This is a genomic window from Pseudoalteromonas sp. SR45-4 (assembly GCF_014163535.1).
Taxonomy (GTDB): Bacteria; Pseudomonadota; Gammaproteobacteria; order Enterobacterales; family Alteromonadaceae; genus Pseudoalteromonas; species Pseudoalteromonas nigrifaciens.
Genome location: NZ_JACJDO010000011.1, coordinates 1 through 57,671, shown reverse-complemented (window position 1 = coordinate 57,671; position 57,671 = coordinate 1). Strand labels below are relative to the sequence as shown.

Genomic DNA, 57,671 nt, shown 5'->3' with positions numbered 1-57,671 from the left:
ATAAAATACAATAAACCCAGTTAAGCTAATTAAAATATCGTTTACCGTTAGCGTAGAAGTTGCTAAAAAGGTTGGTAATATTTCAGAAATAGCCCAAGGCTGGCGACCATATTCAGCCACAATCCAACCAAATTCAATGGCTATCCACGGCAGTGGAATACTTAAAACAGTAGCCCATAACAGCCAACGTTTTTGCTCAATAACTCGCTGCGCGTTATAGTAAAAAGCAAGAATAAACACACCCAGCATTAATACGCCACAGCCAACCATAATACGAAAAGACCAAAACATTGGGCCCACTTTAGGAAAAGAGTCTTTAACTGCTTTTTGAATTTGCTCTTCTGTGGCATCTACTACATCAGATGTATAACGCTTCAGTAATAGGCCGTAGCCTAAATCGTCTTTTAGGGTGTTAAATTTAGCGACGTTTTCAGGCGTGTCATCACCAGCGCGCAGTTTTACTAGGTATTCGTACGCAATCATACCGTTACGAATTCGCACTTCGTGTTGTTTTTCTAGATCGTTAATACCGGTCACTTGCTCATCGAGCGAGCGAGTTGCAATAAGCCCTAATGCATACGGGATTTTTACAGCGCCGTGAGTTACCTGCTTTTCTGAATCTGGGAAACCTATAAGTGTAAACGCTGCTGGAGCTTCTTCGGTATGCCATTCTGCTTCAATGGTGGCCAGTTTTACTTTTTGCACTTCGCCTACTTCATAACCCGATTCATCGCCGAGCAAAATAACACAAAAAATAGAGGCTAAACCAAAGCCAGAGGCGACTGAAAACGAGCGTTTAGCAAAGGCTAAGTCGCGTCCTTTTAAAATATAATAACCACTAATACCGAGCACAAACATAGATGCAGCAACATAACCTGCAGATACGGTATGAATAAATTTAACCTGTGCTACAGGGTTAAATACCAGCTCTGCAAAGCTGGTCATTTCCATGCGCATGGTTTGGTAATTAAACTCGGCACCTACTGGGTTTTGCATCCAGCCGTTGGCAATTAAAATCCATAACGCCGACATGTTAGTACCAATTGCCATTAAAAAGGTAGCACCTAAGTGCTGGCGTTTAGAGAGCCGGTCCCAACCTAAAAAGAACATACCCACAAAAGTTGATTCTAAAAAGAATGCCATTAACCCTTCAATAGCAAGGGGAGCCCCAAAAACATCACCTACGTAATGGGAGTAATAAGACCAGTTGGTACCAAACTCAAACTCCATGGTAAGACCCGTAGCCACACCAATTGCAAAGTTAATACCAAACAATTTTCCCCAAAACTTAGTCATATCGCGATAAATTTCACGGCCGGTCATAACGTAAACCGATTCCATAATAACTAAGATCCAAGTCATACCTATGGTTAAAGGTACAAATAAGAAGTGAAAGAGGGCGGTAACAGCGAACTGCAATCGCGATAGATCCACAAAGGTTTCATCTATCATGTTTAGCTCCTAATATGTGATGTAGTTACAGCACAAAGCAATAATTTGACGGGTGCGTTGATTTTATAAGGTTTCAGTAATTACTGAAAGTTACATTAGTATTTACTTTTGACCATTTGAAGTCAACATTTATATTAGCAAAACGCAATATAAGCGGTTAGTGCTTAATCAGTATCAAAAGCATACAGTACCTGGGCTATTTTTAGCAAATTTAAGCACTTAGTTTTAAGCATTTAATCCAATACGAAAACGCGGTAAACTAGTTTCAATTAACGCCCAGAGCCTGTTAACCCATAAAGGCAAGCAGGCCCTAGTTTACGTGTGAAAAAATCAAATGAATAAAGATCAAAAACAACTACGAATTGGTATTGTGGCAGGTGAACTGTCGGGCGATATTTTAGGTGAAGGCTTAATTAAAGCACTTAAAAAGCATTTTCCCGATGCGATTTTTGAAGGTATAGCGGGCCCTAAAATGCAGGCGCAAGGCTGTAACACGCTTTACGACATGGATGAGTTGTCGGTAATGGGGTTGGTTGAAGTATTAGGGCGCCTACCGCGCTTGCTTAAAATACGTAAACAACTGGTGCAACATTTTATTGATAACCCACCTGATGTATTTATTGGCATAGATGCGCCCGATTTTAACTTGCGCGTAGAAAAACCCCTTAAAGACGCCGGAATTAAAACAGTACAATACGTAAGCCCCTCGGTTTGGGCATGGCGAGAAAAACGCATTCATACCATAAGTGCTGCTACTAACTTAGTGCTTGCATTATTACCGTTTGAAAAAGAATTTTACGACAAGCACCAAGTACCTTGTACATTTGTAGGGCACACATTAGCAGACGATATAGCGCTTGAGCACGACGACAGCAAAGCCCGCAAAGAGCTAGGTTTAAGCCCTGATGATAAAGTACTTGCCCTGCTACCTGGTAGTCGCGGCTCAGAAGTAGGCTTATTAAGCGAAACCTATATTAAAACAGCCGTGCAGTTACAAGCGCAAAACCCAGCACTTAAAATTGTGGTGCCATTGGTTAACGCCAAACGCAAAGCGCAGTTTACTGAAATTTTAAATGCTACTGCGCCAACGCTTAAAATTAGTTTGCTGGATGGGCAATCAAAACAAGCTATGCAAGCAGCCGATGCTATTTTATTAGCGTCGGGTACTGCCACGCTTGAGGGCATGCTGTATAAAAAGCCCATGGTAGTGGGTTATAAAATTAAACCACTGAGCTATTGGATTTTTAAAACCTTATTTACCTTTAATATAAAGTATTTTTCATTGCCGAATTTATTGGCCGATGAAGAACTCGTACCCGAGTTTTTGCAAAGTGAGTGCAATGTAGCTAATTTAACGCAAGCACTTACGCCTATGCTAAATACCGATAACCAAGCATTAAAAGCACGCTTTTTAGCGATCCACAAAAAAATTAGGTTAAATGCCAGCGAACAAGCAGCCAATGCTGTAGCGGAGTTAATAAATGCAAATTGAACGACCCAATGTAGCCCTTATTGCCGGTGTTGACGAAGTAGGGCGTGGCCCCCTTGTTGGCGACGTAGTTACTGCTGCCGTTATTTTAGATCCCTCAAAGCCTATTGCAGGTTTAGCAGATTCAAAAAAATTAACGGATAAAAAACGCCAAGCGCTTGCCATTGAAATTCAAGAAAAAGCATTGTGCTACGCGTATGGTCGTTGCAGCCCAACAGAGATTGATGAACTAAATATTCTGCACGCCACTATGCTTGCCATGACTCGCGCAGTAGAGGGGCTAAGCACGCAACCTGAATTTGTATTTATAGATGGCAACCGCCTACCTAAGTTAACCATGCCAGCGCAAGCAATAGTAAAAGGCGACAGCTTAGTAGCCGAAATTTCAGCCGCTTCTATTTTAGCTAAAGTAGCGCGCGACAACGAAATGGTAGAGCTAGATAAACGCCACCCAGAATATGGTTTTGCAGGGCATAAAGGCTATCCAACCAAAGCGCATTTTGCAGCACTTGAGCAATATGGCGCAATAAAGGAGCATCGTAAAAGCTTTAAACCAGTGCAACGTGTATTAGCGCAAGCCAAGGGTGAGGCGTAAACATGGCAGCTCCAGATTTTGTTCACTTAAGAGTTCACTCTGATTTTTCGATGGTTGATGGCCTTGCCAAAACCAAGCCAATTGTAGCCAAAGCACAAGAACTACAAATGCCGGCAATTGCTATTACCGACCAAATGAACTTATGTGGCTTAGTGCGTTTTTACGAAACAGCCCACAGCACAGGTATAAAACCTATAGTGGGTGCTGACTTTTGGCTACGCAGCCCTGAGTTTGAAAACGAGCCAAGCCGCATTACTATTTTAGCAAAAGACAATCAAGGTTATAAAAACCTCACTTTATTAATATCTAAAGCATATCAGCGCGGGCATGTATTTCATCGCCCGGTGATTGATCGTGATTGGCTAATAGAACTTAAAGCCGGGTTAATAATACTCTCTGGTGCAAAAGACGGTGATTTAGGTAAAGCGTTATTAAAAAATAATCCGAGTGTTATTGAATCGGTTGTTAGTTTTTATAAACAGCATTTTAGTGATAACTACTACCTTGAGCTGGTGCGAACTAATCGACCGCTTGAAGAAGATTACTTGCACATGGCGGTAGAGCTTGCTGCTAAAGAGCAATTACCCGTTGTGGCCACTAACGAAGTGGTGTTTTTAAAACCAGAAAACTTTGAAGCACACGAAATTCGCGTGGCTATTTTTGATGGTTATACACTGGATGATAAACGCCGCCCTAAACGATTTTCAGAAGAGCAATACTTAAAAACGCCAGAGCAAATGGCTGAGTTATTTAGCGACATTCCAGAGGCATTACAAAACACCGTAGAAATAGCCAAACGCTGTAATGTAACGGTGCAGCTTGGCACTTACTTTTTGCCAGATTATCCGACCGGCTCACTTAAAATTGAAGACTTTTTAGTTAAGGTGTCACAAGACGGTCTTGAAGAGCGATTGCAGTTTTTATTTCCTGATGAGCAAGAGCGTAAAGAAAAACGCGTTGAATACGATGAGCGTCTAGATATAGAGCTTGGTGTAATTAACGAAATGGGATTCCCAGGTTATTTCTTAATCGTAATGGAATTTATTCAGTGGAGCAAAGATAACAATATTCCAGTTGGCCCTGGGCGTGGGTCAGGTGCAGGATCACTGGTAGCCTACGCGCTTAAAATTACCGACCTTGATCCATTGGAATTTGACTTGCTGTTTGAGCGGTTTTTGAACCCAGAACGTATTTCAATGCCCGACTTCGACGTCGATTTTTGTATGGATAGGCGCGATGAGGTGATTGATCATGTATCGGCCTTGTATGGGCGTAACGCGGTATCGCAAATTATTACCTTTGGAACCATGGCGGCAAAAGCGGTAATACGCGATGTTGGCCGAGTGCTAGGTCACCCGTACGGTTTTGTTGATCGTATTTCAAAAATGATCCCAGGCGATCCTGGGATGACACTTGCCAAGGCATTTGATATAGAGCCACGCTTGCAAGAAGCCTACGATGGCGACAATGAAGTAAAAGATTTAATCGACATGTGTCGCATTCTTGAAGGGTGTACACGTAACGCCGGTAAGCATGCGGGTGGGGTAGTAATATCGCCCACCACAATTACCGACTTTGCTGCTCTTTATTGCGATGACGAAGGTAAGTTTCCGGTTACTCAGTTTGATAAAAACGATGTAGAAACTGCCGGTTTAGTTAAGTTTGACTTTTTAGGCTTACGAACGCTGACTATATTGCAGTGGGCGCTCGACATGACCAACGAGCGCTTAGCGCGCACCGGTAAAGAACCAGTAGATATTAATACTATTCCGTTGGATGATAAAAAGAGTATTGACTTACTACTGCGCGCCGAAACGACTGCGGTGTTTCAGCTAGAATCAAGGGGCATGAAAGACTTAGTAAGGCGCTTAAAGCCCGACAGCTTTGAAGATATGATTGCTTTAGTAGCCTTGTTTCGACCCGGTCCGCTGCAATCGGGCATGGTAGATAACTTTATCGACCGAAAATTAGGTCGCGAAGAAATCTCATACCCCGATGCGCAGTATCAGCACGAAAGCTTAAAACCTATTTTAGAGCCAACCTACGGCATTATTTTGTATCAAGAACAAGTAATGCAAATAGCCCAAGTATTAGCAGGCTATACACTAGGCGGCGCCGATATGCTGCGCCGTGCTATGGGTAAGAAAAAGCCCGAAGAAATGGCAAAACAGCGTTCAACATTTGAAGATGGTGCGCGAAATAACGGCATTGACGGCGAACTAGCAATTAAGATCTTCGATCTGGTAGAAAAGTTCGCAGGTTATGGTTTTAATAAATCGCACTCCGCTGCGTATGCATTAGTGTCGTATCAAACACTGTGGATGAAAACCCATCATCCAGCAGAGTTTATGGCTGCGGTAATGTCGGCCGATATGGATAATACCGACAAAATAGTTATTTTGGTGGATGAATGTGAAAACATGAAACTCACCTTGCTCCCGCCTGATGTTAATGCAGGCGAGTTCAAATTTACAGTAAACCTGCAAGGCGAAATTGTTTACGGTATTGGCGCTATTAAAGGAGTAGGTGAAGCACCTGTAGATGCAATTTTAGAAGCACGCGCTAAGGGCGGACCATTTAAAGATTTATTTGATTTTTGTGCCCGTGTTGATTTAAAACGCTTAAATAAACGTGTAACCGAAAAACTTATTTATTCAGGGGCACTTGATCAGCTAGGCCCTGAAAAAACTCAATCAGGGCGCGCCACGTTATTGGCAAGCTTAAAAAGTGCCATGCGCGCCGCCGATCAGCACAATAAAGCAGAGTTATTAGGGCAAAGTGATTTATTTGGCTTATTAGCCACTGAACCCGATGAAGTAGAGCAAGCCTTTATTAAAGCCACAGGACTCACCGATAACGAATGGCTCGATGGCGAAAAAGAAACCCTTGGTCTTTATTTAACCGGTCATCCAATAAATCAATATCGCCGCGAGCTAAAATATTATACCAGTGGTAAATTGGTCGATTTACAGCCTACTAATCGCGATGTAGTATCTACAGCTGCAGGGCTTGTAATTTCGGCCAGAGTGCTTATTAATAAAAAAGGAAATAGGTGGGCATTAATAACTTTAGATGACAAGAGCGCCCGCATTGATGTACGCTTATATTCAGATGAGTTTGAAAAATACCAAGATATGCTCCAAGTTAATAATATTTTGGTGATATCTGGACAGGTCAGCTTTGATAACTTCTCTGGTGGTATTACAATGACCGCCAGAGAAATAAACACCATTGCTCAAGCGCGTGAAAAACGTATTAAAGCGATTAAAATGACGCTGAACATGGTGCAAGTCGAGGCAGGTTTCTTCGATAAATTACAAAAAGTACTCGAACCATATAAAATGGGAACGTGTCCGATCAAGGTTTATTACCAACGCCCAGATGCATTGGCGCAATTAACCCTAGGGATCGAATGGTGTGTTACGCCAAGTGACGACTTAATTCATAAGTTATCGCTAATGGCAGCGCAAGATGTAGAACTAGAATTTAACTAATTAGGTAGTTTAGAGCATGAGCCTCAATTATCTTGATTTTGAGCTTCCGATTGCAGAATTAGAAGTGAAAATTGAAGAATTACAAAATGTAAGCCGCGCTGGCGAATTAGACCTTGAATTAGAAGAGGAAGTCAGCAAGCTAAAAGAGAAAAGCGACCGATTAAAAGAGAAAATATTCTCTGAACTTGGCGCTTGGCAAGTATCACAGCTGGCACGTCATCCGTTGCGTCCTTATACTCGAGATTATATCGAGCGTATTTTTACGGAGTTTGACGAGTTTGCAGGTGATCGTACTTTTGCTAATGATCCGGCAATTTTAGGTGGTATAGCGCGTTTAGATGGCGAACCAGTAATGGTTATTGGCCAACAAAAAGGCCGTGGTACCGCTGAAAAAATTAAACGTAACTTTGGTATGCCAAAGCCTGAAGGATACCGTAAAGCATTGCGCTTAATGGAAATGGCTGAGCGTTTTAAAATGCCAATTATGACCTTTATCGACACCCCTGGAGCTTATCCTGGTGTGGGTGCTGAAGAGCGTGGCCAGTCAGAAGCTATCGCCCGTAACCTTAAAGTAATGGCCTCTTTAAAAGTGCCAACTATTTGTACGGTTATTGGTGAAGGTGGATCGGGTGGTGCGTTAGCAATTGGTGTTGGCGATCGTGTTAACATGTTGCAATACAGTACTTACTCAGTAATTTCACCTGAAGGGTGTGCATCTATTTTATGGAAAAGCGCCGATAAAGCTCCACTTGCTGCTGAAGCTATGGGTGTAACTGCTAAGCGAGTTAAAGAGTTAGACCTAATTAACAACTTAGTAGATGAGCCATTAGGTGGAGCGCACCGTAATTATGATGCTATGGCACGTAATTTAAAAGTGCGATTAAAGCGTGACTTAGCCGACCTACAAGCACTTTCGCTTGAAGAGATGCTTGATCAGCGCTACAAACGCTTAATGTCGTTTGGTTATTGCTCTTAAATTCTTTTAATAATTAGCAATAAATATTTAAAAAAGCCGCTTATGCGGCTTTTTTGTTTTAAAATGGCTAAAATCAAGTACCTAAAACTTAGTATTTTAAAATTATTGGCTAAATTATCTGGAGCTCAGGTTAAATTAATGCACACATCGCTTATTTATCAACAAGTAAAACAATCATTGGGTCAATATATTGAGCAAGGTCATAGGGTGTTTACTGTGGCACTTTCTGGTGGCGTTGATTCTGTGGTGTTACTGCATTTAATGCATGCTTTACGAGTGCAGGATCCTGCACTGCAAGTTTCTGCTATTTATATACACCATGGTTTGAGCCAGTATGCCGACGACTGGCAGGTTTTTTGTCAAACCCTGTGCAATGAGCTAAATGTGCCATTTCAAACGGCTAAAGTAAATATAGAGCAGCAGTCACGCACGAGCCTAGAGGCGCAAGCGCGCGATGCTCGTTACCAAGCTTTAGATGAGCTAAGTCCACATGGCAGCATTATTTTACTTGGGCAACATTTAAACGACCAAATAGAAACCTTTTTACTGCGCTTAAAACGTGGCTCGGGTTTAAAAGGTTTAGGTGCAATGCAGCGCGAGCGCACTTTAACCAGCGGCCGATTATGTTTCAGGCCGCTGTTAGCGGTAAAACGCAGTGATATAGAAGCCTTTGCGGCGCAATATGCACTTAACCATGTTACCGATGATTCTAATACTGATGAGCGCTTTGAGCGTAACTTTATGCGCCAGCAAGTTGTGCCAATATTAGCAGCGCGCTTTAATGGTTTTGAACAATGTACCGCTCGCAGTATTAGTTTACTGCAGCAGCAACACGCTTTACTCAACGAATATACTCACATTGATTTAACGCAATGCGTTAATTCTCAGCAGGCGTTAAATATAAGTGCTATTGCCAAATTTACTCCTATTAGAACAGCCAATGTAGTACGTGCATGGCTAGAGCTATTTACTCATGTATTACCATCGCAAAAGCAGCTGGAGCAAATAATTAATCAGGCTATTGCAGCTAAAAGCGATGCACAAATGCTTATTGAGCTTAGTGATGGACAAATACGCCGCCATCAAGGGCATTTATATTTTGTTGTACCAAGTACGCAAATATTAAACAACACACTAATTACTCGCAGTGAGCTAAAGCTTGCCGATGGTCGCTTACTAAAAAAACACAGTGGCGTAGGAGTCAGAGCGCCAACTGCAGATGAGCAAGTAAGCGTGCGTTTTAATTGTAATAGTGCGCGCATCAAACCTTTAAAAAAACCAGGAAGTAATACACTCAAGCATTGGTTTAAAGATGCAAAAGTGGCTCCTTGGCTGCGTGCTAATGTGCCGTTAATTTTTTATAATGATGACCTAGTACAAGTGGTAGGCTATTTTATAAGTGCTAACCATAGTGATGAAAACGGTATTTATTGGGAGTGTAAATAATGAGTAAGGAGCCGCATGTAGGCTTATCGTTAGTAAATAAAGCACCACAAGGTATGCTAATTACAGCGGTTATTGCTGTGCTTGCTAATTATTTTTTAACGCTTGATGTAGTGACATTAGGCTGCGCTATAGCGGGTGGAATAGTGTGCGCTAGTATTTTACTGGCTTATTGGTTAGGTAAAGGTGGGCTGTTTTTTATTTTAGGAGTGAGTGTACCGCTGTTGTTAGTGTTATTTACGCCACTTGCTAGTATTGCTGCATTACTTAATTTACTCAGTGGTTTCTTTTTTGGTTTTTGCATTGCGTTGGTTATGTATAAATTTTTATCGGCAAAGTTGCTCCCTAAGTAGGTAGACTTATTAAAACTACTTAGGCAGCAATAAAAAGCCTAGCGGGGGAAGCTAGGCTTTTTATTTACAACAATATTAACCGCTGTACTTAATATGCTTTGGCGCAATTTCGTCCCGCTGCTTTGGCTTTATATAAACCCTTATCGGCTCGCGAAAAAACATCGTTTTCGGTGTCTTGGCTACTCGCTAAAGTAAAGCCAATACTGGTAGTAACTGAGTACTGCGCCATTATTTTTGAGTTTTTAACGCGTTGCATAATGCGCTCAGCTATTACTTTATTAGTAGTAAACTCAGGATCTTCAATGAGTATTGCAAATTCATCGCCACCAAATCTAAATACAGAGTCAGTGCCTCGAATAGAGCCATTAAGTACTAAGGCAAATTCTTTAAGTACATCGTCACCCACTTTATGACCAAAATTATCGTTTACTTGCTTAAAACTGTCTAAATCAAGCAACATTAAACTAAATGGGCGCTGGTAACGGCGGCAGTTTTCAAGCTTTTGCAGTAAGGTGTCATTAAATTGACTTCTATTGCTTAGTCCAGTTAATGCATCTTTTGTGGCAAGTTTTAATACCCGGTTATACATTATCGCATTACGTAAAGGGTAGAGCAGCGCACTATGAAAATATTGTAGTTTTTTTTCTATGGCCACACTCAGTGGGTATTTACTAAAGTATATTAATTGCCCTAAATTACTGTTCTCTACATTTAAATCAAAGGTATAAGAAAGCGTATCAATATCGCAATCAGGCGTTTGCACTGTACCTAGCGCAGACTTGAACTGTATACCTGAAAAATTTAGCAGTTGTTTTGCAAATTTTGCGTAAATAGCTAATATATCTTCGAGTATTAAACTGGTTTGTAATTTTGCAGCTAGCTCTTGCGTTGCTGCCGGTTCATTTTTACGATAATGCTCAGCCGAATACGGCAAAAACTCTCCGCGTCCAGCAATACGTTGTGTCAATATATGCACATTTTCCATTCAATTATTCCCCCGAGTATATGATCTTATAATACTAAGCGAATTTTATGCCACATTTAAAAACTGGCCGATAAATTGATGATTGCTATAGTTAAGCATGGCTGTTTTTATAAGTAACGAGGTAATATTTGCAAAATATTAATACTCAAATTTTTACTTTATTAGTCGCTGCTGTCTTATTTGTATGGATTTTTAAGCGCGTAGGGCTACCTCCTATATTGGCTTATTTAGCAACAGGGGTTTTAGCAGGTAGTCACAGTGTTGGCTGGATGACGCAAACTCACGAAATGGATTTAGTAGCTGAACTAGGTATAGTATTTTTATTATTTAGTTTGGGGCTCGAGTTTTCTATTTCGCGCCTAATGGCAATGCGCAATATAGTATTTGGCTTAGGATCATTGCAGGTTGTAGTAACCAGTACAGTGCTTATTGTGATTTTATATTGCTTAAACTTTAGTTTGCTCACCAGTTTTACAATTGGCGTTATTATGATGCTGTCCTCAACTGCTGTGGTTGTTAAGCTATTAAAAGAAAACGGAGAGTTAAATCAACGCCGTGGGCAGCTCGCCATTGGAGTGCTTTTATTGCAAGACATTGCGGTTGTGCCTTTACTGATTATTTTACCTTTATTAGCCGCTACCGGATCGCAAAGTATTAGCTGGGCGTTAGCAGTAGCACTCACTAAGGGGGCGTTTGTTTGTTTACTACTTTGGGCTATAGGTAAATGGATTTTGCCTAAAGTATTTAATGAAATTGCGTTAGTACGTACCGACGAGCTATTTATGCTTACCACTTTGCTGGTAGCTTTATTTGCTGCCTTACTCACCTACTCATTTGGTTTATCTATGGCACTGGGCGCTTTTTTAGCAGGCATGATGCTAGGAGAAAGCCATTACCGGCACCAGCTTGAAGCAGACATTAGGCCATTTAGAGATATTTTAATGGGGTTGTTTTTTGTCACTGTCGGCATGCAGCTCAATGTAATGTATGTGCTTAATAATAGCTTACTTATTATTGGCGCATTAGTTGGGTTATTAGTATTAAAAATAGCGGTAATGGCAATAAGTGCTCAGCTAATGGGCGAGCGAAAACAAGACGCGCTAGCATGTGCATTTATGCTATGGCAAATGGGGGAGTTTGGTTTTGTACTTATAGCGCTAGGCGCTCAGCATCAGTTACTAACTAATCAGCAAGTATCGTTTTTAATTGCTTTAGGGGTGCTTTCTATGGCGCTTACGCCCTTTTTAATTGATAAAACACCTTTTATTTTAAAGCGTATTGGCGTGCTAGATCGTGCAAGCCAAGCGTGGGAAAGTGAACCTAAAAGCAGCACACTGTATAGTGATCATGTCATTATTTGTGGCTTTTCACGGGTGGGGCAAACGGTTGCACGTTTTTTAAAACCAGAAGCCATTGATTATATAGCAATAGAAAGTAATCCAATTTTAGTTCAAGAAGGTAAAGCGGCTGGTGAGCCTATATTATTTGGCCATGTTAAACAAAAAGATATTTTAAAATGTGCGGGAGTAGAGCGAGCACGTTTAGTCATTATTACCTTTACTGAGTTTGAGCAAACGCAAATAGTAATAGATGCAATCAAGCAAGTTGCCCTAGAGGTAAAAATACTAATAAGAACCAAAGACGACAGTCAGCTGGAGCGTTTAAAAGAACTGGGGGTTACCGAAGTTGTGCCAGAAACCCTTGAAGCTAGCTTAATGTTGGTTTCGCATGTTTTGTCTATGTCGGGGGTACCAATGAGCCGTATTATTCGCCGTGTTAGCACCGAAAGGCATAACCGTTATCAATTATTGCAACGCTTTTTTACCGGTGAGTACCTTGATGTAGACGAAGACGCGCATGAACGCCTTGAATACTTGCATGTAATAGCGCTACCCGATAAAGCTTTTGCGGTTAATAAAAGTATTGCGGCGCTTAATTTAGCAAAACGAAAAGTGTCTATAAAAGCACTGCGCCGACAAAATAATGAAATAGAGAACCCATCAGCTCACACTATATTACTAGCCAACGATATTTTAATACTGCAAGGTAAACCAAGGCGCGTAGAGCGAGTAGAGCATTATTTATTTGATGGTATTGAGTAAGTTACTTAGATGATGCAGGGCGAGCATGCATCAGCGCCCTAATCTAGCTCTAAAAACTTACGTATTTCAGGCAGCTTTTTCATGCCATCCTCATAACCAATTTGTATTAAATGTTGAGTATAACGTTTTTCAAATAATAAATAGCTGGTTAAACTCGATTGCGAATGTTTTTTAACCCCTATGATCCTAAGCAACACTTTAATTGCCCATGGCATATCGTCGTAGTACTGCGCGGCAATAGCATTAAAGTTTTGTGATGGGTTGATCACGCAGGTTTCTATGCGCTTAAGTTCTTGGTGTTTATCGCGAGCTGGCAGCAAGCCTAAGGTGCGGTTAATTCGCTCTAGCCGTTCTAAGTCAGATTGCATAGTGTCGGTAAACACGCTGTCGAGTAAATGCCCTGCAACCGAAGACAGCCCAGGGTAATGAGCAGAGTAACCCACAGGGTGTAACTCTTTAGGCTGCTCAACACCAATAATGAATATTTTTTCAGCGCCTAAATGTATTGATGGGCTTAGAGGCGATAACTGATGTATAGAGCCATCACCAAAGTAATGGTTATAAATATTTACACTAGGAAACACCATAGGAATGGCGCTCGAAGCCATTAAATGCTCAACATTAATACGCGTAGCGCGGCCCTCACGTTTAGCGCGTTGCCATGGTAGGCGTGTATTAGATTGATAAAACGCCACCGAATCACCAGTAGTATAACTAGAGGCGGTAATCGAAAGCGCTTCTAAGTAATTGTGATGTAAATTGCGTTCAATGCGATGTAAATCTAATATTTCGTTTAATAATTTACGCAGTGGCCGATTGTTTAATAAACTCGCAGGCGGATGATTTATATGTTCTGACTGAAAACTGGTTAAAATATTACGAGTAATATGACCAAATACACTTAAAAAATCACTTTTATACACCATAGAAGTAGAAAAGTTCTTCCATACAGACTCGAGCTTTCTAACTGCTAAGTGCGCGCAGGAGGCATAGCAAGCTAGCGCCGCAGAGTTTATAGCCCCAGCAGATGTACCATTTATTACTCTAAATGGCAGAGGCGCTGTTCTAGGCATGCTATGAGCTAATGCTTTAAGTACGCCTACTTGATAAGCAGCGCGTGCGCCACCCCCTGTTAATAGAAGGGCAACTTTGGGTTTGTTAGGATCAACTTGCTTGATTTTCATATAAGGGACTAAACTGTTCTACGTCTTTACTTTATTTATTTACTTTAAGTCTTTAAGCTAGAAGAATCAAAGGATACCTTAGCTGCTTTTAATATTATTTACTGTAAGCTATGAATTAAACTCATTTAGAATACTCTAAGTGATATTGCATTTTAATTTTAATGGAGTTCGTATGTCAGATAAACCATCAGCGTCAGATGTTCAAAAACGTCCACCTAATAACAATCTACTTTTTGCCATTATTATTTTAGTGGTACTCGTATGCGCCGCTGCATTTGTATTGCTTAAGCCAAGCAACGAGGCAGAAGTGCTTACTGAGGTTGAGCCAGCACCAGTAGAGCAGCCTATGATGGAGTTAAAGCCAGAGAATGATCCTGTTTTAGATGTTCCATCAGTATTGCCAGATAAACCACAAGATTATGAAATGCCAGCGCAGCGTGATGCCGAGCCAGCAGCCGTGCAATTACCACCACTTGATGAAAGTGATGCAGTCGTTGTGGCAAAAATGGATGAATACTTAAGTGATTCGGTAATGGAGCTAATGATTACCGATGATGTTATTCGCCGTGGTGTCGTGTTTGTTGATAATTTAGCAAAGGGCAAAGTTGCTACAAAACATACACCAGTAATAAAGCCAGAAGAAAAATTTAGTGTCACAGAAGGTGATATTTTAACTATCGATCCTAATAGTTATGAACGTTACACCCCGTATGTAAAAATATTTACTAGTATGAGCGCCGCCCAAGCCGTGCGTTTATTTGAAGAATATAAACCGCTTATTAATAATGCCTATACAGAAATTGGTTACGGCGATAATGAGTTTACGCAAACGCTTGAAGATGCAATCGACTTATTACTCGATACACCAGAGCCAGAAGGTAACTTACCATTACTGCGCGATTCAGTAACCTACCAATATGCATTTGCAGAGTGGGAGCAATTACCCGCTGCACAAAAACAGCTTTTACGTATGGGCCCAGAGAACATGAAAAAAGTAAAAGCGGCACTGCGTAATATTAAAGCGCAGTTAGAGAGCAAATAGTAAACATAAAACAGTTTAAAAGGCCGCGATTGTATATGAAGTATGCAATCGCACTTTCTTTTTCGATTATCCCTTGAATAACGTAGCAAAAGTAGAGATAATCCCTCCCGCGCCAACCAAGGCCCTCAATGGTAGTCTTATTGGTCCTCTCGCAACACTAGCAGGCGAACCTGGTCAGGCCCGGAAGGGAGCAGCCACAGTTTGTGACGTGTGTGCCGAGATGTGGCTGGTAAGACTGCCACCCAAATTCCTCATTTGGGTGTATAAACTAATTACTTATAATTAAGCCAATTTTTAAACTACATTTTATTCAATTTATTTCTCTCTCATTATTCTACTTTTTTCCAATTTTAATCCCATACTTTAAATACTCACTTAAAACTTACGCTATATCAGCATATTAAATTTATATAAATGTTCGTACATTAAAGTAAATTACTACCATCAAGGCACTTTATTCTGTGTTTGCGTAACTTAATTTAGTAAATGCGACCTAAGTCTAGATTGCGAAGTGCGCTGTAATACTTAAAATAACGCCAAATTAAAAAGGGGCTCAGTAGTATGCAGTTAGAACGTATCCGCAATAGCAATCTGCACCAAAAAGTAATGTCAGCAGAACAAGCTAGCCAATTTATTAAAGATGGAATGACAGTAGGCATGAGTGGCTTTACTCGTGCCGGTGAAGCTAAAGCCGTGCCAAGAGCACTGGTTGAGCGTGTTAAAAATAACCCAATGAAAATAAACCTAATGACCGGTGCGTCGTTAGGTAATGATTTAGATAAACTACTTACAGAAGCGGGTGTGCTAGCCCGCCGTATGCCTTTTCAAGTAGATAGCACATTACGTAAAGCGATTAATAACGGCGAAGTAATGTTTATTGATCAGCATTTATCAGAAACCGTTGAGCAGTTGCGTAATCATCAATTAACTATGCCTGATGTGGCGGTTATTGAAGCGGTAGCCATTACTGAAGAAGGCCATATTGTGCCTACTACTTCGGTAGGAAACTCTGCAAGCTTTGCTATTTTTGCTAAAGAAGTGATTATTGAAATAAATATGTTGCACAGCCCTGAACTTGAAGGCTTGCATGACATATATATTCCTTCGTATCGCCCTGTGCGCCAACCAATTCCTTTAACTAAAGTAGATGATCGTATTGGTAGCACGGCTATTCCAATTGATCCTGCTAAAATTGTTGGCATTGTTTTTACTAATCAGAGCGATTCGTTTTCAACAGTTACCGACCCTGACGTAGATACAGCGGCTATTGCCAGCCACTTAGTGAGCTTTTTTAAAGAAGAAGTAGCACAAAAGCGTATGGCAGAAAACCTAGGGCCATTACAAGCAGGTATTGGTAATATTGCTAACGCGGTAATGATGGGATTGTTAGATTCTGATTTTGAAGATTTAACAATGTACTCAGAAGTATTACAAGATTCGACCTTTGATTTAATTGATGCCGGTAAACTTAAATTTGCTTCAGGCAGTTCAATTGTTTTATCAGAGCGTTGTAATGCAAAAGTATTTAATAACCTATCAGAATATAAAGATAAGTTAGTGTTACGTCCTCAAGAAGTGTCGAATCACCCTGAAATAGTACGCCGTTTAGGGATCATTGCCATTAATACTGCGCTTGAGTTTGATATGTACGGTAACGTAAACTCAACCCATGTTTGTGGTACTCGCATGATGAATGGTATTGGCGGCTCGGGTGACTTTGCACGTAATGCGCATTTAGCGATATTTGTTACTAAGTCGATTGCTAAAGATGGCGCTATTTCGAGTGTAGTACCTATGGTAAGCCACGTTGACCATAACGAACATGACGTTGATATATTAGTAACCGAGCAAGGCTTAGCCGATTTACGCGGCTTAGCGCCACGTGAACGTGCTGTACAAGTTATTAAGCACTGTGTGCACCCAGATTACCGTGACGCCATGCTAGATTACTATGAGCGCGCTTGTAAGCGAGGCGGACACACACCTCATTTATTAGAAGAAGCGTTTAGCTGGCATATTCGCCTTGAAGAGCAAGGCAGTATGAAAAAAGCTTAATAAATATAATCCCAAATTGCACCAATCCATACAGTTAATCTGTTTTGGGTTTAATTAAACGCTCCTTTTAGGGGCGTTTTTTTAGCGCTACTCTACACAATTAATTAGCCACTTAGTCTTGAGTATTAAAAGGCCTAAATTCGGATAATAAGTGCTGGCTAATTACCTTTAAGTAATCCATTAACACCTGGTATTAATGGGTTACTTAAACAGCCTCTAAAATCAAACTTAAGTAAGCTTTTTAGTTAGCCACATACCGCCTAGCACGGCCGCAAAAAACAGCAAAAATTCCATTTTAAGAGACACTAATTGAACCAAGCCCGGGCCTGGGCATATGCCACTTAAACCCCAGCCTAAACCAAAGAGTATTGAGCCAGTAATTAAGCGCGCATCAACTTTTTTTAAATCACTTAAATTAAATGATCCTGAAAGGAGTGGCTTCTCTTTTTTTGCAACCCATAACCACGTAAGCATCATTATTAGCATGGCAACAGCCATCACTATAATTAAGCTTCCATCCCATTGGTTTCCAAAGGTAAGAAAGTTAATTACTTTAGCGGGGTTTGTCATACCGCTAATAATAAGCCCTAAGCCAAATATAAAGCCTATAACAACCATCATAATTGCTTTCATTATTTATCCTACCAGGTTTGCTGTAATAAAGGCGACGAGCATAAATGTACACGTTGCAACCCAAGAGCGGGTAGAAAAACGCGACATGCCGCACACGCCATGGCCACTTGTACATCCATTAGCTAAAGTTGTACCTACGCCAACTAAAAGCCCCGCAACAATAATAAGCCAAGGCGACAACTGTAATTCGGCTTCTAATAAAGAAGGGGCAAATACTCTTACAGCTACACCTGCTAACAACAACCCTAAAATAAAGTATAACTGCCAACGAGAGCCCGAATTTGCTTTAGCAAATACAGACTTAACAATGCCCGATATGCCTGCAATTTTTCCGTATAAAACCAGTAATAACGTACACGCTATACCTATTAATGCACCTCCTATTGCAGCCGACACTGGGGTGAATTCTGTTACCATTTTTTAAATTTCCCAAACAATAGAAACACCTAAACCGGTTTGTTTCATTTCGATTGATACTTGCTGATTTGGCGCTAAGTAGTTAGCACCCGTTACTTTTTTTGCAGGCGAATAAAAAGCCATAGCGTTTAATTGTACCTTGTTGGTAAAAGAATGGCTAAAGCCCGTTGTAAAATGCCACTCTTGAACGCCCGGCGCTAAAATATTTAATATAACTTGGGACGAAGGAATAGGTTGCTCGGTGTAAGACACCCCAAAACGAATTTTTTGTTGCGGTGTACGCTGCCACTGATAACCAAGCTTATAAATAGTCATATCGTTCCAGCCAAATCCAGCGCCGGCGTTAGCTCCTAAAGGCGCTGACATTAAGTTATTGATTGGATTTGCAATACTTTTTACTTCGCTGTAATTGATTTTTTGCCAATCAAATACCACCTGATTACTAGGTGTAAGCTGATAAGCTGCACCAAGTTGAAACGAACTTGGCAGATCAAATCCGCCTTGCTCTGCAAACAAACCTTTATAGCTATCAAACTCTTCCATCGACACTGCTGAGCGGTAACTTGCGCCTAAACTAAGCGATGAGTTAATTGCATGGCTTATACCTAATTGAACACCAAACCCTGTACTTGTATCTGTGCCATTATTAGTAAGCGCTTCTGGTGATTGCGAAAAAGGAGCAAAGTTTTCAAGCCCTTGTGCTTCAAACTGTTGCACCACGTAAATGGGGGATACACCAAGGCGTGTTTGTTCATTCAACTTATAGCTTAAGGTTGGGCTAATAAAGAGTTGCTTTAAATCAACGCCTGCCGTACCAGCGTAAAAGGTGCCTTCAGGAGCGGACTCTGCGCCGTACTCGGTATTCATACCGCCGTTGCCATACACTAATAAACCAATATTTACTTTTTCATTTAATTGATGACCAATAGCAAATTCTGGAATTGCAAACACGGTGTTGTCGCTTTTTTGTGTTTTTGCTGCAAGATAAAATGCGCCAGGGTAAAAAGTATCTACTTTTGATGTAGTGTATTTTCGCTCAGGAGAAAAAAGCTCTAAGCCCAGAGATAGCTGTGTTCCGTTTGGTAAAAAGGTTGCTGGATTATTAGCGCCAGACATTAGCTCTTCTGACAGCGCTACACCTGCGCCAGCCATACCTTTGTGGGTCATGCCATAGCCGTGAGTAAAATAACCATTCGTAGCAAATGTACTAAATGAGCCCAACGCGCACGTTAAAGCTAAGCCTGATATTAACTGTTTTTTCATTTTGGTAGACACATAAAGTTGGAATTGGCGGACAATAGCTAACTTTTGATATTCTAAAAAGGAATTTAAATAGATTACTTATAATAAAAGGTAATAGAACAATGGCTATAAAAGTTAAAATAAATGAGTATAGATTGCTATTTAACCTTTAGGTTATTTAAATCGCCATTATTAAATGGCGCTATTGTGTGCAAAGGCAAAGCGGCGACTAATATCACCGCTTTTAAAAATCACATAGATTCGAGCGTTTTACCGCGCGTTTCTTTAATATATTTAACAACAAAAAATAGGCTTATAAGTGCCGATAACGCATAAAATCCGTAAGCACCGGCAAGGCCTATATTGGCAAGCATAATAGGGAAGGTCATAGTAATTGCAAAGTTAGCAATCTACTGCGCACTGGCGGCCACAGCAAGGGCTGCAGCATCATAATTAGCGTAAGAAATAATATTATTAGCACTATTAATGGTGCTAAATCTTATCCTAATTAACGCCTGATAACTCAAAGCATTACTGATTACAACTTTAAGATTGAATAATAAGCATAAATGCTAGATACTGTTTTTATATACAGCTATGGCAATGTTATGAAAAAAGAATTACCAGCAAAATACTATTTAGCGCATTTTAGAGAGCTTATTGAGTTTGTAACAAGTAAATGTATGCATTTACTTGAGCCCAAGCACAGCGAATTTATTAATAAAATTAATCAGCTTGATGAGCAAAGCCAGTGTATGTTGGCGCGCGTGTATTCGCGCAAACCCTATTTAGTACAAGCGCAGTCCCTCACTTATGAAGAAATAACCTCGCCGCATCAGGCTATTTATACGCTAAAAAAAGCAGGTGTTTTATTTGAGCCGAACGAGCAGCATTATTCACAGCTTTTGGCGCACTTAACCAAACCTGCTTTACTAGAGTTACTAAGTAATTACGACGAACAAATAAGCTATAAAAAGAGCGCCGCTAAAGGCGCGCTGGTGGATATTGCCCGTGAGTTTTTTAAAAGCTGCCCGCACGAGCTTGCACCGCTTTATAGCCAGTATGTAATTAATAACCGCAGCGATTATTATGAGTATTTTGAGTTTTTATTTGCAGGTAAACTAAGCAGTGGTGATGTGAATCATCAAAACCGTTTTGTAATGCGAGACTTAGGTTTAACCGCTACGCGTGAAGGGCATAGCGAGAGCTTATCGCGCTTTGAAACGAAGGCCGAGGCGCAATCAAACTATTTATTAAACCGTTACCGATTAGCATTTAAAAATATAACCGATGAGAGCGATTACGTTGCTTTAGCGCCGCAGGTTCTAGTGCAAGCTGCACATGGTGCAATAGCCATTGCATTAAAAAATAAATTATTAGTTAGGCTTTATAGGCAGCTAAAAACAGTTGATAGCGAACTTGCTTTTAGCTTACTTGAAGGGTGCGTGGATGATAGCGAAGCACACGAAATTCAAATAAGAGAGCAATACAGGCTTGGTAATAAACAGTGGGTAAAAGCACGCTTAGAAGCCATTATTGAAAATCCGCTAACGGATGATTTACTGTACTTTGCTGACGACTTTTTAATGCGTAAATTTAATAAGCAAACGCGTTCGCGTTTAAGCACTATGCTTGCTGACACTCAGTGCGTACTCGAAATTGACGAATTATACCGAGGTGAAGTAGAGCAAGGCGTAAACGATTATTACACTGGCCAAGGTATGCAGGTATTTAATACCGAAAACACATTGTGGCAAAGTTTGTTTGGTTTAGTATTTTGGCACGAATTATTTATTGATACCCCTTATCCGCCATGCAATGAGTTTGATATTTATCCGCAAGTATTAAGGCTTGGTAATTTTTATGCAGCGCAACCAGCGCAAATAAATGAGCGCTTAGCACAGTGCCAAACACCTCAGGCATTACTTAAATTAGTATGTAAAAATGCAGCGCAATACTTTGATCAACCTAACGGTTTATTTAAATGGCATAACGAGTTATTACAACCACTAGAAGCGCTGATTTTAAATAGCCCAATTGAGGCGTTAATTACTCACTTAACTAATATGAGTAAACATTATTTACAGCTAAAAGACGGCTACCCCGACTTAATGGTTATCCATAACGGCAAAGTACATTTTGAAGAAGTAAAAGCCCCAGGCGACAAGCTAAGGCGAAATCAATTAACGACTATAGATAACTTAAAGAGCAGTGGTTTTGAGGTACATATAGCCGTTGTTAAATGGTTTATAGATCCCAACCGCATTTACAGCGTAGTTGATTTAGAAACGACAGGCGCATTAAAAGGCGGTAACAAAATAACCGAAATTGGCTTAGTTAAAGTACAGCATGGCAAAGTAATCGATACCTGGACTACTTTAGTTAACCCACAGCGACATATACCTGGGTTTATCACGTCGTTAACCGGTATTAGCGATAGCATGGTAAGTAATGCGCCAGTATTTGCAGATATAGTAAAACCTTTAATGGCTAAATTAGCGGGAAGCATTTTTGTTGCGCACAATGTTAACTTTGACTACGGGTTTATTAAAAAAGAATGCGAAATGGCAAAGGTGCCTTTTAAAATGCCCAAGTTGTGCACTGTGGTGGAATCGCGTAAAGCCTTTGCGGGCTTAAAGTCGTACTCGTTGGGTAATTTGTCAAAGCACTTTAATTTAAACTTAACCAGCCATCACCGAGCGCTTGCCGATGCAACCGCCACAGCGCAGTTGTTACTGTTAATTCAAAAATCACAAAGCTAGCTTATTACTCTGCTTTTTTTCGAAGTCGATTTTTACTATTTCGAGTGCTTTAAGTACTTCATCAGGAGCAACGTCGTGTTGCTCTAGTAGCATAATTAAATCGACTGCGAGTTTTATATGGGTTGGTGCTTGTTGTAGATTATTGCTCATGCTGGGGTTTCTTTTTTGCAATTTGGCTAATTGCTACATCAATGGCTGTTTGCACCCGCTGTTGCATATGCATACGCTCTGTTTGTGATAAATAATAGGCCATATCTACGTCGGAGCGAATATAGCGCGCAGGCAGTTGATTTAAAACAGTACAGCAAAAATCGGCCATTACATCATCAGTATACTGTTCATTAAGTTTGCGATTAATTATTTCTTCTAAAACAAATTTTTCATAAAAGTTATGTATATCTTCGTGTAATTGCATATTCCACTCGCTCGTTTTTAATCCATTTAATTGAGTTTATACCAAGGAACAGTATAAATCGAGGGGGATAGCTTTACAGCTATTTATTACGGTTAATTAGTTAACGGCTTGATTGGCATTGTGAAACATACTTAAAGTGTTTAGCGAAGTTGTTGTTTTTCTACACGTTGTATTTTTTCTTCGGTGGCCGAAATCGCTTTTCTACAGCGCCCTAAGCGTGCATGCGTTGTTAATATTTCCATATTTAGCTTTTGTGCTTTAGCCGGGGTTGCTTTATCCATTTGCATTTTGCGCTCTTCAATCATTAACAATAATCGGCGTTCAAACTCGTGATTTTGTTTAAGTTCGTCATAAAGCTCATGAGAAGATTGTATTACTTGTTGCACGGCTTGTTTATAAACGGCTTGTTTGGGGCGTGGTTTATAGTGACTTTTATTTTCTTTTATCCAAATAGGGGTTGATTTAATAACATTAAAAACAGCTTGTACTTGTGTTGCTATACGCTCAAGTGCATAAGTGTATGCATGGCGATGCTCACTTGGTGGTAAAGACGATACTTCGTCTTCTATTTCGGTTACATAGTCGGCTAGGTTCATACTTTTAGTACTAAAAACAGCACGGTCAAATAAGCTTGGTTGCGCTTGCATATAACGGTTTTTAGAAAACAGTTTGGCTTTATCAAATTGCTCGGCTTGCTGCTTTAAGGTTGCAACTTGTTGGCGTAGTTTATCAAAAGCGGGTGAGTGCATATTAAAAGTAAGCCTCGTAAATAAGTTTTAGTGCTAATAATATAACCATAGTATTAAATACTGGGCGAATAAACTTGCTGCCAAAGCGTATTGCTGAATGCGCGCCAAACCATGCGCCTAGCATGATAAAAAAGCCCATAGTAATACCCAGTAAAAAGTTAACATGGCCTAATGCTACAAAAGTAATAAGTGAAATAAAGTTAGACACAAAGTTCATTGATCGCGATAAACCACAATTTAGCAGTAGGTTCATTTTATATAGCATGCCGTTTGAGGCGGTCCAAAAGGTGCCTGTACCTGGTCCTGCTAAGCCATCAAAAAAACCTAAGCTTAAGCCTTGCAGCCACTGCTTTATTTTCATTGTTTGGGTAAGCTTAGGTAGCTCACTTCCCTCTGTGGTACTTAAACTACCAAACAAGCTATAACAGGCTACAACAATTATAATTATAGGTAATAATTTATTTAAGAAGTCGATACTTAAATGATCAACTATTAAAGTGCCTATTAATGCGCCAATGGCGGTGGCAAAAATAGAGGCTAGCCAAAACTTAGGGTTAAATAAGTCTTTTTTATAATAAGTATAACTTGCAGTTAAAGAGCCAAAGCTTGCGGCTAATTTATTTGTGCCAAGCGTTAAATGCGGTGGTAAGCCTGCTGTTAATAAAGCAGGAACCGTTAACATACCACCACCACCGGCGATGGCGTCAATAAAACCTGCGGCAAGTGCAACGGCACATAAAATAGCCCAGGTTGTTGGATCGAGTGCAAGTTCAAACATTATTAATAATCTATCTGTCTTTTAAAAGGAGGTAAGGTGTCGAGCATTGCTTTGCCGTATCGCTTAGTGATCAAGCGCCTATCGAGAATAGTAATACAGCCAGCATCGCTTTCTTTACGCAGCAGTCTACCACAGCTTTGTACCAATTTCTTTGCCGCATCGGGAACGGTTATTGATAAAAAAGGATTGCCGCCTTTACTTTGTACAAACTCGGCTTGCGCTTCTTCAATTGGCGAGGTGGGTACGGCAAAAGGGATTTTTGTAATTATTAGATTCTCTAGGTATTTACCTGGCAAATCAAGGCCTTCTGATAGGCTTTGGGTGCCAAATAAAATACTACCTTTGCCTTCATCAATATTTTTAGTATGTAATTTAAGCATTGCCTCACGCGACATTTCGCCTTGTACTAATAAGTTAAAACCTTTTGTTCTAAGAAACTTTGATACATGGTCCATTTGCCAATAAGAAGCAAACAATACTAGGTTGGCTTTTTTGGTCTCTAAATACTCAGGTAGAGTATTGGCTAAGTGATCGCTAAATGCTTTATCGGTTGGTTCAATTTTAGAAACCGGAATACGCAAAGTTGCTTGATTAGGGTAGTCGAAAGGCGAGGGCACTTTAATAAATTTAACGCCTTCCTCTTTGGCCAGGCCTGTTTCGTAAGCAAAATGATCAAACGAGCCTAAAGCACTTAATGTAGCCGAGCATAAAACTGCGCCCGCGCACTCGCTCCATAGCTTGTCTTTTAAGTAGTAACCTACTTCAATAGGGCAGTCGCTTAATAAATGGTCATGGTGGTTTTTATACTCAAGGCGCTTTATCCATCTAGCATGCGGTGTACCTTCACCTTTATTTGCATAGCTAAACCACAGCTTATTTAATTGCTCTAAACGATTTATGTATTGCCCGCTCTCGCCTAAAATAGGGTCGGCTACGTAGGGTTTTATATCGCCGTCGCTTACATCTTGGGTTAGCGTGTCATGCATTTTACTTAAGCAGCGCAGTGCATCTTGCGTGGCTTCGCTTATATCTTTGGCTTTACTGTGTAGTGACTGTGGAATTTCGCCATTTTCGAACCTGTAAGTATCATCTTTTGAATATTCAAAGTCAGCATTATCGAGAATGTCGCGTACTACTTTTAAATCTTTGTTGGCGTCGTTAATGCTATCGCAAAGCTTAAAGTTTTGTCCTATCGCCTTTTGACCCACTATTACTTTAGCCATTTTGCCGCTAAATTTAGTGAGCTTATCGAGCCACTCTATAGTGCCTTTTATTGTCGCCGCCGCTGATGAAAAGTCGCGAGTGATGTGTGCTAAGTGGTGTGCTTCATCAATTACATAAATAGTGTTGTCGGGTTCGGGTAAAATTTTACCCCCGCCTAAGTCTAAATCTGCAAGCAATAAAGAGTGGTTGATCACCAGTACATCCATTTGCATTAATTGCTGGCGGGCAAGCTGAAACGGGCAGGTTTGATGCGCTTTCATTTGGCGCTGGCACGAATGTTTATCGCAGGCTATTAATCCCCATACTTTATCGGGAACCGTGTCGGCCCAGCTATCTCTGTCGCCTTGCCATTTTTTAGTTGTATAAGCGGTGTAAAGATCATTTAAACATTTGGTTTCCATTACGCTTAAAGGGGAGCTAAGCGTAGGCATAAATTCCATTTGTGTTTGACTATCACCGTTAACCGCATTGTGTAGTTTATGAGCGCAAATATATCGCTGGCGACCTTTTACTAAATCAAACTTAAAACTAAGCCCTGAATGCTTTTTAAAAAAAGGTAACTCTTTGGCTATTAACTGCTCTTGCAGCGCAACTGTGGCGGTTGAAATAACTAATTTCTTTTTTTGTGCTAGCGCAAGTGGCAAAGCGCCTAAACAATATGCCAGAGACTTGCCCGTGCCTGTACCTGCTTCTATAACGCAAATACGTTGTTTTTTGTGATATTCCCCCGCAAGCGTTTTTGCTATTTCGGCAACTAAGTAATTTTGGCTGCTACGCGGGCGGTAATCACTTAGGTTATTAGCCACATGCTGATGTACTTGCCTAATAGTTTTTTTTAGTGAGCTCGATAGCATGTGATGATTACCTAAAGTATGTATATAATTACAGTGTATATATTAAGTGGGATCGGACATTGACACAAGCAATCTATCAGGGCTTTATTTTATCAAGGCAACAATACTCGTCTAAAAACAGGCAGGGCCTTACTTTGTGTTATTGGTTAAGCTCTGAGTATGGGCCTATAAAGGTGGTTGTTGAAAACCAGCAAGCCGTATTTTTTATTGCGCAACAACAACTTCCTCTTGCACAAACGTTATTAGCCAAAGCCAAAATAAAGGTAAGTTTTAAAGCGGTTAATATGCGCCACTTTAGTGGTGTTGACTGCACAGCCTGCTATTTTAACGACAGTAGTAGCCTTTATAAAGCAAGAGCCCAGCTTGAGGAGCAAATAAATATATACGAAGGGGATATTCGCCACAGCGACCGATTTTTAATGGAGCGCTTTATTAAAGGCGGAGTGTGGGTAACTGGAGAGGCGCTACAAAAAAATGGCTTTATCGAAATTACTCAAGCAAAACTAAAAGCTAATCCAAACTATACGCCACAGCTCGCGTCGCTTTCATTAGATATAGAATGTAACGCAGAAGGCGTGTTGTTCTCTGTTGGATTAGTTGGTAATGGCCTAGATTGCGTATTAATGATTGGTGAGCCACAGCCTCACAGTAACGCATTTAGTATTGACTGGTGCGTTGATGAAATAAACTTACTGCAAAAATTGCAGTGCTACATCACTAGTAACGATCCGGATGTGATTGTGGGTTGGAATGTAATTGAATTTGATTTTAGCGTACTTAACGCCCGCGCAGAGGCATTAGGACTGGTGCTTAATTTAGGTAGAGAGCAACAACCTTTAACAATTAGAACGGGTCATTACACCCGGCTTACTTTACCTGGGCGCAGCGTAATAGATGGTATAGATACACTAAAAAATGCCACTTATCATTTTGATAGTTATTCGTTAGCTAATATTTCTCATAAAGTGCTGGGCGAGTCTAAGTTAATTCAAGCTGATAATCGCCTTAGCGAAATTATTCGTCAATTTAATCACGACAAGCTCGCACTTGCCGCTTATAACCGCCAAGACTGTATATTAGTAAACAGAATTTTTGTTAAGTTAAAGCTATTTGAATTTGCCATAGTAAGAACGCAACTTACAGGGCTTGAACTAGAACGTATGGGCGGCTCGGTAGCTGCATTTACCAACCTATATTTACCCTTATTACATCGCAGTGGCTATGTTGCACCTAATTTAGGCGATCATGGCTTATCGTTTGAAAGCCCTGGCGGTTATGTAATGGAGTCGACTCCTGGTTTATATAAAAATGTATTAGTGCTCGACTTTAAAAGCTTGTATCCGTCAATTATGCGCACTTTTTGTATTGATCCATTAGGCCTTATAGAAGGGCTAAACTCTCCCGAAAGTGCGGTAGCAGGGTTTAACGATGCACTTTTTTCACGCGAGCTGCATCACTTACCTAAATTAATTAAGCACTTAACCCGTACTCGCCAAAAAGCTAAAGACACCAACCAGCCAATGCTTTCTCAGGCAATAAAAATAATAATGAACAGCTTGTATGGTGTATTAGGCTCTAAAGGTTGCCGATTTTACGATCCCAGGCTCTCAAGTTCAATTACACTTAGGGGGCACGAGATCATGCAAACCACCCGAAAATGGATTGAAGAGCTAGGTTATGAGGTTATTTATGGCGACACAGATTCAATATTTGTAAAAGTAAATGAGCGCTTAAATGCCACACAGTGTAATGAAATAGGCAATGATGTGATGCAAATTATTAACAAATGCTGGTCTGATAGCGTTAAAACTCGCTTTTCGTTGACTAGTTATTTAGAAATAGAGTTTGAAACCCATTACAGCCCATTTTTTATGCCTACCATAAGAGGAAAAAAAATAGGCTCAAAAAAACGTTACGTTGGCCAAATTGATAAAAACAACGCCAAGCAGCTCATTTTTAAAGGAATGGAAACCGTGCGCAGCGATTGGACCCAGTTTGCTCAAGAGTTTCAAACCGAACTTTTTAAAACATTATTTGATCAACAATTTAAAATAGAGCAATTAAACGACATTATAAAAAGCTACACTAAAAAACTATACGCAGGGGAGTTTGATAAAAAACTTATATACCGTAAACGTTTAGGCCAAAATTTAAGTGACTATGTAAAAAATATTCCCCCGCATGTGCAAGCAGTAAAAAAATATAAAGCGAATAACCCCGACTTTGATGTAAAGCGCGGCCAAATAATAGAATATGTTTATGCTATTAATGGCGCTGAAATTTACAATGGAAACAACACCCTCAATTACCCTCTTTATATACAGCGGCAGCTAGAACCAGTTGCCGATATGATTCTAAGCGCACTTGGCGTACAGCCAAACTCAACCCAAAGTACCTTGTTTTAAGCTTAATAATCAGTAAAAAATCAAAGTGTGAAACTGATTAAATAAACTGTTTACAAAAATTCACATGCCGAAAGTTAACAAGTATAATTTTAATTAAACTACAGTCGAAAATAACACTGAAGTAAACTACTTTAAAAACAATGGGTTATTTTTATTTTTTAATTTGTATCGCACTTACCAAAAGACTTTTTGTAAACGGCCAGTACTAATAGCGGTGATTAAGTGTGATATATGATAATGACAGGTCACTTAAAGTTAATTTTATGTTGACCTTTCTGTTCTCATAGTATTATCATTGGTTGCATAATCATTGTTTATTCGTAATCAGATGATTAAATATAAAAAATAAAATAGTATTCTTGGGAGAATCAAATGTTAAATAATCAAGTTTCAAAAGCTGTTCGCTTAGCAATCGCTTTTGGTGCAGCTTCAACAGCTGTATTTTCAGCAAGCTCAATTGCTGCTGAAGAAGGAATTGAAAAAGTAGAGCGTATCGCTGTTACTGGTTCACGTATTAAAAGAACTGACTTAGAAGGTGCTATACCTGTAACTGTTATCGATCGTGCTGCGATTGACTTTTCAGGACAAACTTCTGTTTCAGACTTATTACGTAATACAAGCTTTAACTCGGCGGGTTCATTTCGTCCACAGTCTGGTAGTTCTGCGCAAGGTGTTTCGCAAATTAACTTACGTGGTTTAGGTGCTTCACGCTCACTAATTTTAGTTGATGGTCGTCGCTTACCTAAGTCACCTTCAACTGGTAACTCACAAGATTTGAACTCAATCCCAATGGCGGCGGTTGAGCGTATTGAAATTTTATCTGATGGTGCTTCAGCAGTATATGGTTCTGACGCTATTGCTGGTGTAGTTAACATTATTACCAGAAAAGATTTTAACGGTATTGAAATGCGTATCGGTGCTTCAGAAGTAAGCTTACCAGAAGACGGTGGTGACCGTGAAGAAGGCTCTGTAGTATTTGGTGCTTCAAGCGATAATTCTTCTGTAATTGGTGGTGTTTCTTGGAACAGCCGCGACATTATTTATGAAAATGCGTACCCATGGGTACAGCCAGGTGCATCTAGCTTTGGTGTTAACGTTCTAAAAGAAGATGGTTTTAAATCTATTATCTCACAAGCTGAATGTGATAGTTTAGAAAACTTTAATTTTGGATCTGCTGGTAACTGTGGATATAACTTCAACGCAACGAATGCTAACGAAGCTTCTACATCAAACACATCAGCGTTCTTAAAAGCCAATTATGATATTAACGATGACTGGAGAATCCTATCGCATACTCTAGTATCAAAAACTAAGTCTTTTGGTCGTTATGCGCCATCTTTGAACGACGCTGGCGATGCAGCTTTCTTATCTGATAACAGCCCTAATAACCCAATTAATGTTAACAGCCCATTTTATGATGCAGACTTTGCTACATATATGGCAACTAAACGTCAGAATGCTCGAGATGAAGCAATTGCAAATGGTGAAACTCCAGGGGCAGATGAGTTAGTTAATATTCGTCATCGTTTTGCTGCATTAGGTAACCGTGATAGTGAAGTTGACAACTGGTCTACTGACTTTATGATTAGTGTTGAAGGTCAAATTGGCGCTGTAGCTGTTGATTTTGGCGCACGTAAAAACCAAACAAAAACCTATGAAATTGGTCGTAACTACTTAATGGGTAGTAATGCTCGTGCGGCAATGGATAGTGGCGAATATATGTTAAACGACCCATTTGGTACTCGTTTTACTACTGATGCAGACCGTAATAACTATGCAAAATTACTAAATGGTTTAAATGTAACTACATCGCGAATTGGTACTTTCCAACAAGAAGAAGTATTTGCTTCTGCTGCATTTGACGTAATGGAAATGGGCGGCGGCGCATTACAAGCGATTGTTGGTGCTGAATACCGTAAAGAAGATTACTCTGACACATACGATTCACTATCAGAAGCTGGTCAAGTAGGTGGTTCTGCAGGTAATAGTGCTGGTGGCGGTCGTAACTTGAAGAGCGCTTTCTTTGAAGCATTATTCCCAGTTATGGAAGGCCTAGAGTTTACATTAGCAGGTCGTTACGATGAATACTCTGATTATGGTTCAGATTTCTCTCCTAAAGTGTCTGTTAGATATGAACCTATGGATGGCTTAGTATTGCGTGCATCATATGGTGAAGGCTTCCGCGCTCCTACATTGGATATCCTTACAGCTAAACCGGCTCCAGGTAACCCAAGTGTATCTGATGCTCCGTCATGTCTTAACTTCGGAGAACCGGCAGATTGTAACGTGCAAGTAAGTGCAATTACTTTAGCGAATAAAGAGATTGGTTCTGAATCATCAGAGCAAGTTTCATTAGGTTTAGCTTACCAACCAACAGATTGGTTAAACTTTTCTGCTGATTATTATGAGATTGAAATCTCTAACATGATCCGTTTCTTCGGTGCAGAAACAATCTTAACTCGTGAGCAAACAGGTGACCCAATTCCTGCAGGCTTAGGTGTGGAACGCTATAGCAATGGTGGTATTGAACTTATCACTCAGGGCTATGCTAACGAAGGTAAATGGGAAGTTAGCGGTTTAGATTTAAATCTAAATACAACGTTTGATTTTGATGCAGCGGGTACGTTAAAACAAACATTACAATTTAGTCATCAGTTTGAAAGTAAAATTGATGGTGGTCGTAATACACTTAAAGACACAGGTGAGCCACAGCAACGTGCTTCATTGTCAAACAGCTATGCAATACAAGATTTTGACTTTACTTGGAACATCAATATGATTGGTTCTCAGTATGAAGATGTATCGCAAGTAGCTGGTGGTGGTGTTGAACGTACAGGTAATATTGCAACGTGGATCACACATGATTTACAAGCATCGTATAGCTTCCCTACAGGCACTAAGGTTTCTGTTGGTATGCAAAACGCATTTGAAAAAGAGCCACAGTTAAGCAGCTACGGTGGTCGTAACTATAACTTCGACCTATATGATGCTTACGGTCGTGTTACGTACTTACGTTTCTCACAATCGTTTTAATTTATAAAATAAGTTAAATAAAAAGGTGGGTTTAAAACCCACCTTTTTTTATGGGTAAAAAATGCAACATTGGAATTCATACTGGTCAAGGACCAAATCACTTAATAGTTTTGCAGAAGGGGAGCACAGCCAAGGTTATAAAGGCATTGTCGCAAGTTTTTGGCAAACTATTTTTAAATCACTACCTGAATCAACTACAATTTTAGACCTAGCTACCGGGAATGGTGGACTGGCTGTTTTAGCACAGCAATTTAATGCAAGTTTTGACGTTTATGCATCAGACGCGGCAAACATAGCACCATTATCTCAACATGCCCCCTCAGATTCTAATTACAAACACCTCGAAAAAATACATTTTTATGGCAATATGCCCTCTGAAACCTTAGCGTTTGAGAACGTTCAATTTGATAGTGTTATAAGCCAATTTGGTTTTGAGTATGCAGAGCCCGCCGCCGCTCTTTTAGCGATAAATAAGGCATTAAAACCTAATGGTGAATTTATTGCGTTAGTACATCATCAAGATTCATTTATTTCTACAGATTGTAAAATTGGGTTAAAAGTACTCAAAGACTTAAGTAAAGACAATGGTTTGTTATTGCAACTTCAAGACTTCGCTGATTTTTGTCAGTCTATTACAAATAAGGTAGAGCCGACTGCTGAGCAACAAGTTCAATTTAAGCAAAAAAATGTAGACCTGTTACAGCAAGTAAAATATCAGCAGAGTAAATGCAACAGTGAAGATGAGTTAGACTGGTTTAATTTATTAGTAAAAGAGCTACTTCCAGCGATCATTGATTGGCCGCAAACAGACAGTAAAAGAGTAGAAGAACTCCGTGATAACTTATATTCTTTTCAGCTTCGCTTACAAGATCAACAAGCCGCATCGTGGTCAAACTCAGATGTTGAGTATATAAAAACCCTTCTGCAAGATAATTGGTCCAGCTACGAGTTCGATGTTATGAAAATAGACGCAGGTATTTTTTGCTGGGTTATAAAAGCACGAAAGTAAATTTAACATTGAATGTATTGTACTAATTTAAAAGTGTAAATTAGTACAATAATAAACAGCTATGTAGTTCTTCGTTGCTGTTTAAATTAAGTAAAAAAGAATTGTAAATTACTATCTGCTTATTACAACCAATTGTCCCTTCATTAATAACGCAACAGGCTATTAATACTGTAGCGGTCTGTTTTAAATAGTTATCTTTCTGACTTGAGGCATATAAACCTCTGCCCCTCTGCTTATTTTATATAAGCTTTAAAGTTATTAATCCGCTAAGTGACTTTGTAGATATGTAGCAGCTACTATTACGCTTTTGTGCAGTTAAACTCAATTGTTCTATTTAGTTAGTAATATGTTACTGCTTTAGTATGGGCTGTTTTTCAATTTTAATGTAAAAGCTAGCTTAATAATTACTAAACCAAACATAATACAGAGATTAATTATAAGTAATATTAGCTACTCTTTTATACCTTTATTTTTGCTCTATGCCCCGCCAAATATGAAAAGCTGATTTTTATCAGTTGATTCATATACCCCTAAAAACTCAATTATAGATAAACAATAGTACCCACAATAAGTGCGGTAAATTGTTTATCAGATATTATTCATTGTGTTTATATGAATACATGTGCTTTGTAAATATATGTAAACAATGGCTGTTTTATGTTAACTAGGTGTTGACCTTATGGTGTCCTTAGTAATACTCTTTAATTTGAAAATAGATGCTATGCAGATAACGTAGCTTTATTTTTCATAAAACAATGATAAAAATAAAACTATAGGGACAATAAAATGTTAAATACTAAAGTTTCAAAAGCTGTTCGCTTAGCGATTGCTTTTGGTGCAGCATCAACAGCTGCATTTTCAGCAAGTACAATTGCTGCTCAAGAAGGCGCAGAAAAAGTAGAACGGATAGAAGTTACAGGTTCGCGTATATTACGTGAAGGAGCTATATCACCATCACCAGTGACAGTTATTAGTGGGGACGATTTAGTAAACACTGGGGCTATGAATATCGGTGAAGTACTTAATAAACTACCCGCATTAGCTACTACGTATTCACTTGCAAACTCAGGTCGTTTTATTGGTACGGCCGGTATCAGTTTATTAGATTTACGTGGAATGGGCAGTGAGCGGACACTGGTTTTAGTCGATGGTAAACGTCACGTTGCTAGTGCTCCAGGTACTTCTTCAGTAGATACTAATACTATTCCAAGCGCTTGGATTGAAAAAGTTGAGATTATCACTGGTGGCGCATCAGCTGTATACGGCGCAGATGCGGTGACAGGTGTGGTTAACTTTATTCTTAAAAAAGATATAACGGGCTTCAATGTTTCGGCAACGAAAGGTTTTGCCGATAATAGCTCTTATCAAAATGAAAAGTATACTTTATCTTATGGTCAGGATTTTGCTGAAGGTCGTGGTAATGCCGCATTTTCAGTAGAATACAATTCACAAAACTCTTTAAACTCGCTAGATAACCCTTGGACAGCAACATCATATTCGTCTATGCCGTATGAAGTTGTAACAGGTCAAGCGCGACCAGATGGTCAAATTGATAGTGAAGCTTATCCGGATAAAATTGTAGTTCCTAATGCGGGTTATTACTTAATTTCGAATGCGGGTACGGTTTGGGATCCAAATACGGGTGGTATTTTAGGTAAGTTTAATGGCGATAGCACTTTGGGTGATGTATACACTGGCGCTATTGATGATGGTGATTACTGTGCCAGCCCTGGTTGTGATTTTATTAACTTACGCCAATATTCAGAAATTCAACCTAAGTTCGATCGTGTAAACTTTAACTTTAAAACAAACTATGATGTAACAGATGAGTTAAATGCATATTTTCAAGCGAAATATTCAAAAACGGAAGGCGAGAACATAGGCCAACCTTTCTTTCGCTTTTACAGTGGCGCAAATTTAATTAAGCGTGACAATGCTTTTCTAACTCCAGATACCGCTGCAATGATGGACGAAAAAGGCTTGTCTGTTATTGGCGTTAATAAAATGTATAACGATGTTGGCCGCCGTCTTGAGGAGAATACACGTGAAACAACGCGTTTCGTGGCCGGGATCCAAGGTAATATCAGTGATGACTGGTCAATGGATCTTTCTTTAGTACACGGTAAATCAGAGATAGAACGTATCAATGGTGCAAACGTAATTATGGCTAATTATGCAAATGCAATCGATGCAATTTTTGATGGAAATGGCGATATTGTTTGTCGTGATGCAGATGCAAGAGCGAATGGATGTGCAGCCGCAAACATAATGGGTGATGGTGCAATTAGCCAAGAAGCGATTGATTATGTAACAACAACATCAACAGGTACATCTGAAATTAAGCAAACAGTATTTAATGCAACATTTAGCAACTCAGCTATTTTTGAGCTGCCAGCTGGAATGGTTGGTTTTGCCGGTGGTGTTGAGTATCGCGATGAGAGCAGTGTAACGATTGAAGATGCTTTTGCTAAAACAGGTGCGACGTTCTTCAATGCCTTAGGTGAGACTGATGGTGGCTATGATGTAACCGAAGCCTTTTTTGAATTATCGGTACCTTTAATTGAAGATGTATTTTTGATTGATACTTTAGTTTTTGACACTGCAGTTCGCTATGCTGATTATTCAACAATTGGTGATGCAACCAGCTGGAAATTAGGTCTTGACTGGACTATAACCCCTGAGTTACGTGCTCGTTTTACCTTATCTGAAGCGATGCGTGCCCCTAATATAGATGAGTTATTTTCAGGACAAAGTCAGTCATTTGCGAGTGTAGATGATAGCTGTAAAGTATCTGAGCTGGATCAATTAAGTGCCGGTGGTCGCGCAATACGTGCAGCTAACTGTGCAGCCTTGGGTGTTCCTGCAGGATTTGATTCTAATTATGATAGTGCAACCCTTGAGACTTTAGTCGGCGGTAATCCGGATCTTCAACCTGAAGAGTCTAGATCAATTACTGCAGGTATTGTATATCAACCAGAGTGGTTAGAAGGGTTTAGCGTTACAGCCGATTACTGGGAAATAGATATTGATGACACAATAAGCGGCATTGGTTTTCAAACAATTATTGATCGTTGTGTAGACTCACCTACAGGCATTGACAATCAGTTTTGTGGCTTAATAACTCGCGACCCAAATACCAGCGAGATTACCTTACTAAAAGGTTTTGCACTTAATATCGCACGCAGCACTAACTCTGGTGTAGATTTTGAGGTTGGTTATGATTTTGATGCTTTAGGTGGTAGTTTCGATACTAGTTTTATTGGTACTTATTTGATTGAATCAAAAGATTATCCTTTCTCTGCAGAACCAGAAAACTACACTGATTCTGAAGGTGTATTAGGCGATGAAACATGGCAGGGCAATATTTCTGTTAATTATACTTATGAGAACCTCGCTATAGGCTTTAGCACTCGCTTTATTAATGGTGTTGAGCTATACGATCATAAAGAATTAGAAAGAAATCCAAACCCTTCAAACCAAATGCGTTACGGCTCATACTTTATAACAGACGCATCAGTTGGTTATAACTTTGATAGTGGCGTTGGCTTTAAAGTAGGCGTTGATAACCTATTTAATCGTCAATTACCTGGGAGCACAACAGGCACTGGAGCAGGTTCAGCAATATACGATAATATTGGCAGATTTGCTTATCTTCAAGCTACTTACAAGTTCTAAATATAATTTATAGTGTATAAAAACCTATATTAATAGAGTATTTAAGAACTACTAATTGGTGCAGTAATCTATAAAATACCCATAATCATTTTGATTATGGGTATTTTTTTATATTTATAAATAATATAGTCTTCAGGGTTTACATTTCACTGAGTAAAACGGTTGTTCCATATGAAAATTAAAATTTTATAGAGCTAATATTAAAAAGAGTTTGTTGTTCAACATCTAATCGCTAACCGCATTGAGACCTTTTATAACTCATGACCTACACCCTAAGACCTTACCAGATCGAGGCGGTTGAACGTACCGTTTTACACTTTAGAAAAACCAATGATCCCGCAGTGATAGTATTACCTACTGGTGCGGGTAAAAGTTTGGTAATTGCTGAGCTTGCGCGTATTGCTAAACAAAAAATATTAGTACTGGCGCATGTAAAAGAGCTGGTAGAGCAAAACTCACAAAAGTATAAAAGCTTTGGGCTTGAGGCGAGTATATTTTCGGCAGGATTAAAAGAAAAATCGTTAAATCATCAGGTTACTTTTGCTAGTGTGCAGTCGCTATCGCGTAATTTAGATCAGCTTAATGAGCATTATTCATTGTTAATTATTGATGAGTGCCATAGAGTTAATGGCGATAAAAAAAGCCAATACGGTAAAGTTATTAATGCCTTGCAAGCGCATAACCCTCAATTAAAAGTATTAGGGTTAACAGCAACGCCTTATCGGTTAGGTATGGGGTGGATTTATCATCATCACTATCATGGTTTTGTGCGGGGCAATAAAGACAGCCCATTTAAAAGCTGTATTTTTGAATTACCGCTGCGCTATATGATCAAACATAACTATTTAACGCCACCCAATGAAGTGGATGCGGCGATTAGTCATTACGACTTTTCGGCGTTAACCAGTGACGCATTTGGCCGTTATACTAATGAGGATATGAATGCGCTATTAAAAAACAGCGCACGGGCAACGCAAGCCATTTTACAACAAGTAATGCAATATAGTGAAAACCGCCAAGGTATTATGATTTTTGCCGCTACGGTTATGCACGCACAAGAAATTTTAAGCTATTTACCTCATCAGCAAAGCGCCTTAATTACAGGTGACACACCTAATAGCGAACGCGATAAAATAATTAAACAATTTAAGGCCAAGCAATTAAAATACCTGGTTAATATATCGGTACTCACCACCGGCTTTGATGCACCTCATGTTGATTTTATTGCTATTTTACGCCCTACTGAGTCGGTGAGTTTATACCAGCAAGTTGTCGGCAGAGGACTTAGATTAGCCGAGTCAAAAACAGATTGTTTGGTGATCGATTATGCCGGAAATGGTTTTGATTTGTTTCACCCTGAGGTCGGCGATAAAAAAGGCGATAGCGATAACGAGCCGGTACAAGTGCTTTGTCCTGGCTGTGGCTTTGCTAATATTTATTGGGGTAAAACTGACTCTACAGGAAAGGTTATTGAACACTTTGGTAGGCGCTGTAAGGGCTTGCTAGAAGATGATGAAGGTAATAAAGAGCAGTGCGATTATCGTTTTCGCTTTAAAGAGTGTGATGAATGTGGTGCGCAAAACGATATAGCCGCACGTAAATGCCATGATTGCGGTGCGGTAATGGCCGACCCTGATGATAAATTACGCAATGCTTTAAACTTAAAAGATGCACTCGTACTTCGCTGTAGTGGTTTAAGTGTAACGCAGCTTAAAAATGAGATGATTAAAGTAACGTATTTTGACGAAGACGGTGCAAGTTGCGACGAAGTTTACGATATTGCAAATAAAGGGGCGGCGTATATTTTTAATCGGCAATTTGGTAAGCGGGTAGGCCAAGGTCAAGCACCCGTAAAATTTAAAACGGCAGAGCAGGTAATTAACGCACAGTTAGATTTAATTGCGCCCGACTTTGTAATTGCGCGTAAAAGTAAAAAATATGGTTGGAAGGTAGCAGATAAGCTATTTGATTATAAAGGCAGTTTTAGAAAAGCTAATCAGTTAAACCCTTAGGTTTAACTGATTTATAATTTAGTATGGCAATGCAGATTAAGCTTCTTCTGCGTCCATTAATCCCCAACCATCGCCGTAACCGTTAAAGTTATTAGCTATGCTTTCAATGTATTGCTCAGCTTGGCCTAATAGAGTGTGCTCAGGAACCATTTGTACTTGAGTAATTACTTCCCATACGCCAGTGTCTTGGCATTTTTCGAGTTCAGCATGCTGTACTAATGTATCGGCTACTACTTCTTTGGCAAACTTTTCTGCATCGCTTTGTTGCTCAAATAAAATATAAAAATCGACTTGGTGCATTTTACTTAAATCAATACCAGCGGCGGCTATTTCAGCTAAAAGTTGGCCATTTTCGTCATCAGGAAATTGCATTAAAAAACTCATTAAAATTATTGTGTACTTGTTAGGGCTATTGTAACCAAAATAAACGCTTAAAGCGTACTAATTTTAATATTATAGATTGCATATTATGTCACTGGGTAGCTATTAAGTTAATGTAAGGCTCATTACGGCTATGATATTATAGAGTTGATGCATCGTTATATTTTAAGAATTAAAGGTAAGGATATTTACTTGTTTAATCAGTTTTTGCGTTACATGTTTATTTTTTGCATTCTTCTGAGTGCTCAGTCTGTTGCCTCTGAAAATGTAATAGAAGATTATGAGATTAAAGGGATAAATGACGATTTAGAAAAAAATGTTGCGCTTTATTTAAAACAACTTATAGGTGAAAAGCCGACCTTGACCCTGCGCCGCTATGCAAAAAAACAAGTCGAGAATAGTATTAAAGCATTAGGGTATTACAGCCCTAAAGTAGAGGTTAACTTTGATAAAGATGAGCGTGATTTGGTGGTTAGAGTTGAGCGAGGGCCAGCTACTCGCATCGCTGCAATAAATATTAGTGTAAAGGGGGCTGGCAAGCAGGACCCCGCTTTATTGGCAGTAATTAATAATATTACCCTAAAGCAGGGAGATATTTTAAACCACGGACATTATGACAGCGCGCATAAAAAAATAGAATCAATGCTGTTAGAGCTAGGTTATTTTGACGCTAAATGGCCTGCGCGTAAACTAGAAGTATCTTTGGGGAAACATAGCGCAGAAGTTACTTTTATTATTGAAACTGGGGTGCGTTATCAGTTTGGCGATATTGTAATTGCTAGCGATACACCTGCTGAAAAGTATATTCGTTCTTTAGCGCCTTTTGCCAAAGGGCAGCCTTATAAATCGACCCACATAGCCGATTATAATCTTGATTTATCAAGCACTCCTTATTTTACTAGTGTACGAGTATATGCAGATATAACCGAACGTAAAAATAACCAAGTACCTATAAAAGTAGATGTATTACATAAACCTGCAAATAGCTATGAAGTGGGTGGCGGCTTTAGTACCGACTTAGGCCCCAAAGTGCGCTTTAAATGGAGTAAACCATGGATAACGCAAGATGGCCATTACCTAGAAAGTAACTTAAATGTGTCTGAGCGACAACAAGATATTTCAATGGCTTATACAATCCCAGAGGATGATCCTAATGACGATTTATGGCGTTTTTCGGTTGGTTATAAACTTGAGGATGAATTAGCTAATAATATTTATAGTGAAATACTTACCGGGCAAGTACAACGCCAATGGTTAACTGATAATAACTGGGTGCGTACCGCTTTTATACGCCGCGACCATGAAACATATAGAATAGGTGACGACGAAGAAGAAAGCAGTGAAATGTTAATGCCGGGTATTAGTTATGCACGTAAAAAATCAAAAGGGGGAACAACCCCTTATTGGGGCGAACAGTGGTTAATATCTGCAGAGTTTGGCGTAGAAGATGTACTCTCTAGTACTAATTTGATCCGCGTGCAGTTACAAAACGCTTGGCTGAGAACTTATTTAGACCGCCATTTAGTGTTTTTAAAAGCGAACCTAGGTGCCATGTTGGTCGATAATATAGCTAATGTGCCGTATTCACTGCGCTTTTTTGCTGGTGGCGATCAAAGTGTGCGTGGTTTTGCGTATCAATCAATTTCACCCGAAAACGATGAAGGGCAGCTAATAGGGGGTAAGTACTTAGTCTCTGGTACTGCAGAATACAACTATCAGTTTGCGCAAAATTGGCGGGTTGCTTTATTTGTAGATGGAGGTACTGCAACCAATGATTTTTCGGATAGATTTGAAGTAGGTGCTGGTTTTGGTTTTCGTTATTTAACACCTGTAGGTCCGGTTAGAATTGACCACGCTTGGGGACTTACCAAAGAAAGTAAAAGCACCCGTTTGAGTATTACTATAGGGCCTGAAATTTAATGACTGTATTTAAAAAAATAACTGCAAGTATCAGTGCTGTTTTAGTCATACTGCTAATAACCGTATTTTGTATATTATTTACTGCACCCGGTAATCAATTTATTGCTTATAGTGCAAACAAGTTGGTTGATGGTTTAAATATTGACATTAAAAACGGTCGGTTTTTATATAACGATGTATTTAATGTTAGGTATAACAATAACGGGGTAGATTTTAATGCCCAGCAACTAAAGCTTAATTTATTTTGGTGGCAGTGCGACGGTATTTGCATTGATAATTTAAGTGCTAATACAATGGCCTTAACTTTGGAGCAATCAACTGAAGCAGTTGCAGAAGAGCCATCTGAGCCACTAACTAAAATTACCTTACCTTTTAATATCGCTGTTAAAAATATAGCTGTAAAAGTATTTACTTTAGAACACCCAAGCGCCAACGTGCGTGTTGATAACTTTAAGTTATCGGCAAAAGCGATGGGATCAGAGCTTGTAGTAAAAAGCTTAAACATACCTAAAATACTGGTTACGCTAAAAGAGCAAGCCCAATCCCAGCAATCACAAACAGCATCAACGGCAATTACGAAGCTTCCTGCACTGCCTAATATCGAATTTACTTCACCACTGGATATAACCATTGAGCAGTTTGATATTGATAAAGTGGCTATACAGCAGGGCGAACAAGACTATGAGATAGAAAATATAGCACTGCAAATGACTGTAGAAGATGCCAAAATAAATTTATATTCTTTAGCGGCTCGTTATCAGCAGTGGCAATTAAATACACAACTTAACACAGAGCTTGCAGGTAATATGCCGCTAAAAGGTCATATTGTATTAAAAAGCCCGCTACACCAAGCTGACTTATCACTCAGTGGCGACTTGGCAAATTTAAATGTTGATTTAGAAACCACAGGGCAATTTCCGCTTAGTTTAAATGCCAATGCTAATTTAAAGCAAACAAACTACCCATTTACAGTTAAAAGCAAAATAAACCAGTGGCTGATCGACGCACAAAGCGAGCAGTTAACGCTACGTAAGGTTAACTTAAGTGCGCAGGGCAACGCAGATGACTATCAACTTAGTTTAACTGCAACGAGCCAGTTAGGCGCGTACCCGGCCGTTGATTTAAACACACAATTAACGGGCACGCTTACCCATGCACAGCTTTCTACATTGTCGGTTAAGGCCAACGACAGCACTGCAAAAATAAATGCCAATGTTAACTGGCAACAAGGTATACAAGCAGATTTTGCAGGGACGCTATCGCATTTAAAAGCGCAATACTTAACAGATGCAGTAACGAGTGATATTTCTGGGCAGTTTAAAGGCTCATTTAATGCACAAACGGATACTTGGCAACTGAAAATGAATAATACCAAACTCACCGGCACACTTAACGACGTGCCATTAGAGTTTGCCGCAAACTTTAGGCTAGATAATGCATTAAAAGCTAATATTGATAGTTTTTATTTAAGCAGTGGTAAAAATAAATTAGAACTCAATGGCCAAATAGATAGCAAATGGTTAGTAGATGGCAATATAACACTACAAAGTGATGAGCAGGCTAATATGCCATTTATTGCAGATGGTAAGGCCAATATAGCCCTTAGAGGTCAAAGGTTAACACCGTCGGTTGACTTAGCATTAATGCTGGAACGTTTTATTTTTGATGAAATAAATATAAGTAAGTTATCTGTTAAAGCTGATCTTGATACAGCGGCCGATTGGCAAACTAATATTGCAATAGATGTTGGTTCGGCTTTAGTTGCTGAGCAACAAATTAACAGTGTAAAAATAGATGCAACAGGGGATAAAAAAGATCATCAACTTACCGCATCTGTTGATGCGCAACAAGGTGCAGTTGAGTTTGAAGTTAATGGTCAACTTACCAATGCGATTTGGCAAGGTGCATTGAGCAATGTGCAGTTAAGCGATAAAAAGCTAAGCTTTAACAACAGTAAAAAAATTACAATTAACGTAAACACCCAAACAGGCGATTTTGATGTAAGTAAGCACTGCTGGCAATCTGCACAAAGTGAGTTGTGTATCGACACTTTGTCGCAAAATAAACAGTTAGGTCAATTCAATGCTAAATTAAACAATTTAGCACTTGAGGAACTAAAGCATTTACTACCTGATAATGTTGGTGCAGAAGGCGCTTTAACAGGGGAATTTGTTGCAAACTGGCAAGCGAGTGCGCTGAAAACATTACGCGCTTCTTTAAATTCAAATAACTTAATAGCCAAATACAATTCCGAAGAAGATAACTTTCGTTTACCAATAGAAACGCTTAGTGTGAATGCATTTACTGATTCTCAAACAGGTAAATTAACAGCTAACTTAAACTCTAGCGTGTTAGGTGAAATTACCACCCAAATTAATGTAGATGACATACAAAACACGCAAGCGTTAAGCGGTAATGTAAACATAGATAAAATATTATTTTCTAACTTGCAGCCATTTTTAGACACTATTGAGCAGCTCAAAGGCAATATTAGCGGTAAAATTGCATTAGCAGGTACATTAAAAGAGCCACTCCTTGAAGGTGAAGTAAATATTGATGATATTAATTTACAAGGTGAGCAACTACCAATAGCACTTGAAAAATCGAATGTGAGTATTTTATTTAACAAAGCGACAGCAACAATTAAAGGCCTTTTAACAGATCCCCAAGGCGGGAATATTAAATTAAATGGCGACATAGATTGGCAAGGTGAACAACCAGCCGTTAACGTTGCAATAGTAGGTGAGCAATTTTATGTACGTGCTCAGCAAGGAGTCGTTTTTAAAGTATCTCCAGATTTAAAAATTGGTTTGGCTAACAACGCAATAAACCTTGTGGGTGAAGTAATTGTCCCTTATGGGCGAATTGAAATAGAAGAGCTGCCAGAGGGCGCTGTGCAAGTTAGCGATGACGAAATAATCGTTGATCAAAAAACCAAAGCGACTAAAAAAGTGCCATTTGATTACGATATAGATTTAAAACTGATTGTAAAAAATGACGTGAAAATTGAATCATTCGGTCTAGAATCTAAAGTAGAAGGCGATTTGGCGATTAAAATGAGCCAAGGAACTCCTATTATTGCCACAGGCGAGCTTAAGTTAGTAAACGGTACATACTTAGCATTTGGCCAAGATTTGTTAATTCGTACCGGCCAGGTTGGCTTTAGTGGCTCAATAGAGCAGCCTTACTTAAATATTAAAGCCATTCGTAATCCCGAAAACACCGCCAATGGTGTTATTGCTGGGGTAACGCTTACAGGTAATGTAGAGCAACCCAGGCTAAAAGTGTTTTCGGAGCCAGCGATGGATCAGGCACAAGCTTTGGCCTATTTACTCAATGGCCAACCACTAGGCGAGGGCGATAGCTCCACCGATGCTATGCTCACTCAGTTGTTACTTTCGCAGGGGGTTAGCCGCAGTGAAGGGCTGGTTTCTAAAGTGGGTGAAACGTTTGGTTTGTCGGATGTTAGCCTTACCTCTAAAGGCAGTGGTGAGCAAACAAAAGTAGAAATATCAGGCTATGTGGCACCGAGCTTACAAGTAAAATACAGTGTTGGTATTTTTGACTCCCTTAGTGAAGTGGCAATACGTTATCAGCTGCTTTCGCAGTTTTATATCGAAATAACCAGTGGGCTATATCAAAACGTAGATATACTTTATAAGTTTGATTGGGACTAATAACTACAGGTTAAAGCAGATGTTAGCAAGTAATAACCAAGCTTAAGGATAAGACCCTAATGTAAAACTATAATAATAAGGCGCTAATTTATGAAAAAGTACCTGTTAACAGTGGCCGCTGCGATGTTATTAAACGGCTGTGCTGGACAATATAAACAAAGCATTACCACGCAACAAGTTGAGCCGAAAATAAAGTACACTGCCAGTGACGTTATTACTAAAGCCGCCGAGGACGAGTGGCGAGTGGTTAACTCGCAAAATATTTTAAAAATAACCTTACCCACAGGCGCCACTTATATTGAGCTTAATCCGCAGCTTGCTCCACAGCATGTAAAAAATATTAAAAAGCTTGCGCGAGAAGGCTTTTATCAAGGAACGAGTGTTTATCGCTTTGTTGAGGGATTTGTAGCTCAAGGTGGTGCTAGCAGTGCTAAAAAGATTATTAAGACTGCAAATAAATCACTTTTGGCCGAGTTTTATTTAACTACTAAACACCCGTTGGCAATTACAGCCCTTGAAGGTGATGGTTATGCACCTATAACTGGTTTTTTAAATGGTTTTGCGGTTGCTCAAAACGCACTACAAACCCAAACTTGGCAAGTACATTGCAGTGGCATATTTGCAATGGCGCGAGATAACGATATAAATAGTGCAAGCACCGAATTCTTTATCACTATAGGGCAAGCGCCACGTTATTTAGATAAAAACACCACTGTATTTGGACGCGTACTTGAGGGTATAGAGCATGTTAACCGCTTAGAGCGTACCGCTCGCAATGATAAAGAATTTAACCCAATAACTGATATTCAAGTACTTGAAGACATTAATAATAGTGATAAAAGTGTTTTTAAAGTGATGAAAACAAACTCACAGGCATTTAAAAACCTAATTGCGGCAAGAAAAAATCGCTCTGAGCCTTGGTTTGTACATACAGCTAATTATATAGACGTGTGCGCTGTGGCTATTCCCACCAAACGTAGTGAATAAAAAAGGAGCCTAGGCTCCTTTTTTATTACAATAAACACTTATTGGCGGTTAATTTTAACTGCAAATGGCGTGTCGTTATTATGAGTTGAGCGATACGGATTTATATCAAGGCCACCACGGCGCGTATAGCGAGCATAAACTTCAAGATTTTTAATGCTGAGCTGAGTGCTTAAATCGCTATAAATACGCTCCACGCATTGTTCATGAAACTCATTATGGGTTCTAAACGAAATTAAGTAGCGCAGTAACGACTCTCTACATATTTGCTCACCTGTATAACGAATAATTACACTTGCCCAATCGGGTTGTGAGGTAATTAAGCAGTTAGACTTAAGTAAGTGGCTATGCAGGGTTTCGGTTACCGTTTTATTGCTTTGCGATTTTAGAGAATGAGCGTCAATATCGTAGTTATCAATTTCGATATCTAAATCATCAATACACTCACCAGGTAATGGGGTGTAAGGAAGGCAGTTATACTCATCTGCATTGTATAAAGTTACCTGTACTAAGCTGTTAACCACTGCGGTTAGATCTTTAACTAAATGCTGTTTTACTTCATCACGGCTGTTAAATCGAGTTTGGTTAAAGCTATTTAAATACAGTTTAAACGATTTAGATTCAACAAGGTGACTGCTTTGGCAGGCAAAAGTAAATACAGCGATAGCGACTTGCGGCTTGCCTTTGGCGTTTAACCACGACAGCTCGTAACCAGTCCAAATGTCTTGGCCTTTGAATGGTAAAGCGGCTTCGTCAATATTTAAAGCATCTCTATTTAGCTTGCGTGCAATTGGAAAAAGTAAGCTTGGAGTATATTGATCTATATATTCAGTTGATTGGCCTAACACACTGCCTTTAAGGTCGGGAGAATTGCTGTAATCTGTCATGTTTGCCCTTAAATAGTTACAATAGCGGCATTATATCTAATTTAAATGAGTTTCATAGTATGTCTGTTGTATTGCAGTTAACCCAGCTACACCAAAGGTTTAATGACAAAACCCTAAAAAACACGCAAAAACATCCACTTATGGTGCACGATGAGCAATGGCCAAGCCCATGTGAAATAGGCAATGTTGATCAACAAGGTAATATTCAGTGGCAAGCTGTGCTGCAGCAACCTGCAGGCTCGCTTAATGATTTAGCTAAGGCGTTGGATGTTACATTTCCAAGTGGCTTAAATGCGCTTTATGGGCATATGTATGGTGGCAATATTCAAGCTAGTATTGATGGTCACCAAGTTGAATTGTTACAGGCATGGAATAGCGATGACTTTGATTTATTGCAACAAAATATAACTGGCCACGTTTTAATGAAGCGTAAACTTAAACAACCTGAAACAGTATTTATAGGGTTAACAGCACAAGATGATTTGTTAGTAAGTGTGTTATTGCACAGCGGTGAAGTGTGCTTAGAGTACGTAGGCAAAAAAACGCATCATGTGCTTGCTGCCAATATAGAAGAATTTTTGCAAGCGCTTGAGGTTTAATTAAAACAGGCGTTAATTACCTTAAAACGATTTAGTGTAAAGTATTAGCTCGGAATTAATTTTAATATCGAGCTAATACATTAATAATATCTTTAACTTATTGAAAGTCCCACGATATGTTAGACACTAAGGCGCAGGGCTCACACCTAAAATCAAATAATCCAAACCAGGATTCAGGTAACCTCCAATCGCCATTACAGCTTGGGCATTTACGCTCTAGTTCAGAAGTTTTATCGGTGCCACCTACGCGGTATATATAGTAATACACAGGTTTTTTAGTTAAAAAGCTAATTCGTTTAGTAATGTCTTTACCGCGGCGGAATAAGTCGCTTTTAATACTCGAAATTTCTTCAAGAGCAGGAAACTCACAACGTGTTGCGCCATTAATTTGAATTTGATCGCAGGCTTGCCAGTCTTCCTGCCATTTAATTAAGGTTTTATAATCACCATTAGCAATTGCTGGGATCCGAAATAGCGGTACCGGTAAAAAGTCGTCACCACAATAAAGTGGGCTACAAGTATGCACATAAGTGGTGTATAAAATATAGCTAGAAGGCTCGGCGCAGCAATCAGACCCATTAGAATGAATATCTTGACCAATAATTTTTACTTTTGGCGCAAGTAAACCAGCGCTGTGCAATTGCTCAATGCTGTGTTTTACAAATGGACTATTGTTAAGCGGGTGCATAGCATCTTCGTTTGGGCACATAACACGGGTAATAAAGTAACCATCTTTTAAAACAGTAGGAAACTCTTCGCCCATTATTTGGCCATTAAAACGTAGCGCATTAACCAAGCGATTAATAGCTTGTTCGGCTTTCTCTAAAGTGGTGTCTTGGTAGCAATCAAAGGTTAAATCAACAACGAACATTTATAGTCTCGAATTATTATTTTTCTAGTAGGGTAAGTAACCGGTCGAGCTTTTCTTCAATTCTGTCTAGCTGCGAAGTTTTAGAATCGCTACTACTCGGCTGTACTTGGCTTTTCATTAAGTTATAAATTGAATCTGGATTGTTTTTATACTGACTCACCGCCGCAATAATAACAGGCATCGGCACAGGCTTAATTAAACGACTTTTAGTAAGCGCGACAGTAGGTACTTTGCCTTCATCAAGAAGGACTTTAATTGCATCAAATACAGCAGCATTCATTAGGTTTATAACTCTTTAGTATAAATAGGTACGCAGCATGAAGCTGCTGCGTGGGGGCTATAGTAACAATAAATAGAGAGGGGCACATTAAATGTCCCAAATTAAATTAATTACCTTAAAATTAATTACCTTAAAATTAATTGCCTTGGCGAAGGCGTACATCAAGCTCGTCAATAACTTCACTCCAATCACTGTCCTCTGCCAGTGATTCAGCTAAAAAATGCTGTTGAGATTCATCCCAAAAAGGTGCATCTTGTATTAACGTTGTATCTGCAATCGCATGAGAAGCAATAAAGGCATCAATCTGAGCTTCAGAACTAGGTAAGCCAAGTTGTGCAAACAGCGTATTTATATCGTGCTTTGTTGTATCCATGTTGTGCTCCTAGCGTGTCAAAATAAGATTATAAATAAACTATAGCCTAAGCCAGCTAAACTCACGCTGAATTTACCATTAATAACTTTACAGCTATAGTTTAGAAAGTGAGTTAATAAAGCGCTTATTTACAGAAAAAATATAAATTTAATATGTGTGTAAGTTGTAGCTATGAGTAAACCCAATCGCATTAAATTAGTGAGTGATTATAACGACAAGCTAATGGCTTAATCACAAGGCGAAAATAATGATATGTTGTTCTAATACAAAAAAGGAATAATAAATGACTGTGACCACCCAAGCCGATACATTTAGCGTACAGTATTTAGCCGCAGAAGATATAAGTATTGCCGCGAGTTTAATTTATCAGGCGTACCACGACGATCCTATTTTACAAACTATGCTCAATTATGAGCAAGAGAGTAAATCGGCCTACGAAAAAAAGCTTCGGTCATTAATTCGCGAAGAGCTAAGTAGCTTTTGGCAAGAGAAACAGCCACTTATTGGTTTATATCGTAACGACAAACTTAAAGCCGTTGCCTGCGTGTTCGAATCAAACAGCCAATTACAGGCGCAGCGTTATTGGCATTGGCGCTTAAAGCTAATGTTAAGTGCTGGTTACTTACAAACCAATCAATTAATAGATAAAGAGCAAACAATTAGAGATGCACTACAGCAGCAGGGCAACTACTATTTTTTAGCTTTTATTGCGGTCGATCCGCATTTTCATGGCCAAGGATTTGGGCGTTATTTGTTAAGAGGCCTAAATGACCTAGTTCAATCTAATGCTGAGTCTGCAGGTATGGCGGTGTTTGTAACGCGCAAAGAGCATACTCAGTTTTTTAAAACCGAAGGGTTTGAAAGCTTTAAGCAGCTTACTTTTAATAAGGTTGCGGGCGAATTGTTATTTAAGTCAAAAAACTAAATTTAATTTAGGTTAAAGGTAGCCTGTCTTGGTGGTTAATATCCCAAAACGGACATATGACCGTGAGATATATCTTACATCGCTGTGCGAGTTGTCAGTTTAAATTGCGTGAAAATGGTTTTTTATTACCTATTTTATTGATATTAAAGGTTATTTTTATGATTCTTGTTTTTTAATATAAATGCCATTTAATAATTAACAGCTAGGTACTATATCTACTAGCCATTTGCTTTAAACTTTACTTTGTCAAGACGACACAGCTCAATGATTGAGTGATTGCCAAGGATACGGAAGTAGGCAACATAGCAGACGCTAGCAAGAAGCAAAACGGACAAGTTAACACGGACGCAAGGATGAACAGGAAAGTGCATGATGCGCTTAAGTGGCTGGAGCTACTAAAGGATAATCAAGGATGGTGCTACAGGAAGTAGCCGGAGCGTTAGTTTACGCAGGACAGCCAAGGTGGCAAGAGGATATTGCAGGATGCAATGTGAGGGTGAACAAGGTTGTTTACTCGTTCAGAGGATGATAATACGGATTACACAGGTAAAGGATACCTAACAGGATGTTTGTCAATTGGGGCGTAACTTTAGTTACGCCTTAGTTTTTTGTGTTTTACTCACTTTTTAATTTACCCTTACCCTAATTTAAACTTTTAGTGCAGTATAAAGGTTATATTTTATGCGGTGGAATAACCACACTTTTTAAATACTCATTTTCCATGATCAGTATTCCCTGATAGGCATTTTCGCCATCACTTGAAAACTCAAAAATAAATTCGCTTTTCACTCCAGGTTTACCACTTTTTAAAAAGCCAAAGCGGCGTTTACTACAGGCAACGCTCATTAATTGCACCTGCAGTTGTTCGCTTTGGCGTTTAGCATGAACGTTCGCCGCCTCGGCTACTTTTCGGTTTAGCCAAAATAAGTAAATTACACTACCAATCAGTATGAACGTCCATAAACTTGCCATTTAAGAGAATAACCTTCCAATTGCACGCGCGAGGGTTTCGCTACGATTTTCTTTACGTAATAAGCCTAATAAATGCGGGCGAATAGTGGGTATTGCAACTAAATCAGCAAAAATACTCACAAATAGTTCAGTAATTTGTTGATGATGCGCACAGTTATCCATAAACACATGTAAGCGCTCAGGGTCTTCTAGTTGTTTAAAGCAACGCCCAGCAATAGTGAGCAGTACATCAGCATCTTGATTAACAGATGAAGTTAATACGCTATCTACTAATTGAGCGGTTAAGCCTTGCGCTTTAGAAAGCGAGCGTAGCGCTACTGTAACAGCAAACGGGTCGTTATTTTTTATAGCTGCTTGGCCGTACTCTACTAGTAACTGGCTAAATGAGGGCGGTATTTCTACATGCTCAAGCATGGCGCTAAGGGGCTGTAATACCTCAGCGGGCAAATGAGGCCAGGCTTTTTGTATATCAACTAAGTTAGTCTCATTATTTAAGCGCAGTGCAAAATCGGCAATGCCTTGTAGTGCCACACTTTGCCAATTTTCAAAACCCAGCTTGCCACTAAAGTACAACTGCGTATGCTCGTAATACTGTGATGCAGGTTGCTTTAATAATACTTTAAGTTGCGCATTAAAGGCTGCTAATTTATTGGCATTTGGTGTAAAAACATAAGGGTTGTTATCAAGTTTACCGTCGGCTTGCTCACCGGTAAGCTGTGTGCCGAGTGCTTCAATTACCATGTCGGCAAAGTGATCGCGACTCGCACTCATCAATTTGCTTTGCTCATCTACTGGAAATTTTAAAAACCATACATAAGGTTCTTTACTCGCTTTACTATCCCAAAACTGAATAGCTAACCATGCATGACCAGTAAGCGGATATGGGTAAGGGACTTGTGCTTGCTCTATATCTAAAAATTGCTTTTTATCAAGCTTAGTTATGTGCCTACCAATATCAAACGCGCGCCACTGAGTACCTGCATTATCTAAAAGCTGCCCTAATGTCGCTATTTGCTTACTCATCGTTTTCTCAATTGTTTTTACTACAAAATTGCGTCAATTATACGCCATAGCAAAGATTGAGGGAACCGCGCTTATAGAGTTTGAGTTTTGATTTTGCTAAATAACCAAGCAAGCGGGGGTAATATTAAGCGGGTATTTTCAGTGACTATAATTTCGCTCTTAATAAATACAAATGGTATTATTACTTCATCTAGTTTTAAAAGGGCGGTTATGTACCAGCAAACTCAAGCTTATTTAGTGCAGTTAAGGGCACTTTTAAAAAAGCATCAGCTTTGGCAAAATGAGCCAATAGCAGCAGAAGCATTACAGTCAAACGTGCCTTTTTGCCACGACACCATGGCGTTTGAGCAGTGGTTACAGTTTGTATTTATTAAAAAATTTGAGCAACTAATTATTGACGAGCAGCCATTGCCGCGCAACTTTGCAATTGCTCCTATGGCACAAATGACGCTTACGAGTAAAAAAGGCAGCGGTGAAATTATTACTCTATTAACAGCCCTTGATGCTTTTTTAGGAGAGCCAAATGAGTGAGCGCCCAGCACCAATTGAGTATGGCGAACTGACTATTTTGTATCAGGATGAAAACTACGTAGCCATAGATAAACCTTCAGGCTTATTAGTGCATCGCTCGTTTTTAGATAAGCACGAAACCCAGTTTGCTATGCAAATGCTGCGCGATCAACTTGGGCAGCATGTTTTTCCGGTACATAGGCTCGATAGACCCACATCGGGGGTGTTACTGTTTGCGTTAAGTTCAGAAGCTGCCCGCGATATGAATCAGTTATTTATTGAAGGCACTATGAGTAAACGCTATTTAGCCTTAGTACGTGGTTTTGCACCTGAGTCGGTATTTTTAGATAAACCACTAAAAGAAGAGCTGGACAAAATAGCAGATAAGTTTGCCGATCAAGACAAAGCACCACAAGAAGCGCAAACTCAGTTTAATTGCTTACACCAAGCAGCCTTGCCTATTCCCATTGGCAAGTACCCTACAGTGCGCTACTCCCTCGTAGAGTGTTTTCCTAAAACGGGGCGTAAACATCAAATTCGTCGGCATTTAAAGCATTTATCACTGCCTATCATTGGCGATGTAAACCATGGTGATAATCAGCATAATCAATTTTTTAGGGAGCATTTTGAGCTGCGCAGATTAATGTTATTTGCAACTGAGCTTAGCTTTGTGCACCCTTATAGTAATGAATCAATAACAATTAAAGCGCCACTAGGTGATGCAATGCTCAGCATTTGCAAACAACTAGGTTGGCCAGATGAAGAAAAGGATTATTAATTAATGGCACATATTAGTATTTTTGTAGGCAGCGTATATGGCGGTGCAGAGCGTTTAAGTGACGAAGTAGCCACAACAATAGAGCAAGCTGGGCATGGCGTTACGGTATTTAATGAGCCAGTGTTGAGCGACATTCAAAGTGCATCACATATTTTAATTATCACCTCAACAACCGGCCAAGGCGATGTGCCTGATAACTTGGCTGATTTTTATAATCAGTTAAATAGTACTTTTCCTATGTTAACCGACAAGCCATTTGGAATTATTGCCATGGGCGACAGAAGCTACGGCGACACCTTTTGTGGTGCAGGGCGCAGCTTTGATGAATTATTACGTGACTTACAAGCTAAGCCTGTTGGTAACCGCTTAGAGGTTGATGCCTGCGAAGACTTTGAACCTTGGCCGGTTACCGAGCCGTGGTTAAAAAATTGGCTTAGTAAGCTTTAATTATTAATAAAGGTGAGTGTTACCCTAAGCTCACCTTTATTATCTGAGTTATTTTATTTTTAGGTAGCAAAATAGCTATGCAGCTAAATCCCATCGCGGTTCATTTGTCTGAAAGTTTTGGCGTAGGCAATCAGCATATCAGTATCAAACCAATCGGTAGTGGGCTGATCAATAGTACATGGTTACTTAGCACTGCTAAAAAGTCGCTAGTAGTACAAAAGCTCAATGTTGATGTGTTTCCTGAGCCCGGTTTACTCGTAAAAAATGCCCGTTTAATAGAGCAACACCTAACTAGCAAGCAGCAATTGGGTGAGTACAACTTAGATATTATTCGCCACGTAGCGACTATTAATAATGACTATTTAGTTAACTGTGATCAGGGGGTATGGCGAGCACTAGAGTTTATTGGTGGCAGTTACAGCGACGATGTAGTCACTAATGCTACCCAAGCGCAAACTGCGGCGAATGCCTTTGGTCAATTTGCTGTGGCGCTAGAGGATTTTGATGCAGAACAATTGCACCATGTGATCCCTGACTTTCATAACTTAGCCATGCGTGCACAGACGTTTAAAACTGCAGTTAGTCTTGACCCAGAGCAGCGCTTAGCTAGTTGCCAAGCTGAGGTTGATTTTTGTTTATCGCAATTTACACTCATTGATGAACTCCAAGCATTAGCAGGATCTATACCGGTAAGGCCTTGTCATAACGATACAAAAATAAATAACATGCTGTTTTGTGAGCAATCACATAATGCTAAAGCGGTAATCGATTTAGACACTTGTATGCCAGGGTATTGGCTTTACGACTTTGGTGATATGGTACGCACCTTTTGCTCACCAGAGCAAGAAGACTCCACCGATTTAAGTAATGTAGGTGTGCGCGAAGAAATATTTGCAGCCATAGTTAAAGGTTACGTAGAGCCATTAAAAGGCCTGATCACCGAGCAAGAAAAACAAAGCTTTTGGCTAGGTGCTAAAGTGATGACCTTTATGATAGGCCTGCGATTTTTAACAGATTATATTGATGGCGATAATTATTTTTCAATCAAACATGCCAATCATAATTTAGAGCGGGCGCAAAATCAGTTTGCGCTTTATAAAGATATTATTGCAAAACAAAGCACCCTTAAAGCAATATTAGCACAAGCCTAAAATAACTAAGGCGCTATAAGCGCCTTAGTTTTACCTGTTGCAGTTTAACTGCTTCTAACATCTACTTTTAATTTAAGCTTTTGCCCCGGCTGTAAATACTTTTGTCCGGCTAAACTATTCCACTTTATAATGTCGTTTACAGTTAAGTTAAACTTAGACGCAATACGCGCTAACGAATCACCACGGCGCACTTTATACGTAATTGTACGATGCGTAGTGTTTGCTGCTGTCTTTGCTTTATTAGCAGATTTATATACCGTTAGCTTTTGATTTAAACGCAATGTGGCGCTTTTCTTCAGCTTATTCCACTTTGCAAGCTCATCCATAGTGACATCGTATTCACGACTAATATCCCACAGCGTATCACCACTTTTAACCGTATGCGAAAGCTTAGTACGGCTGGTATTATTAGCCGCAGAGCGCATTTGCTCTGGTAAATGTTCGCTATTAATTGCGCCATCAGTTAGTGGCACTAATAGTTGCTGACCGACTCTAATTGTATTTGAGCTTAACTTATTTAATGATCGGATTGCACTGGTGCTGGTGGTAAACTTTTTGGCAATAACCGATAAACTGTCGCCACGCTCAACCGTATATTGCTGCCAGCGTAAGCGGTTTTTAATATCAGTATTAGCTAATTTTTGACTAAACTGCTCAGCTTTATCAACCGGTAATAGTAAAGAATGCGGGCCATTAGGATCGGTTGCCCAACGATTAAAACCAGGGTTTAACCTATACAACTCAGTGAGTGTTATATCGGCCATTTCTGCAGCGAGTGCTAAGTCAATTTGCGAACCAATTTCAACTACTTCAACAACTTGTGCATTTATAATAGGATTCCACGTCACGTTAAAGTCATCTGAGCGCTTTAATAAGTCGGCCAGTGCTAATAATTTTGGTACATAGGCGGTGGTTTCGCTAGGTAAATCAAGTGACCAAAAATCGGTCGGCAAGTGTTTCTTGCGATTCTTTTTAATCGCGCGCAACAAACGACCTTCACCCGAGTTATAAGCTGCAATGGCATTGAGCCAATCGCCCTCAAGGGTTTTGTGTAAATACGACAAGTAATCAAGCGCAGCGCGAGTTGATTGTACTATGTCGCGACGCCCGTCATACCACCAGTTTTGCTTTAAATCGAAACGCTCACCGGTTTGTGGCATAAATTGCCAAATACCCGACGCTGTGCGATGCGAGTAACCAAACGGATCAAAAGCACTCTCTACAATAGGCAGCAGTGCAATTTCGATAGGCATTTCACGTTTTTCTATTTCTTCAACAATAAAATGCAAATAAGGTTCGGCACGCTTCGAAATACGATTTAAATAAGATTGGTGCTTTGCATAATAGTTACGCTCGGTAACTACGGGGCGATTTTGCGGCACCTCTATTGAAAGCTGGTAACGAATACGCTCCCATACATCATCAAAAATAGGTGCTTCAGTGTCAGTATCTTTAACGTGTTGATACTTGGCGCTGCTCATTAATGCATTGCTAATATCGTGTGGACTTGCGCCTCCAAGCTGCTTATTTGCTTGAGTTGCGGCTTGCGAGTCAGTGTTTTCGTTTGTTAACGTTTGACAGCCGCTTAGTGCTAATACTAAAACCAGTAATAGGGGAGATTTATTCATAAATACCAATACATGGGGTAAAAAACTCGGCGAATACTACCCGTTATGAGCTAACATTGCCACTTGTGACCTTTTAAAACACTTAGCAATAATCAAATGCTAATTTTAACTTTTTGATTGCTAAACAAAAAGTACATGTGGCTATTGGTTAGCGGATTAAAAATGGTCTTTGAACTTTCTCAGACCCGCAAAGTTTTCCCAAGGTTCATTGTTTTTTGTAACCGAGCAAAATTCTTTTGGTAATAGTTCAGTAATGTTAGGTAAATCGCTGCGCATAAAGGGGTTTATTTTTAGCTCTTGGCCGATAGTGCTTGGTAAAGTAATTCCATTTTTGCTGCGCAGTTCATCTACTCTTTTACTATAGGCAAGTAGCTCTGGGTTACGCGGTTCAATGGCTGTTGCAAAAGCGAGGTTAGCTTGAGTGTATTCGTGAGTACAGTAAACTTTGCAATCAGCAGGTAATTCGCGCAGTTTATTAAACGAGTGCCACATTTGCTCTGCAGAGCCTTCAAATAAACGCCCACAACCACCACTAAATAAAGTATCACCAGTAAAGGCAAGTTGTTCATTAACATAACAAATATGATCTAGAGTATGCCCGGGTGTCGCTATAATATTAAAAGCAGTATTAAGCACTGTAATACTTTGGCCATCAGTAAGTTGCTGAGTAATCCCCTTAAACGGGCTGTTAGTTGGGCCGTATACAGCAATATTTGGGTTTTCGCTAACCAGCTTTGCTACGCCATCGGTATGGTCGTAATGATGATGGGTAATTAAAATACCCGCCAAGGTTAAATTATGCTGCGCCAAATAATCAAGTACTGGTTCTGCTTGGCCCGGATCGACTACCCAAGCTTGCGGATTATTGCTTGTAGTTAAGCACCAAATATAATTATCTGAAAAGGCTTTAATTGCTTTGACTTGCACCATGTAACGTTGCTCTATAAAGTGACAGTTAACACCTAGTATAACGAGCTCATAAAATGAAACCAGCCCTTAGTTTTCAAGAAGGACCTAAACCGTTGTCATGGCAGCAGTTTCCTCATGGGGATTATTTACGCTGTGAGATTGAACGTAAATTAGCGCCGTGGCTTCCCCGTATGTTTGGCTACCATATGCTTAAGTTAGGTAGTTTGAGTGGCGAGCTAAACACCAGTAAATGTTTAATAAAACACCAAGTGTGCGTAGCGCAAGCGGGCGCTCACACCGGCGTTATTGCCGATATAGACGAATTACCATTTTATGAGCACACTATTGATGCATGTATTTTAAGCCATTGCTTAGAGTATCACTCAGATCCTCACCATATTTTACGCGAAGCACATCGCACTTTAATTTCAGGTGGGTATGTTGTGATAACGGGCTTTAATCCGTTTAGTTTATGTGGGCTTGCGCAATTATTACCATTTAGTGGCCAGAAACTGCCATGGACAGGGCGTTTTTTTACCCCTGCACGGGTTAAAGATTGGCTTAATTTATTGGGATTTGAAATAGTGAGTGATGAGCGCTTTATTTACTCATCACTGGCGCGAGGTAATAGATTGTCGCGTTTTGCGTTTTGGCGTAACTTTACCAAACAATACTTAAAACCTATGGGCAGTGTTTACATGCTGGTGGCACGTAAACGTGTTGCACCGCTCACACCCATTAAACCTAAGTGGCATGCTCGCCCGCGCTTTACAACAGTAGAAGGGGGCCTTAGACAAACCTCAAAGCAACACTTAAAGCATTGTGAGCAAATTAAAAAGTAATTTGGTATGTGCTAGGGCGTGTTGATCTTTGTGGTATGAAAAACAAACAGCATGAAGATAAGGTATAATTGAATTCGCCAGAAAACTTTACACCGAACCTACATGCCAAGATTAATGTTAACAGACGGGACATGGA

General features: G+C 39.6%; 45 protein-coding genes, 1 other RNA gene and 1 pseudogene (1 of these 47 running past the window's edge). 26 read left to right on the top strand and 21 right to left on the bottom strand.

The window, feature by feature from the left end:
* A protein-coding gene (locus H5058_RS07040) for a cytochrome ubiquinol oxidase subunit I (RefSeq protein ID WP_011328676.1) crosses the window boundary here: on the bottom strand, window positions 1-1,452 show its 5' portion. The gene continues 132 nt to the left of window position 1, outside the view; 1,452 of the gene's 1,584 nt are visible here — the first part of the coding sequence; it begins with the start codon at window positions 1,450-1,452; its stop codon lies beyond the left edge, outside the window.
* 334 nt (window positions 1,453-1,786) lie between these two features.
* Between H5058_RS07040 and lpxB the strand changes: the two genes are divergently transcribed.
* The 6 genes from lpxB (at window position 1,787) to H5058_RS07010 (ending at window position 9,802) form a co-directional block, all read left to right on the top strand.
* Complete coding sequence (gene lpxB, locus H5058_RS07035; protein ID WP_011328675.1) at window positions 1,787-2,944, top strand: lipid-A-disaccharide synthase; 1,158 nt, start codon at window positions 1,787-1,789, stop codon at window positions 2,942-2,944.
* A complete protein-coding gene (gene rnhB / locus H5058_RS07030; RefSeq protein ID WP_011328674.1) occupies window positions 2,934-3,536 on the top strand; it encodes a ribonuclease HII in 603 nt (200 codons plus the stop codon). Before lpxB ends, rnhB begins: the two co-directional genes overlap by 11 nt.
* A gap of 2 nt (window positions 3,537-3,538) precedes the next feature.
* The gene (gene dnaE / locus H5058_RS07025; RefSeq protein WP_089368550.1) at window positions 3,539-7,030 is read left to right on the top strand and encodes a DNA polymerase III subunit alpha; all 3,492 of its coding nucleotides are present in this window, start codon (window positions 3,539-3,541) and stop codon (window positions 7,028-7,030) included.
* A gap of 16 nt (window positions 7,031-7,046) precedes the next feature.
* Window positions 7,047-8,006 (top strand): acetyl-CoA carboxylase carboxyl transferase subunit alpha, encoded by a 960-nt coding sequence (accA, locus tag H5058_RS07020; protein WP_011328672.1) that lies wholly within the window; start codon window positions 7,047-7,049, stop codon window positions 8,004-8,006.
* A gap of 138 nt (window positions 8,007-8,144) precedes the next feature.
* A complete protein-coding gene (gene tilS, locus H5058_RS07015) occupies window positions 8,145-9,452 on the top strand; it encodes a tRNA lysidine(34) synthetase TilS (RefSeq protein WP_089368972.1) in 1,308 nt (435 codons plus the stop codon).
* Complete coding sequence (locus H5058_RS07010) at window positions 9,452-9,802, top strand: hypothetical protein (protein WP_182677449.1); 351 nt, start codon at window positions 9,452-9,454, stop codon at window positions 9,800-9,802. Before tilS ends, H5058_RS07010 begins: the two co-directional genes overlap by 1 nt.
* Window positions 9,803-9,890: 88 nt before the next feature.
* On the opposite strand, the gene H5058_RS07005 is transcribed toward H5058_RS07010, so the two are convergent.
* On the bottom strand, window positions 9,891-10,787 hold the full coding sequence (locus H5058_RS07005) for a GGDEF domain-containing protein (protein ID WP_182677447.1): 897 nt from the start codon (window positions 10,785-10,787) through the stop codon (window positions 9,891-9,893).
* A 128-nt stretch (window positions 10,788-10,915) separates the two neighbouring features.
* On the opposite strand from H5058_RS07005, the gene H5058_RS07000 reads away from it, so the two are divergent.
* A complete protein-coding gene (locus H5058_RS07000) occupies window positions 10,916-12,889 on the top strand; it encodes a cation:proton antiporter (RefSeq protein WP_182677445.1) in 1,974 nt (657 codons plus the stop codon).
* A 38-nt stretch (window positions 12,890-12,927) separates the two neighbouring features.
* On the opposite strand, the gene H5058_RS06995 is transcribed toward H5058_RS07000, so the two are convergent.
* Complete coding sequence (locus H5058_RS06995; protein ID WP_011328667.1) at window positions 12,928-14,073, bottom strand: patatin-like phospholipase family protein; 1,146 nt, start codon at window positions 14,071-14,073, stop codon at window positions 12,928-12,930.
* 172 nt (window positions 14,074-14,245) lie between these two features.
* On the opposite strand from H5058_RS06995, the gene H5058_RS06990 reads away from it, so the two are divergent.
* The 3 genes from H5058_RS06990 to H5058_RS06980 all read left to right on the top strand — a co-directional run bounded on the left by H5058_RS06990 (window position 14,246) and on the right by H5058_RS06980 (window position 17,170).
* Window positions 14,246-15,115 (top strand): DUF3014 domain-containing protein, encoded by an 870-nt coding sequence (locus H5058_RS06990; RefSeq protein WP_086999367.1) that lies wholly within the window; start codon window positions 14,246-14,248, stop codon window positions 15,113-15,115.
* Between the two features lie 138 nt (window positions 15,116-15,253).
* An RNA gene (gene ffs / locus H5058_RS06985) (signal recognition particle sRNA small type) lies at window positions 15,254-15,350 on the top strand.
* Window positions 15,351-15,676: 326 nt separating this feature from the next.
* Complete coding sequence (locus H5058_RS06980) at window positions 15,677-17,170, top strand: acetyl-CoA hydrolase/transferase family protein (RefSeq protein WP_011328660.1); 1,494 nt, start codon at window positions 15,677-15,679, stop codon at window positions 17,168-17,170.
* 228 nt (window positions 17,171-17,398) lie between these two features.
* Here the strand turns inward: H5058_RS06980 and H5058_RS06975 are convergent, their stop codons facing one another.
* The 4 genes and pseudogenes from H5058_RS06975 to H5058_RS06960 all read right to left on the bottom strand — a co-directional run.
* The gene (locus H5058_RS06975) at window positions 17,399-17,803 is read right to left on the bottom strand and encodes a DUF6691 family protein (protein WP_182677443.1); all 405 of its coding nucleotides are present in this window, start codon (window positions 17,801-17,803) and stop codon (window positions 17,399-17,401) included.
* A 3-nt stretch (window positions 17,804-17,806) separates the two neighbouring features.
* Window positions 17,807-18,220 carry a YeeE/YedE family protein gene (locus H5058_RS06970; protein WP_182677441.1) on the bottom strand — a complete coding sequence of 138 codons (414 nt, stop codon included), beginning with the start codon at window positions 18,218-18,220 and terminating at the stop codon, window positions 17,807-17,809.
* 3 nt (window positions 18,221-18,223) lie between these two features.
* Window positions 18,224-19,483 carry an OmpP1/FadL family transporter gene (locus tag H5058_RS06965; RefSeq protein WP_182677438.1) on the bottom strand — a complete coding sequence of 420 codons (1,260 nt, stop codon included), beginning with the start codon at window positions 19,481-19,483 and terminating at the stop codon, window positions 18,224-18,226.
* A gap of 230 nt (window positions 19,484-19,713) precedes the next feature.
* A pseudogene (locus H5058_RS06960) lies at window positions 19,714-19,905 on the bottom strand (MFS transporter); the annotation flags it as partial.
* Between the two features lie 126 nt (window positions 19,906-20,031).
* On the opposite strand from H5058_RS06960, the gene H5058_RS06955 reads away from it, so the two are divergent.
* A complete protein-coding gene (locus H5058_RS06955; protein ID WP_182677435.1) occupies window positions 20,032-22,224 on the top strand; it encodes an exonuclease domain-containing protein in 2,193 nt (730 codons plus the stop codon).
* Here the strand turns inward: H5058_RS06955 and H5058_RS06950 are convergent.
* The 5 genes from H5058_RS06950 to dinG all read right to left on the bottom strand — a co-directional run bounded on the left by H5058_RS06950 (window position 22,213) and on the right by dinG (window position 26,244).
* Window positions 22,213-22,374 carry a YbaM family protein gene (locus tag H5058_RS06950; RefSeq protein ID WP_080516815.1) on the bottom strand — a complete coding sequence of 54 codons (162 nt, stop codon included), beginning with the start codon at window positions 22,372-22,374 and terminating at the stop codon, window positions 22,213-22,215. The genes H5058_RS06955 and H5058_RS06950 overlap by 12 nt on opposite strands.
* The gene (locus tag H5058_RS06945) at window positions 22,364-22,639 is read right to left on the bottom strand and encodes a late competence development ComFB family protein (protein WP_089368542.1); all 276 of its coding nucleotides are present in this window, start codon (window positions 22,637-22,639) and stop codon (window positions 22,364-22,366) included. Before H5058_RS06945 ends, H5058_RS06950 begins: the two co-directional genes overlap by 11 nt.
* Window positions 22,640-22,779: 140 nt before the next feature.
* A complete protein-coding gene (locus tag H5058_RS06940) occupies window positions 22,780-23,388 on the bottom strand; it encodes a primosomal replication protein (RefSeq protein WP_086999300.1) in 609 nt (202 codons plus the stop codon).
* 1 nt (window position 23,389) lies between these two features.
* Window positions 23,390-24,166 carry a TSUP family transporter gene (locus H5058_RS06935; RefSeq protein ID WP_011328650.1) on the bottom strand — a complete coding sequence of 259 codons (777 nt, stop codon included), beginning with the start codon at window positions 24,164-24,166 and terminating at the stop codon, window positions 23,390-23,392.
* Window positions 24,167-24,168: 2 nt separating this feature from the next.
* Window positions 24,169-26,244 carry an ATP-dependent DNA helicase DinG gene (gene dinG / locus H5058_RS06930; protein ID WP_182677433.1) on the bottom strand — a complete coding sequence of 692 codons (2,076 nt, stop codon included), beginning with the start codon at window positions 26,242-26,244 and terminating at the stop codon, window positions 24,169-24,171.
* Between the two features lie 59 nt (window positions 26,245-26,303).
* Here dinG and H5058_RS06925 point away from each other — a divergent pair, with 59 nt between their 5' ends.
* From H5058_RS06925 to H5058_RS06905, 5 genes are all read left to right on the top strand, one after another.
* Window positions 26,304-28,649, top strand: coding sequence for a DNA polymerase II (locus tag H5058_RS06925; protein ID WP_182677431.1), 2,346 nt, complete (start codon window positions 26,304-26,306; stop codon window positions 28,647-28,649).
* A 372-nt stretch (window positions 28,650-29,021) separates the two neighbouring features.
* Window positions 29,022-31,682 (top strand): TonB-dependent receptor, encoded by a 2,661-nt coding sequence (locus tag H5058_RS06920; RefSeq protein WP_182677429.1) that lies wholly within the window; start codon window positions 29,022-29,024, stop codon window positions 31,680-31,682.
* A gap of 61 nt (window positions 31,683-31,743) precedes the next feature.
* Window positions 31,744-32,691: a bifunctional 2-polyprenyl-6-hydroxyphenol methylase/3-demethylubiquinol 3-O-methyltransferase UbiG gene (locus H5058_RS06915; RefSeq protein WP_182677427.1), complete on the top strand. Its 948-nt coding sequence runs from the start codon at window positions 31,744-31,746 to the stop codon at window positions 32,689-32,691.
* Window positions 32,692-33,477: 786 nt separating this feature from the next.
* Entirely contained in the window at window positions 33,478-36,366 is a 2,889-nt protein-coding gene (locus H5058_RS06910) for a TonB-dependent receptor domain-containing protein (protein ID WP_182677425.1), read from the top strand.
* A 260-nt stretch (window positions 36,367-36,626) separates the two neighbouring features.
* Window positions 36,627-38,378, top strand: coding sequence for a DEAD/DEAH box helicase (locus tag H5058_RS06905; RefSeq protein ID WP_182677423.1), 1,752 nt, complete (start codon window positions 36,627-36,629; stop codon window positions 38,376-38,378).
* Between the two features lie 36 nt (window positions 38,379-38,414).
* Here the strand turns inward: H5058_RS06905 and H5058_RS06900 are convergent, their stop codons facing one another.
* Complete coding sequence (locus H5058_RS06900; protein WP_011328642.1) at window positions 38,415-38,750, bottom strand: ribonuclease E inhibitor RraB; 336 nt, start codon at window positions 38,748-38,750, stop codon at window positions 38,415-38,417.
* Window positions 38,751-38,951: 201 nt separating this feature from the next.
* Between H5058_RS06900 and H5058_RS06895 the strand changes: the two genes are divergently transcribed.
* The 3 genes from H5058_RS06895 (at window position 38,952) to H5058_RS06885 (ending at window position 45,343) form a co-directional block, all read left to right on the top strand.
* On the top strand, window positions 38,952-40,679 hold the full coding sequence (locus H5058_RS06895) for an autotransporter assembly complex family protein (RefSeq protein WP_041454736.1): 1,728 nt from the start codon (window positions 38,952-38,954) through the stop codon (window positions 40,677-40,679).
* The gene (locus H5058_RS06890; protein ID WP_182677421.1) at window positions 40,679-44,356 is read left to right on the top strand and encodes a translocation/assembly module TamB domain-containing protein; all 3,678 of its coding nucleotides are present in this window, start codon (window positions 40,679-40,681) and stop codon (window positions 44,354-44,356) included. The genes H5058_RS06895 and H5058_RS06890 overlap by 1 nt, the downstream gene beginning before the upstream one ends.
* A 90-nt stretch (window positions 44,357-44,446) precedes the next feature.
* A complete protein-coding gene (locus H5058_RS06885) occupies window positions 44,447-45,343 on the top strand; it encodes a peptidylprolyl isomerase (protein WP_182677419.1) in 897 nt (298 codons plus the stop codon).
* Between the two features lie 38 nt (window positions 45,344-45,381).
* Here H5058_RS06885 and queF read toward each other — a convergent pair whose 3' ends face one another.
* Complete coding sequence (gene queF, locus H5058_RS06880; RefSeq protein ID WP_011328638.1) at window positions 45,382-46,227, bottom strand: NADPH-dependent 7-cyano-7-deazaguanine reductase QueF; 846 nt, start codon at window positions 46,225-46,227, stop codon at window positions 45,382-45,384.
* Window positions 46,228-46,286: 59 nt separating this feature from the next.
* Here queF and syd point away from each other — a divergent pair, with 59 nt between their 5' ends.
* On the top strand, window positions 46,287-46,826 hold the full coding sequence (syd, locus tag H5058_RS06875; RefSeq protein WP_089368970.1) for a SecY-interacting protein: 540 nt from the start codon (window positions 46,287-46,289) through the stop codon (window positions 46,824-46,826).
* A 97-nt stretch (window positions 46,827-46,923) separates the two neighbouring features.
* On the opposite strand, the gene H5058_RS06870 is transcribed toward syd, so the two are convergent.
* The 3 genes from H5058_RS06870 to H5058_RS06860 all read right to left on the bottom strand — a co-directional run bounded on the left by H5058_RS06870 (window position 46,924) and on the right by H5058_RS06860 (window position 48,350).
* Entirely contained in the window at window positions 46,924-47,697 is a 774-nt protein-coding gene (locus H5058_RS06870) for a Zn-ribbon-containing protein (RefSeq protein ID WP_011328636.1), read from the bottom strand.
* 16 nt (window positions 47,698-47,713) lie between these two features.
* Window positions 47,714-47,977 (bottom strand): hypothetical protein, encoded by a 264-nt coding sequence (locus tag H5058_RS06865; protein WP_011328635.1) that lies wholly within the window; start codon window positions 47,975-47,977, stop codon window positions 47,714-47,716.
* A 136-nt stretch (window positions 47,978-48,113) separates the two neighbouring features.
* Window positions 48,114-48,350, bottom strand: a complete 237-nt coding sequence (locus H5058_RS06860) for a DUF2789 domain-containing protein (RefSeq protein ID WP_179807328.1) — start codon at window positions 48,348-48,350, stop codon at window positions 48,114-48,116.
* Window positions 48,351-48,633: 283 nt separating this feature from the next.
* Between H5058_RS06860 and H5058_RS06855 the strand changes: the two genes are divergently transcribed.
* Window positions 48,634-49,275 (top strand): GNAT family N-acetyltransferase, encoded by a 642-nt coding sequence (locus H5058_RS06855; protein WP_058373733.1) that lies wholly within the window; start codon window positions 48,634-48,636, stop codon window positions 49,273-49,275.
* A gap of 672 nt (window positions 49,276-49,947) precedes the next feature.
* Here H5058_RS06855 and H5058_RS06850 read toward each other — a convergent pair.
* A complete protein-coding gene (locus H5058_RS06850) occupies window positions 49,948-50,247 on the bottom strand; it encodes a DUF3301 domain-containing protein (protein WP_011328632.1) in 300 nt (99 codons plus the stop codon).
* The gene (locus tag H5058_RS06845) at window positions 50,248-51,270 is read right to left on the bottom strand and encodes a DUF3549 family protein (RefSeq protein ID WP_182677417.1); all 1,023 of its coding nucleotides are present in this window, start codon (window positions 51,268-51,270) and stop codon (window positions 50,248-50,250) included.
* A 210-nt stretch (window positions 51,271-51,480) separates the two neighbouring features.
* Between H5058_RS06845 and H5058_RS06840 the strand changes: the two genes are divergently transcribed.
* From H5058_RS06840 to H5058_RS06825, 4 genes are all read left to right on the top strand, one after another.
* Window positions 51,481-51,801 (top strand): YqcC family protein, encoded by a 321-nt coding sequence (locus H5058_RS06840; RefSeq protein ID WP_182677415.1) that lies wholly within the window; start codon window positions 51,481-51,483, stop codon window positions 51,799-51,801.
* Window positions 51,794-52,558, top strand: coding sequence for a tRNA pseudouridine(65) synthase TruC (gene truC / locus H5058_RS06835; RefSeq protein ID WP_182677412.1), 765 nt, complete (start codon window positions 51,794-51,796; stop codon window positions 52,556-52,558). Before H5058_RS06840 ends, truC begins: the two co-directional genes overlap by 8 nt.
* A 3-nt stretch (window positions 52,559-52,561) precedes the next feature.
* Window positions 52,562-53,005 (top strand): flavodoxin, encoded by a 444-nt coding sequence (locus H5058_RS06830; protein ID WP_011328628.1) that lies wholly within the window; start codon window positions 52,562-52,564, stop codon window positions 53,003-53,005.
* A gap of 77 nt (window positions 53,006-53,082) precedes the next feature.
* Complete coding sequence (locus tag H5058_RS06825; RefSeq protein WP_011328627.1) at window positions 53,083-54,156, top strand: phosphotransferase enzyme family protein; 1,074 nt, start codon at window positions 53,083-53,085, stop codon at window positions 54,154-54,156.
* A 44-nt stretch (window positions 54,157-54,200) separates the two neighbouring features.
* On the opposite strand, the gene H5058_RS06820 is transcribed toward H5058_RS06825, so the two are convergent.
* Window positions 54,201-55,784: a LysM peptidoglycan-binding domain-containing protein gene (locus H5058_RS06820; protein WP_011328626.1), complete on the bottom strand. Its 1,584-nt coding sequence runs from the start codon at window positions 55,782-55,784 to the stop codon at window positions 54,201-54,203.
* A 156-nt stretch (window positions 55,785-55,940) separates the two neighbouring features.
* Window positions 55,941-56,714: a hydroxyacylglutathione hydrolase gene (gene gloB, locus H5058_RS06815; protein WP_182677410.1), complete on the bottom strand. Its 774-nt coding sequence runs from the start codon at window positions 56,712-56,714 to the stop codon at window positions 55,941-55,943.
* Between the two features lie 53 nt (window positions 56,715-56,767).
* On the opposite strand from gloB, the gene H5058_RS06810 reads away from it, so the two are divergent.
* Window positions 56,768-57,535, top strand: a complete 768-nt coding sequence (locus H5058_RS06810; RefSeq protein WP_182677408.1) for a class I SAM-dependent methyltransferase — start codon at window positions 56,768-56,770, stop codon at window positions 57,533-57,535.
* Window positions 57,536-57,671 lie beyond the last annotated feature (136 nt).

What these genes read in the sequence shown, in the direction of transcription:
- H5058_RS06830 (WP_011328628.1), top strand. Translation starts at nt 52,562, where the DNA reads ATGGCACATATTAGTATTTTTGTAGGCAGCGTATATGGCGGTGCAGAG.
- H5058_RS06820 (WP_011328626.1), bottom strand. Translation starts at nt 55,784, where the DNA reads ATGAATAAATCTCCCCTATTACTGGTTTTAGTATTAGCACTAAGCGGC.
- H5058_RS06850 (WP_011328632.1), bottom strand. Translation starts at nt 50,247, where the DNA reads ATGGCAAGTTTATGGACGTTCATACTGATTGGTAGTGTAATTTACTTA.
- accA (WP_011328672.1), top strand. Translation starts at nt 7,047, where the DNA reads ATGAGCCTCAATTATCTTGATTTTGAGCTTCCGATTGCAGAATTAGAA.
- H5058_RS07010 (WP_182677449.1), top strand. Translation starts at nt 9,452, where the DNA reads ATGAGTAAGGAGCCGCATGTAGGCTTATCGTTAGTAAATAAAGCACCA.
- H5058_RS06980 (WP_011328660.1), top strand. Translation starts at nt 15,677, where the DNA reads ATGCAGTTAGAACGTATCCGCAATAGCAATCTGCACCAAAAAGTAATG.
- tilS (WP_089368972.1), top strand. Translation starts at nt 8,145, where the DNA reads ATGCACACATCGCTTATTTATCAACAAGTAAAACAATCATTGGGTCAA.
- H5058_RS06870 (WP_011328636.1), bottom strand. Translation starts at nt 47,697, where the DNA reads ATGTTCGTTGTTGATTTAACCTTTGATTGCTACCAAGACACCACTTTA.
- H5058_RS06970 (WP_182677441.1), bottom strand. Translation starts at nt 18,220, where the DNA reads ATGGTAACAGAATTCACCCCAGTGTCGGCTGCAATAGGAGGTGCATTA.
- H5058_RS06945 (WP_089368542.1), bottom strand. Translation starts at nt 22,639, where the DNA reads ATGCAATTACACGAAGATATACATAACTTTTATGAAAAATTTGTTTTA.
- syd (WP_089368970.1), top strand. Translation starts at nt 46,287, where the DNA reads ATGTCTGTTGTATTGCAGTTAACCCAGCTACACCAAAGGTTTAATGAC.
- queF (WP_011328638.1), bottom strand. Translation starts at nt 46,227, where the DNA reads ATGACAGATTACAGCAATTCTCCCGACCTTAAAGGCAGTGTGTTAGGC.
- H5058_RS06910 (WP_182677425.1), top strand. Translation starts at nt 33,478, where the DNA reads ATGTTAAATACTAAAGTTTCAAAAGCTGTTCGCTTAGCGATTGCTTTT.
- H5058_RS06935 (WP_011328650.1), bottom strand. Translation starts at nt 24,166, where the DNA reads ATGTTTGAACTTGCACTCGATCCAACAACCTGGGCTATTTTATGTGCC.
- dnaE (WP_089368550.1), top strand. Translation starts at nt 3,539, where the DNA reads ATGGCAGCTCCAGATTTTGTTCACTTAAGAGTTCACTCTGATTTTTCG.
- H5058_RS06990 (WP_086999367.1), top strand. Translation starts at nt 14,246, where the DNA reads ATGTCAGATAAACCATCAGCGTCAGATGTTCAAAAACGTCCACCTAAT.
- H5058_RS06890 (WP_182677421.1), top strand. Translation starts at nt 40,679, where the DNA reads ATGACTGTATTTAAAAAAATAACTGCAAGTATCAGTGCTGTTTTAGTC.
- dinG (WP_182677433.1), bottom strand. Translation starts at nt 26,244, where the DNA reads ATGCTATCGAGCTCACTAAAAAAAACTATTAGGCAAGTACATCAGCAT.
- H5058_RS06915 (WP_182677427.1), top strand. Translation starts at nt 31,744, where the DNA reads ATGCAACATTGGAATTCATACTGGTCAAGGACCAAATCACTTAATAGT.
- H5058_RS06950 (WP_080516815.1), bottom strand. Translation starts at nt 22,374, where the DNA reads ATGAGCAATAATCTACAACAAGCACCAACCCATATAAAACTCGCAGTC.
- H5058_RS06855 (WP_058373733.1), top strand. Translation starts at nt 48,634, where the DNA reads ATGACTGTGACCACCCAAGCCGATACATTTAGCGTACAGTATTTAGCC.
- H5058_RS06975 (WP_182677443.1), bottom strand. Translation starts at nt 17,803, where the DNA reads ATGAAAGCAATTATGATGGTTGTTATAGGCTTTATATTTGGCTTAGGG.
- H5058_RS06865 (WP_011328635.1), bottom strand. Translation starts at nt 47,977, where the DNA reads ATGAATGCTGCTGTATTTGATGCAATTAAAGTCCTTCTTGATGAAGGC.
- lpxB (WP_011328675.1), top strand. Translation starts at nt 1,787, where the DNA reads ATGAATAAAGATCAAAAACAACTACGAATTGGTATTGTGGCAGGTGAA.
- rnhB (WP_011328674.1), top strand. Translation starts at nt 2,934, where the DNA reads ATGCAAATTGAACGACCCAATGTAGCCCTTATTGCCGGTGTTGACGAA.
- H5058_RS06940 (WP_086999300.1), bottom strand. Translation starts at nt 23,388, where the DNA reads ATGCACTCACCCGCTTTTGATAAACTACGCCAACAAGTTGCAACCTTA.
- H5058_RS06845 (WP_182677417.1), bottom strand. Translation starts at nt 51,270, where the DNA reads ATGAGTAAGCAAATAGCGACATTAGGGCAGCTTTTAGATAATGCAGGT.
- H5058_RS06995 (WP_011328667.1), bottom strand. Translation starts at nt 14,073, where the DNA reads ATGAAAATCAAGCAAGTTGATCCTAACAAACCCAAAGTTGCCCTTCTA.
- H5058_RS06860 (WP_179807328.1), bottom strand. Translation starts at nt 48,350, where the DNA reads ATGGATACAACAAAGCACGATATAAATACGCTGTTTGCACAACTTGGC.
- H5058_RS06825 (WP_011328627.1), top strand. Translation starts at nt 53,083, where the DNA reads ATGCAGCTAAATCCCATCGCGGTTCATTTGTCTGAAAGTTTTGGCGTA.
- H5058_RS06965 (WP_182677438.1), bottom strand. Translation starts at nt 19,483, where the DNA reads ATGAAAAAACAGTTAATATCAGGCTTAGCTTTAACGTGCGCGTTGGGC.
- H5058_RS06840 (WP_182677415.1), top strand. Translation starts at nt 51,481, where the DNA reads ATGTACCAGCAAACTCAAGCTTATTTAGTGCAGTTAAGGGCACTTTTA.
- H5058_RS06920 (WP_182677429.1), top strand. Translation starts at nt 29,022, where the DNA reads ATGTTAAATAATCAAGTTTCAAAAGCTGTTCGCTTAGCAATCGCTTTT.
- H5058_RS06810 (WP_182677408.1), top strand. Translation starts at nt 56,768, where the DNA reads ATGAAACCAGCCCTTAGTTTTCAAGAAGGACCTAAACCGTTGTCATGG.
- H5058_RS06905 (WP_182677423.1), top strand. Translation starts at nt 36,627, where the DNA reads ATGACCTACACCCTAAGACCTTACCAGATCGAGGCGGTTGAACGTACC.
- H5058_RS06885 (WP_182677419.1), top strand. Translation starts at nt 44,447, where the DNA reads ATGAAAAAGTACCTGTTAACAGTGGCCGCTGCGATGTTATTAAACGGC.
- H5058_RS06955 (WP_182677435.1), top strand. Translation starts at nt 20,032, where the DNA reads ATGCTAGATACTGTTTTTATATACAGCTATGGCAATGTTATGAAAAAA.
- H5058_RS07005 (WP_182677447.1), bottom strand. Translation starts at nt 10,787, where the DNA reads ATGGAAAATGTGCATATATTGACACAACGTATTGCTGGACGCGGAGAG.
- truC (WP_182677412.1), top strand. Translation starts at nt 51,794, where the DNA reads ATGAGTGAGCGCCCAGCACCAATTGAGTATGGCGAACTGACTATTTTG.
- H5058_RS06900 (WP_011328642.1), bottom strand. Translation starts at nt 38,750, where the DNA reads ATGCAATTTCCTGATGACGAAAATGGCCAACTTTTAGCTGAAATAGCC.
- gloB (WP_182677410.1), bottom strand. Translation starts at nt 56,714, where the DNA reads ATGGTGCAAGTCAAAGCAATTAAAGCCTTTTCAGATAATTATATTTGG.